Consider the following 57,671-nt stretch of genomic DNA (forward strand, 5'->3'; position numbering starts at 1 on the left):
CCTACGAGCCGTTCTTCATCGACCGCCCCTCAACGGCGGATGACCGTTACCTGGCGGCCATCAACAGGGCCCCGATAGGGGAGCGCGGCCTATGGGACGAACACACCGCAGACCAGTCCCAACCCAACGAACTCACCCACGACGAACCGGGTGGGAACGAACCTCAGAACGAAACCAGCACAGACACCAAGAGCACCCGCAGCACACGAGGAAAAGGAACCATCATGGCCGGGGAAACCACCATCACAGTGATCGGAAACCTGACATCGGATCCAGAGCTTCGCTTCACCCCTTCGGGATCAGCCGTCGCGAATTTCACCATCGCCTCAACGCCCCGGACCTTTGATCGTCAGTCCAACGAGTGGAAGGACGGGGAGACCCTGTTCCTCCGGGCCAGCGTGTGGAGGGAAGCCGCGGAGAACGTCGCAGAGTCGCTGACCAAAGGCACCCGTGTCATCGTTTCGGGCAGGTTGAAGTCGCGTTCGTACGAGACCAAGGAGGGCGAGAAGCGGACCGTGATCGAACTCGAGGTGGACGAGATTGGCCCGTCCCTTCGGTACGCGAACGCGAAGGTCAACCGCACCCAACGCACCAACCACGGTGGGGGAAACGGGGGCGGGTCCGGTAACCAGGGCAACGCCAGCCAGCCCGCCCAGCGGGATGATCCATGGGCGGCAGCGAACACCCAAGCCAACGCCGGCTCCTGGGGCAACGGACCAGACTCCGAACCCCCGTTCTAGAACCTATGGTGTCGGAGCCGGCCGTTAGGATGGCCCCGACGTCACGAAGCGACATAACCGCTGCTACTCGGCTGCCGGGAAACGGTAGGACGAACCCGATGATGAAGAACTGGACTGTGATGAACGAGCAAGAAGATGCGACCAGATGGTGGGTAGGGACCCTCGTAGGAATCACAGCGCTATTGTGTGTGCTGGGTTTGGCGCTGCCTTCCATCATGATGGTGATTGGGGGAATGGTTGTCTTTGCTGGAGGCCATCCTGTCCCGGGGCTCATTACGTCGGGGGTTGGAGCGTCAGTGTTCGCCGGTTTGGTTTGGGTCGGGGTGAAGATCACGAAGAGGTTGGCCCAGCGCTGGAATGGCTTCCGGAGAGATGCACGTTAAGGGTGGGCTGAGCCATGAAGTCAGGTGAGAAGAAGGGTCCCTACTTCACTGAAGAGGACCTGAAGCAGATCAGGGCAGCGGTCCAAGCTGTCGGTCCGTTGGAAGGGTACGTGTCCATTTCGGATTTCGTTGAAGCAGCTGCCCGTCGTGAGCTGCGGAGGCTGCAACGCAAGTACAACGAGGGCCGGAAGTGGCCGGGAGTGGAAGCGGGTGAACTCCGCCCTGGGCGGCGGACCCGCGCCGAAACGGCCGCGCGGGAGGACCGGTAAATGATCCGGCCCGAGCCCGACCCTGCCGTGCCTGAGCCGGTGGAACGGGTCCTTATTCAGGACGTCGTGCCGTACGAGATCCCTGATAGTTTCAGTGATCTTCGGGGGCCGGCGGATGGGCTGCTGACTTTGCCGCTTCACGTGTACTGGGGACCAGTGGCGGTGTGTGATCTGAGTCAGCCAGAGGATGTCATCAAGGCGTACCAGGCGGTGCTGCGCGTGGGAACCCGGAAAGACCAGGTGAAACTTCTCAACGGCGGACTTCTCTGCAGAATCTGGCCCCAGCTGATGCTCCCGGTAAGGTGCCGGAAACTCTGGGAGGGTAGGTTTCCCCACCTCATCGAGGACCCTGGGAAGCAACACTAAGAATAGATGAACACGCAGTCAGGGCCCGTACCAAAAGGTACGGGCCCTGACTGTCTTCCAGCTGTAGTCGCGGGTGTGAGAGGGCGGTGGATCCTGGAAGAATCTTCCAACACCCTGGTGCGGAACCCCTTGCCGCTTGAGATGCCTCCGGGAGTTTCAGGTTCCTGTTCCCGCGGGCCCGGACCGAACGCAATCCGCCGATGTCGTCAAGGCTGAAAGGAACCCAGCCCCGCTCCCACGGTGCGACGGCAACGCTGCGTCTTGGACCATGGGAAACGTCGCCGCTACTGGCCCACCTGGGAAGGAGGCTGTGCACGGCCACCGCTCGCCCTGGTGCGGCATGTCCCGATGGTGACATGGTGGTTGTGTGCAGGCGGTCAGGTGGGTCCTGTCGTCCACATGGGTGCGGGAAAAGCCCGAAGGTTGTAGCTTTTGCCGTGCCCATGTGGACGAGGGGCTACTCGTCCGAAGATGCGTGGGCTGTGGCGTTCTCGCGCGCGGGACGTTTACCGCGAGGACGTCCGCCGGCCTTGCGGCCGGGTGTGTCCAGACCGAAGCCGCGAAGGTCGGATTCGGTCCAGTCAGCACGCAGCGCGGCTTGGTAGTCCTTGGCGTACTTTTGCTCGGCTGCAGCTACCAGCTGCTGAGCTTCTTGGAGTTCGACGCTGCTGGCCGCCGCGTTCTTCACGGCGTTGACCTTAGCGTCCCTGGCAGCGTCAATTTTCGCGGCCGCTTTAGCGGCAATGTCGTTGATGTCCATGCGGCCAGTCTAGCCCGCGGCGCCGACACGCGGACGGACGTTTTGCGAAAGAGACACGGAAGGCGGTCAAAAACCTAGAAACCGCGCCCTGCGGAGCAAGCTATACATTTACACGGGTGTAAATGGCTTGTCGTCCTCGACACTTGCGGTCGAGTACGGCACACTGGTCAGTGTGGTCCCCGGTTCGGGGTCGCTGCGCTGGGCCTTTGAGGGAGGGGATTGGGATGTCGGATGAGGAGAGCACTCACCGTCCCAATCTGTCGCGCCGTCGTCGTGCGAACACTCCGGCAGGGACGAAGAAGCGGCGTGACGTATGGGTCACCGTTGAAGAAGAAGCCGCGCTCGTTGCGAGGGCCGAACGGGAGAAGGTGACCGTCCCGAACCTGTTGGTTTCGGCGGCGTTGGCCGAACGAACTGATTCACCGACGGAGCGGCGCGCTATTGGCGCTGAACTCATGCAGCTGCACAATCTGTTGGCCCGTTCTTCGAACAACATCAATCAGCTCGCACGTCAAGCCAATGCCACGAGCGAGTTCCCCATCGAAGCCCTGGAAGCGTTGAAGCATCTTCGGTCCGTGGCCATGCGTATTGACCGCGCTATTGAAGGGTTGATGTAGGAATGATTCCGAACATCACCCGCGGTTCGCGCATGGGCGGGCTCATGGTCTATTTGGCTTCGACCGACGCCGATAAGACCAAGAATGCACACACGGATCCGCACTTAGTGGCTGGTGATGCGGCGCTCATGGCCTGGTACGACGACGGTGTTCTCGACCGGGCTGATGCCTTGGCAATTGCCAAGCACCTTGACCAGCCACGCAAGCTATTCGGTGTCTCCGTTCAGATCAAGGACTTTGCTTGGGACGCAGCGAAGAAGGAGCGTGTCCACGTTGGCTACAAGGACGCCAGCGTGTGGCATTGCTCGCTGAGTTTGCACGCCGAAGAAGGCGCGTTGACGGACCAGCAATGGGGAGACATCGCCAACGACTTCGTAGAGGCGATGGGCTTCACTGAGGCCAGTGGGAAAGCCCGATGCCGTTGGGCAGCTGTCAACCATGGCACGTCCGAGAACGGTAACCACCACATCCACATCGCCGTTTCTCTGGTGAGGGAGGATGGCACCAAGGCATCCACCCACGGTGACTACAAGAAGTCACAGCAGACCTGCCGCGAACTGGAAGTTAAGTACGGCCTGGAACAACTCTCCAGCGTGTACGCGACCCGTGGTTACGGCCAGGCAGAAAAGGCCACCGCGGTTCGGGATGAACGGGAAATGCACCGCTCATCGTTGGCCCGAAAAGTACGTGCCAGTGCAAGCGCTTCAGCAACCGAAGGCGAGTTTGTTCGCCGCGCCCGTGACACCGGAATGTTGCTGCGGCCGCGCTACGCGAAGAACACCACCGACGTCATTGCCGGCTACTCCGTAGCTGAGCGGCCCAAGGCCGGGGAGCGGCCCATCTGGTTTGGTGGCGGCACACTCGCCTCCGACTTGAAGCTGGGTGCGCTGCGCGAAGAGTGGATGGACTCGCCCCACCTTGCCACCCAGGCTGCAGCTGAATGGAATGCCGCTGCGCGTAACAAGCGAATCGTCTCCAGGACCGGTCCTGAGAGGGCCACCCCATTGCCTCAGGTGTGGGTGGAGTACACCCGGAACGCCACCGCCCTGGCGGAGCAGCTGCGGTCCATCCCCCGTGACGATCACGCCACCTGGGCGAAGGCCGCACGCGAAGTTTCCGGCGCCTTTGCAGCATGGTCACACCGTCTCGAACCCACACCTGGCCCGCTGGCCGCAATGGCGGCTGAACTGTCCCGCTCAGCTCAACTCCGGGCGCCCAAGGCACACAGCAAACCCATTGCCCTTCCCTCGATTGCGGGGACCGCGATGCTGTTCATGGCGGCATCGTCCAAGAACAAAACAGCCGCGCAGACAGCACTCATGGTGCAACTGATCAACACCGCGTTCGCCGTGTACGAGATGCATCAGCAGTCCGGCCGGACTCGGGAAGCCCAGCGCATCCGCTCCGTCGTGGAGAACCAGCTCGCGCCGTTCACCGGAACCATGCCCAAAGTCGGTGCATCGGAAGCGGGACAGCAGCAAATGACAGAGGTAGCGGGGCCGCCACGCGCAATTGATATCGCACGCCGAGGCATGATTCCCATCCGGCCTGGATCCGCAGTGCCCACCACACCGACCGCCACTCCGGCAAAGACGTATCAACCCAGCCGCAGCGACACCGGCCCGGGACTCGACCGATAAGAATCACACCACTAGTGCAAGGGGAACACAATGAGTGAATCAGACGGAATGGACGACTTGCTGGACGGCGGACTGCGTCAGTCCCTGATGATCGCCTCCCGTATCGCCGAGACCCTCGCCCGTCGACGGCAGGAAGACCAGCGGCAACAGGAACACCGTGACGCGCAGGCAGCGCACGAAGCCGCCGCACGGTTTGCAGCCGAACGCAGCACCGCCCACGTGGTCCTGTCACAAGTGGACAAGGACCAGTGGTGGGACAACGCCCAACCCTCCGACATCGCCACGGCACATGCCGTCGCTGAGGGATGGAAAGACTACGATCCCACCGCGCTGTCCGCTTCGGAAAAGATCCGGCAAGAAGTCCTCAACCGTTACGGCATCGACACCTGTGACGTGGTCGGTGCAGAGCTCGAAGCCGGCATCAAGACGGCGGCGTCCGAGTCGGCCAAGGTCGAGCAGGAGCGCGGACAGGAGGCAGGGCGCAAAGCCGATGCTGAGCACGAGAAGGCGACGCAACTCATCGCGGCCGCGCGTGCAGAGGAACTTCGTGCCCAAGCGGCGAAGCTCGCCCCAGAGATGGAGCGCCACCAGGTGCCGGTGGAGTACCTGGCCAACCCCGCACTGACCAAAGCACTCCAGCTTGCCCACAACGCGAAAACACCCAAGGCACGAGTGGTAGCCGACTCCGAAATCAAGGAGCGGATGTTCCTCATCGGCAAGGACGGTGTCAACGGACCCGACATCGATCAGCTCCGTCAGGAAACCACCGCCAACGTCAACGGTGCATGCGATGAACACTTCAAAGACCCCGCCTTCGTGGACGCAGCCAAAAACCTCCACGAAGCCAAACTGCTGGCAGAAGGCGGCTTCAAAGGATCCAAATGGACCACCCAGGAACAGCGATACGAGAGAGCCGAAAAGGAGCTCTTCGCCCGCATGGAAGATGTCGGCCGCGAGATCGAGAACCGCGTCACCGGCAACGACAGCAGCCGTCTAAAAGACCAAGGACTGAAAACCGAAACCGCTGCACAGACCGGCTACGGTTCCGCCGAGCACCACCAGAAATTCGCGGAATCACTCGCTGGCACCGGCGCCAACGAAACGCAGATCCGTGGCCGCCTCGCTGCCGCCCGCAGCGAGGGCACACACCCCAGCGCAGCCGTAACAGCAAGAAAGGCCACAAAGGCCCGCAAGTCCCGCCCGGGCGCCGCTGCGGGCGTGCAGCGCGAGAACCCGGGCATCGGACGTTAGAGATTAGTCCAAAGCCCACGCTCCGGATATTCTCTGGGGTGTGAACTTCAACCAATTGGCAGCACCCGTTGCTGCGCTGAACAAGGCTGGGACAGACTGGGTGACGGGCAGCGGCTTCCTCATAAAATCTGCTGATCAAGTTTATTTGATCACGGCTGCCCACATCGCTAACTTTCAACCTGCTCAGATGGATGACTGGTCTTTATGGTCCGAAAGGCTCTCAATTTACGCCGAGGACGGCAGCGTCTTGGCTAACGCTTCACTTTTCGATGAAGGCGCAAGCGAAAGAACGCCACTGTTCAAGTTCCTACGTACGTCGGACCAGGTTCATCGGATTTATGACTTGATCGTGTTGCCGGTGTCATTAGGAGAACACATGGCCAACATGTCGAAAATCTTCGTATTGCCCGACGATGGAGCAAAGCGGGCAAAGGATGACAAGGTCCTTACTTTCGGGCGGCGGGATCCTTGGCCACAGCTCAATGTAACGACGCACAAGATAACCGTTGCTGACAATCCCCTCGTCTTTCATGTGGAGCCCGAGGCGCAGCCGGGAGACTCCGGTGGCCCTGTGCTGACGCCGGCCGGGTCGCTAGTTGGTATGAACTTCGGGGCGGGGAACCCAACAAATTCCGGGGGCATGGTCATTTCTGTCCAGGCAATTGAACTTGCTCTGACGGCAACGGATGGTTTCCTTGCGGGCATCTCCTACGCGCAATCACCAGGGGACCTGTAGTGCTGGGTTGGGACTGGATCTCCCGACCGCCACAGAAGTAGCCGCGGGCGGTATGGACCGGCAGGCCAACGTCCAAGAACCAGCAGCCATCATGCCCGAACAGACCGAGAAGACACGACTCCGCATCCGATTGGAGAAGATTACGGCCGAGCGGAACGCTGCACGGCTCGTGGCGCAGCAACAAGCACAGCCGCAGAGCGAGCAAGCCCCCGCACAGAAAGAAACCGCCCAACAGCAAGCCGAGCGTGCCGCAGCGCATGCACGCCAAAACCAGCACGATCAAGGATACGGACTCTAGCCTCACGCATCACTTGCTAGCTCAGCTGGAGGTATCCAGGGTGGTCGGCGTCGAATCCCCTAAATTGTTAGGCTTCGTGAACATCGTCGATGTAGTGCCCGTATGCATCCAGGTCGAGTGCAAGTACCGTACCAAGTCTGGAGAGCCTCTTGTAAAGGCGCATTGCGAACCAGATGAGTTGCTGGTCTGATGGCGCGTAGATCAGTTCGTCGTCTACTCTTTCCACCGCGCCGTCTCTGACGGCTATGGCGAAGTCCAGACGGTCGGTACAGCCGCCGCTGAGAAGGGCCCTTCCGTGCGGCTTTTCCTTGAATGTCCTCCCATGTCGTGTCGGTGGCGAGGATCCCTCCGAGTATGGGCTTACTGTCTGGCTCTTGGGGTGGGTACGTTCCTCCTGCATGACGGACACCTACTGACGTTCGGTGCAGTTTGCGGACACTGGCAATCTTGTCCCGTGCATATTCAACGTAGCCCTTGCTCAGTTCCGGTTTGGCCTCGAATATCGCATAGATGCTTTCAACAGGTACGAAGGTAAGGTCGCCTTGAGTGAAGAAGAGGGGCGAGTACTGTCGGTCGTAGATGGCTACATCTATTTGCTGGCTTTGTTTACCGAATGAATCGATCGCGAAAACGCTGCCCACCCCGTACCGCTTGGGGAGGAAGTCGCTGAGCATGTGTATCCAGCGTTCTTCGGTGGCGTTGCCTTTTGCCGTTGGATGGTTGGTGAACGTGGGCATGAGACCGAGGCCCGACAGCATGTGTTTTTGCTTCGCTGCAAAGGCCGCGCTCAAATTAAAGGTGGTGCCCGGGCTAGCCACACTTGCGGGGTTCTCAGAAATTTCTTGGTTCATGGTGCGCTTTTCTGGCCCGGTCGAGCGTGGCCAGGTCCTAGTCCTTTTCTGAATAGTCATCGTTTTGCAGTACTTCGGCTATTGGGCCGCCAGCTCTGCCGGGTTCAAGGATGAGGGTCGGATGGTACGTGGGTCCTTCTTCGGCGTGGTCTTCCCATTCGTAGACCACTGTTCGGAGGGTGTTTAGAAGCCGTCCAATCAACAAGGCCATGGGGTAGGGGCCATGGAATGCTAGGTGGACCTCGGCGCGCCCGTCGGATGCGGAGAGTTCTTTGATCTGCTGGGCGATGGATGCGCTGAGTCGCCCGGCCTCACGAGCATCAATCCGGGTCGTGGTTGAGGTGACTATTGCTGCTTTTGAGAACGCTTGTTCGGATGAGTTGAGCAGCCGGTCGAAGGCTGTACGGTCCGCTGCCGGGGTGAGTGTCACAAAGACTGCGACCTTCTCGCGCGTATCCTCGGTTTGTCGCGGTGAGAGATTGATGTCTTCCACGCTGATGACGTTTTCAACTGGGTCATCTGGACACGATTTCGATACCCAGGCGACGTTGGCCGTGTCCATGGCTTCGACCATTCCGAATTTGGTTTTTGGGAGTGCTGCTCCAAGCGCGAGTGCAATGGAGAGGTGGGCGCCGCCAAGGATCCGCACATGAGATGCCCGAGCTGCGTACACGGCGTCACTGATGAGGGGGAGCGTCGTTTGAAGGAGTCGCAGTCCTTCGTGTGACGGAAGGCGGCCCTGGTCGCCCGCGCTGAGCCGGATGTGTAGGTCCTCGTCGTCCGCATCGACGGCGAACGAGGTTGGCCGGCTTTGTATCCTGATGGTGAACGCTCGGTTGGTTGACCGGAGCGTAGGCTTCCGTTGCTCGACCCGGTGCATGAGCAAGTCCCGGGCGATTTCGAGTTCACCGCTTCCGTCAAGCATGTTGCTTTGCTTCTTGTCGGCGAGGGTTCTTGCAGGCGAAAGGCGAAGGAGCCGATCGGGGGCGGCGTAGTCACAGGCGGTGGGCTTTCCGCGCCGGGGCACCGCATTCGCGATGCTAAGGCTGAAGTCAGGGTTGTCATCGAGTTGGAGAAGCCGTGGGAGTTCACGCTCCCTGACGATCTCGCTATGGACGATGTCGGGGGTTACGACGAGCACTGCCGCTGAAAGACCCTGGGTAAGAGCTTGCTCGAGCCGGTCTGTGGTTGTGCCGGCTCGCAAATCACGATAGTCGCGCCACACCACGAGGCCGGTTGCTCGAAGTAGGTGTTCCAATCGTGCGGCCTGATCCGTGCCGTCCGATTGTCGGTACGAGATGAAGACCGGCCCGTCGCCACGAACGGAAGTTTCACGAAGGGGACCAAATGGCTGGAACCTGGGCTCAGGGGATGCGACTTGGACCTGGCCGCTGCCAATGCGGCCAAATCGTTGACGCCGCGCAATGACACCATGAAACGGGGCCGTGTGAGATGTGGAGCAGACGATCATGGCGACCGGACCTTGGCTGGTCTTAGCGATCGCGCGAAGCGCATTGATATCAGTAGGGCTCGGCCCGACGGCGGCCGGGTGGCTGTGCCACTCGCCGACGTATCCTACGGGGTCGTCCTCCGCACGATCCTGGAGGAATTCCTTAAGGATTGCATTGGCTTGGACGTCATCGCGCACATAGCGGCTTGTTGTCGCGAGGGCGCTGCCTACTGTCAATGCATGAGTGACCACGATGGTAGCTGATTCGTGGTAGCCAAGAAGGATGCCGCCCGTCTCAGTCGGCAGGCTTTTCGCTGATTCTGCGGCGATCACTTCATGCGCCTCAGGGCGTAGTTTGATGAGGCCCGGGTCCCGGGTCAATTGTTTGTCCTCTCCGGGACACGGATGAGGTCTCGTGCTTCTCCAGCTGGGTGCAGGACATGCTCCGTGAGTAGTCCGATGCTGTGTCGTACCGCTGCGGCCGCGGCCTCTATCACGGAGTGGGGTGGGGTCGGGGAGATCGGGCTTCCGCATCCAGCCTCAAACAGCATTGGTGTTTTGATGCTTTCATTGGATGCCTTTTTAAGTTGGGGGACGGAAGAAGCCCCACCGATCGGCGGCAGAATGTCGACTCGATAGGCTGTGCCGTCATCGTGGAGTGAAGTCGAGAGGATGTGTGTATCCAGGGACTCGGCAACGGTGTGCAGCAGAGCTGTCGTTGAGAAGTCGGCTGTGGCGTTCACAACCAGGTTGTGGCTGCTGATGAGATGTGCCGCTTGTGCAGGGGTGGTGAGGTCGGTGTCGTCAACGTCGATGTCTTCATGGGTGAGTTCGTTCCGCATGACAAGGTAACGTTTCACGGCCTCACCCTTCGTGAGGCCGACGCTATCCGGTCCCACGAGATGACGAACGATATTTCCCGGAAGGACCATGTCTCCGTCCACGAGCGTTAGCCGGCCAATTCCCGCGCGTGCCAACATGTCTGCAACGAATGAGCCCAGCGCGCCCAACCCGATGATGGCTACGCTTTTGTTGTTGAGGTCATTTCGGTGGACACCTGCGCGGGCGGTTCGGGCCGCAGAAGTGTCTGCGGCAGATTTCAGCCGCCGTGCCGCGATGTCACCGATAACCGTGGGCCAAACTTCCAGCAAAATGGCGCCATCTTGCTCGCCGCGTCGGTACCTTAGCAACACCACGCAGACCTCATGGCGCCGGATCCTTGCATCGAGCTTGATTTCAGGCGCGACCAGTGCGCTGATGTCCGCCCAGGTCCGCGGCGGTACGACGACTTCACCGACGTCCGCTACGTATGCCGCACGGTCGTTGCCGACTTTAGCGCGCTTTTTCGGGATGGAGCCCCTGCTTGCCCGCATCGTGTTGTTCTTGGCCGGGCGGAATCGAATAGGGCCCTCATCCAACAACGAGGGCTCTTCATAGAGGTAGGTTCTGGTGTCCTTTTCTGACAGGCGAAAGTACCGGTCCAGATCCAGGTCAGGGCGGTCATCCGGCCACCCTGCTGATGCTTGCGAAAGCCAGTCCGCAATATGTTCAAGGAACACGGGTGCTTCAGTCCACCAGAGCCAATCGTGATCATCCTCGGCGATCAGACAAAGGGCTCCATCCAGTTCGCGGTGCCAGGACCAAGGCGCGGCATCGGGTGAGACGGGGGCCACCCTGGGCGGCTTAAAGGGGAAACGCTGGGGAAAGGAAATCAGGACTTCAGTCGGGTTTGCGAGGTCTCCGGCCGGCCCCATCCACCCCTGCTCCGTCTCCTTGAAGCCGGCCCTGATGAGGCCCTCCTCAAACTCCTGGCGAACGTGCGCTACGGCATCGGTGTAGGAGTCCAGATTCACCCAAAGGTCCTCCGTCCGGCTGGGACCGTTGGTGCTCCTGCCGAAATCGCGGTTGCGCGTTTGCTGCCGTCTTCATTGAACCCTGGAGGCATTTTGAAGACAGTCTCATCGTTGCCGTTCTTGCCGAACAGCTTTTGGAATGTCAAGGCAGACTTGCCCATGTCCTCTTCCTTGAGCGCGGCGCGGGCTGAAATAGCCGCGTCGGCGAACCGCAGGTTCGCCGTCTCAAGTTCGTCCTCGGTGGCACGAATCCTGATGGTTTTTCCTGGAAGCGTTGGGTCGGTAACGCCGATCCCATAGACAACAAAGTTGTTGATGATCTTGGCGACCTCTTCCAAGGCGGAGACGTAGTATTCCGCGTGATCAGTCCCCGACACCAGACCGGACTTGAAGGCCTGATAGGTCGCCACCTCAATGAAGAAGCCTCCAGGCTTTGCACCACGGCGAAGCAGTGCTCGGCGGGTTTGGCGCAGCAGCTTGATTGTTGGGACGTAGTAGCCATTGTGGGCAGCGTTCATTTCACTGGACAGACTAGTCAAACCCTCAGGGTTAGTTTGAACCCACTTGTTTTCCTCGCCTTTCTGTGGAATTTCCCACGTCGTGCCGTCCCAGTGCGGTCGTGCCGGCACAGCGTCCACGTCAAGGTCGAACTCCGGAAATGCGATCTTCAGGCTCCGGTCTTGACGGACTGTGCGACGTCGGCCTTGGGCATCCACGCCAAATTCAGCGTGAAGCACCTTGAAGAAGTGATCGAGGATGTCTTTAGATGTCACATCGCCCGGCACGCTTTGCATACGTACAAACACGTCGACATCCTTGACGCGCTTGATGGACACGCTTCGTTTGTATGAACCAATGAGTACGGGGTCGACGCCGTACTCGGCCAGCTTGGCATCAGCACTTAGGACTCGGCGTACGAGTTGATGAGCTTCTGGCGCATTTTCCTTGTCTTCACCCGGCTCGATTGAACTCAATGCGTCTTTGAACTGCTGAATAAGGTGAGCCAAACGTTAGCCATCCGATCGCTAGTGGAAGTTAAAAGTCAAACGAGTGTAGCTACTACATGTAGCACAAAAGCTTACAACAAACCACAACATGTTGTGTTACATGCTTGTAGTTTCCTCGATACTCGCAACCCTTTCTCAAGAGACATCAACATTTAGCTCAAGATTTGCTCAAGAAATGCGACCGCGCAGGAAAAGGGAGAGCTGGAAACATCGATATCCGCGCAGGTCCACGGCGAAGGAGTGCCCGTCACCGAGCTTCGGCTTAGCGAGTGTGCGGCAGCGCTTTGCTGCCCCTGGGTGGCGCGATGTTCGGCGTGGCACTGTCTTCGCTGGCCGAGTGGGAGTCCCAGCGTTTCCGGGCGCCTTGGCGGGTGATGCCGAAGGCTCTGCCGATCTTGTCCCAGGAGAGGCCGTCGGCGCGGGCTGCAGCCACGGCAGCGTCTAACTGGGTCTCGATCGTCTTGAGTTGATCGCCCAAGGTGCTGATGGTGTGAAAGTGCAGGTCAGGGGCGATGTGCTGGTGCCATTGTTCAATGAACAGAGGCTCCACATCCTCGCGGTCGCTGACGTAGCTGGCATCGTCGCTGGAAGGGTCTCCGGCGTAGATGCGATTGAGGGCGAGGTTCTCGTCGGCTGGATCCCAGACCCGGGTCCATAGCTGGTCCATGATGACGTGCTTCTTGAAGGGTTCGCAGCTGCAGGCGACTTTCCAGCCGACCACCTGGGCTGGTGGCCGCCACGCAGCGCTGTCCTGGTCGTTGTCGTTTTCCCAGATGCTTTTGCCTTCGGGTGTTATTAGGTGGATCTGCCCGTGCTTCCCGCCGGTCCCGTACATGCCGTCGGCGAACACGCAGACAACGTAGCCTTCATGGTCGCTGCCCTCGGTGAACCAGCCCATTGCGCTTCCCTTCATCAGCCACCAGTTGGTACTCTGACAAGTATGCCCGAGCGCAACTACGGTTCACAAGAAGGGGTACTTAGGCAACCTTAGTTTACATAATCTCCGTTATCGTGGTTAGAGTAGGACCACTAGAAGTGGATGTGACAGCAGGTCCAGCCCCTTGCGGTTTTCCTACGGCATGGCAGGTCAACCCTAACGGTGGGGTGGCGGGGGTCTGCAAAGACGTCGTCTGGCCTTACAGCCAACCTCAAGCTTGGGGTGTGCATAATGCGACCGAAGCTTCGGTCAACCGCTATTTGACCGGGGCTTCGCCAATTAGGTCGTGATACCTCGTGGCTCTAGCGGTGAGGTCGCGCGGTGTGCCGGCGCCAATTCGAAGCAAATTAAGGACCACTAATTGCCGTGCGTTTTGCGTAGGTACTCGCGCAGCCCTGGAATGGCAAAGTCCACCTTGCCGTACGCTGGTGCTTCGATGAGTCCGGCCGCGATGAGCCGGGCCCGGTAATTGGCCACGACGTTGCTCTTGGCGTTGAGCCGTCCCCTGTAGGGTTCAGGGACACTGCGCCGGTACCGTGCGCATGAAACCTAACGCCTAGCTTTAGCTTTCTAGGCGACATCGCTACCGCACAATCGAAGTAGCCTGTTACCCGACGTTTCCATACTGTACGCTTTGTCCACTGGAAGCTGTGGCCATGGTTCCTGCTCGCATGCCGAAACTACGGCGGTGAACGGCCTCAGGGTGGGCTCCCAAATGAGCAACAAGGAGGGCGGCAAGTCGTGGCACCGATCGACGGTCATCCAGGCGCTGGGGGAAACCTCAGTGGCTATGAGCTGCACGTAGCGGGCGAGACGATTCTCTTGGGTGACCTCATGGCTGAAGGCGAAGGAAATTTCAGCACATACCGCGATGCCAGTCAAAAGGTCATCATTCATGTTTTTTTTGGGAAAGAACATCCATTTCATGTAAACCGCCTGAGAGACGTCACATCAGCCAGCGGATTAACGCATTACACCTCGGTTGGCCGCGCTTCCATTAACAAGCCGGGCGAACGTCATGGGCGCCAGCTTCTCCGATATTCTGGGCATGTCCGGAATAAGGTCTGGGCTGCTGTAAGGGCTTTTGAACCGAAAACTCTTAAAGACTTTCTTGCTACAGGAGCAATGCCCGGCTACTCACCGCCGACTCGCGATTGGGCGCTGGATTTAGCTAAGGGACTTCAAGCTCTCCATTCTGCCGGCGTTGCCCACGGCGATGTCCGCCCGAGTAATGTACTGATACCAGCAAGCGGAAGCGCGCATCTAGCGGACTTTGGCCTGAAATCTGACTTTCGTCAACCTTTGAGCTTTATTGGACATCGGTCAGCTGCTCGAGATGAGATGACCATGTTTAGCGCGCCGGACACCTTGCGTAGCGGGAAGAGAAATTCTGTTGCTGCGGATATTTATTCGTATGGGAAGATCCTTAAGGTTCTGCAAACGAAGCTGCGACCGATCGCTGAATTTGAGCGAGACGTAATAAGCAAAATAACCGATGAGTGTCTGGCCCTCGATCCTGTTGACAGACCCTCAATTGATGAGATCCTTAATCTCTTGCAAAAAATACAAGTACCGCACAGCTCTTGGCCTCCCAAGGAGGCTTTGCATGCTGCAGTGTTGGCCGATATGGATGCCAGGCTGATGCGTGGTATCAGCGGGTCTGAACTAGATTATGCATCGACCGTCGTTACTCAAGCTCTTGATGTATTAGATGACATGGGCAAATCAGCGTCCCCACGAATCGTCAACATAGAAGAGCACCAACTAGTACATTTTCTGGCCTCGGCTGCGTTTGAGAGGAATAGATCGGGACTGTTCCTCCAAGATGTTTCACCAAGATTCAGTATCTTGAACCGTCTAAGCTCAGTAAATTCTGAGCCCACGAGTAACCTGGCGGAAGCTAGCGCACTAGATCGAGAATGGCGCTCCGAGATCGAGCGGTCGGTCACTGATGATGTGCAGCCTCTCGACCTACCCGCCACTGAAGTGCAACGCCGTATTGAGCGCCAGTCGAGTTGGGCTTGGGAAATGACCCAAGATATTTTGGAAGCAGACCTGTTTGTTAGAAGTGATGACGTTGTCGCGATCATGTCTAATCGTTGTCCGGGTATCACTACCGATGAAGTACGAATACTCCGCGACCTTGGGTACTTATTGTCCGTTCCCGTCGATAACGTACAAATTTATCCACTTTTTCAATTTGACCCTAAGTCCGGCCTCCCACTTGAATGCATGAAGAACGTATCCGACCGGATCAGGGGCACCGGATCCTCGTGGAGTTATGCTGTCTGGTGGTTCCTGAGGGCAGACGGGCTTGGCGGGATGTCTCCGGTGGAGTGGCTGCGTGAAGGGAAAGAACAAAGGGTGTTGACCGAGGTGATGGGATACAATTTGGCTGCCGCTTGAGCTTAAGCTGCAACTCTTTCCGACATCCCGAAAGGAGCTAATGTGGCAGGCTTTCCTGTGGCGTTACCTGACGGCTTAGCCATAGAAGGGCTTGCGACGCTTAAAGATCTGGAGCCAGACGTATTGCTCTCAAGAGTTTTTAATCATGAAGACGCAGCACGAAATGGCTATAGCGCGCTTTCTTGGAATACTAGGAAAGTACCCTTGGGCGCCCCGGTAGCGGGACGATTTGATCTGCTGCCAACTGCACCTGGTGGATTCCTATACGGATCTGAATCGGACGCGCTAGTTAGCGCAGGTGCAGGTTGTGAGCGCGTTGCCATACTGGAAACCTTTAGGTCTGCGATGATGACCTCCCGGGATCCGAGTAGGAACAACCGCAGAGTCATGCCTCGAAGCTTCCGTAATGCGAGGTCTGTGCAAAGGTTCCAGGTAACGTCACCTTTGTCGCTTGTGTGCATTAGGACTCAACGTGGCCGTGAGCCGTTCAGAATGGAGGAAGAGGTTCTTTACACTTCTGATCGTGATGCGACTAGAGCATGGGGTGACTATGTCCGTTCGCAAGTTCCGGACGCCAGCGGTATCGCCTACAACTCGACGAGAGAAACTTCTGGTGGGGGGCTCTGTTCGTTCGTTTTGTGGGAAGACAGAATGCCCGCCAGCGCCTTCGCCCCAATAGATACTATTCCTCTCGGAACTCCAAAAGGCCGAGTAATAGTCGAGGAAGCGCTGCGCGACTATAGCGTGATCTGGAATTAGCTTCGGGGACGGGAGCGATTGGTGCAGTAGGGTGTCAGTGCGGCGGCCCCCGCTATCTTTCCCCATCCCGACAGCTTGACATAACGTCCGTTATGCGGCGGTCGAGGGGGAGGGAGGCCAAAGGTCTTTGGGGGACTGCTCGAGGGAGTGTCCGTCTGATTGCCTAGCCACTTCACGCGGACCTTCCACGGTCATTGCGAAAGATGATTCCTTGAATTGAACGCTCGGTGGCGTCTGCGCCGTCCTGAAGGGCTTGTGGCATGAGGTGCCCGTATACCTGTTCGGTTGTTCGCACGGAGGCGTGGCCGAGCCGGCGCGAGATTGAGAACAGGGGCATTGCTCCGTCTTGGATGAGCCAGGAGGCGTGGGTGTGTCGCAAGTCGTGGATTCGTGGTGACTTCGTTAATCCGTTGCTCTGGGCGGTATGGACGGCTGGGACCCAGTGATGTTGCCAGAACGGTTTGTGGGCGATGCGTGTGCCTTGTGTGGCGGTGAAAAGTAGATCGCTGCCAGCCCTGCCGTGCATCAGGGGGTGAAGTAGGTTTGCGAGGGTCTTGATACCTATTGTGCGTTTGCCTGCCCCGGTCTTGGTAGGGCCTATGTAATAGCTTGACTGGGCATCGCGTTTCCACGCCTTGTTGATTCTCGCTGTCTGCACATGGGAGGCCAGATCGACATCGGCGACTTGGATGGCGGTTGCTTCGCCAAATCTGGTTCCTGTCATGACGAGGAACTGCACGAAAGTTTTGTAGCGCTCGTCCATGCCGTCGACGAGCAATCGGAATTCTGCTGGGGTGAGGAAATTTGCCTCGTCTTCTGCGCGCTCAAGGGTGGGCAGCTGTATGCCGCGGCATGGGTTGCGGGGTATGTACTGGAGCAGCTCGGCGGTTTTCATGGCCGCTGATAACAGCCCGTGTATGTTGTGGATACTCTTTGGGGCAACGCCCTCCGCGGCGAGGCTCTTGATCCACTGCATAATGTCGCGGTAGCCAAAATCATCGACTGCTATGGGGCCTATGGCGTTTCGGATATGCAGATCGAATATCCGCTGGTAGGTGGCAACGGTCCCGGGGGAAGGCCGTACGAGGAAATCGATGTGTTCCTGGACAACCTCTGCAACAGTAGGAGTCCCGGGCCGGGCCTTAGGTGACTCTGGGGCCGGAGGCCGGCCGTACTTTTGGAGATGCTCAGTCAGACGGTTGGCCTCAATCTCACTCCGCACGGTCAGGCGGCGTTGGCGCCGCGTTCCAAGTTCACGCCAACGCACCGAGTATGCAGTAGACCCATCCCAGCGGATACGTGTGCTGATGCTGACCACGAGGACAGGCTACGCCCGGTTCTCCATGCTTCCAATGCTTCCGCAACCGAAGGAACGTCCTCACACCACCTGCTGTGGCGCTGGCCGCTCCCTCCTGGCTCATCGAGGCAAGATTAGCGTGGCACCAGATGCCGGGAAATCTGCGCGGCAGAATCCCGCAGTTCGATGGTGCCTGCGGCGACACCAACGACAAGCTCGAAGCCCTCGTCTGTAGTGAAGTCGTGCCTGTAGCCGTTGACCCAAAGCAGCAGCACCATGAGCGTCCATGCGGTCCGTTTGTTTCCGTCGATAAGTGGATGGAACCGGGCGACGGATTCAAGCAGCGCGGCTGCCTTCAACGCAAGATCTGGATAAGCTTCTGCGCCCATGACGGTTGTGGCCGGCCTGGCCAGCGCCGAGGCCAACAGGCCAACGTCGCGGATGTGGAAGCCGTACCGGTCAATGACTTGAAGGCCGTCTTCAATGTCCAGGTATGCGGTCACGCATCCTCAAGCCGGGTCAGCAGTTCAGCGTCGTGACTCATGACAAAATCAAGGCCTTCGCTGATTTCACGTCGGCGGGCATGGCGCTGCAGGACCAGCTCTGCGCCCTGGAGCAGGAGTGCGGATTTGGATGTGTGTTCCTCGGCGGCCAACTTCTCCAGCTTCCGATCAAGGTCTTCAGGGACGCGCAGATTCATAGCCATGCCCCAATGGTACCAAAGCGGTACCTTCTGAGAATGTCGTTGGGATTATCGCGTCAAGCGACAGGCGGCGAAAATCCGGTGCCACGCTACCCAGGACCGGCCACCACTGTGCTTCAAGAGGAGGGATGCGGAGGGGCTAGGTGGAGGAGGTGTGCTCGTGCATCAGGTGCAATAATCGCTGCTTTACTTTACATAAGATCTGTTATCGGCGTTTCAATATAGCCGGGGGAGTGCCTGAAAGAGGGCACGGTTTGACTCGTTCGGTGGGCGGCTTCTCGCGTTGCGCGTGACTCCCAAACCGGACGGAATCAGACGGGGCAGGAGGCGTCGGTCGTCAGGTCGAAGGTTCCGTCCGGGAAGACCGTGAGCCTGAAGAAGGCGCGGCTGCCGGGCGCTGGGCCTTTGCTGATCAGACGCACCAGGACGTGGGCCGTCGCGCCTCCGTCGGCATTGTAAACGGTCTGCCGTTCTCCTTGTAGATATACCGGGCGCCTTGCGATCCGATCCCGGTTCCCTTGATGGTGTTCTTACCGATCATTGACCCATCAGGCCTGAACTGGATGACTTCCTGGAAGGTGCCCTCCACGAGCACGACCTCGCCGTTGCAGTCATTGACGGGCTCGTTCACATACCCGCTCTTCCGCACTTCGGCGGGCGCGGCAGCCGCGCCGCCTGCCAAGACTAGCGCCATCGTGGCGGCGACGGGAATCGCGAGTATCCTTTTGCAATGTGCATGTCCATTCCAATCATTCTGGGGCCGGCCGGCCGTCTTGGCACGGGCTGGTCATCGCATCGTATTCGCGGGAACCGGCCCGGCATACGGGGACATCTCCCCTTGTTGGTCCCCTCCCTTGGCTAACGCGTCCTAAGGGGGCTATGCCAGGTCAGTGATGTGGAAGGTGCCGGGCGGCCCGGTTTGGCCTGTCGATGATGGTCTCGGCGGTCGGTGGCGGGAGGGCCGCGAGCGTCCCTCCCCGCTAACAAAGGGTGGTCTCATGAGACTCGTCGGGATACCGGATGTGTTCTCTTGGCCGGCCTGTCATATTCCCTTGGTAAGGTCCGGGCATGGATGAACTCATGACCGAGCACGTGGCGTCCGCTGCAGCCCCGAATCTGGCAGACCGGGCCGGCTACGATACCGGCTTCCTGGGGCCTGCTATCCCGACCCCGGCCCTGCCGGGGGTGGAGACGGTCCTGCTGCCTTTACGCACTTTTCTGTGATGATGCGTCCTGACAAGCGTCTGGCCGCGGTCACTGCGCTGAACATGGACGGCAGCAGAATGATGGACGTGCACCGGGCAGGGATCCGGTGGCGGCTCGACCCGCGCATCCCCGGCGATCAGCAGACCAGGGAACGCGTCTACGCCCGCAACGACATCGACAGGGGCCACCTCGTCCGGCGGGCCTCGGCCGTGTGGGGCGACACCCGGCAGGAAGCCGCCGAGGCGAACGAGGACACCTTCCACTACACGAACGCGGCCCCGCAGGCGGCGAAATTCAACCAGGGCCTCGAGCTGTGGCTCGGGCTGGAAACGTATCTTCAGTACAACGCCGCGGACAACAGTCGCCGCCTCGTGGTGTTCACCGGCCCCGTCTTCGGCAGCACCGACCCGGTCTACCGTGGCGTGGAGACCCCACTCAAGTACTTCAAAATTGCCGCGTTCCTCCATCACGGCGACCTGGCGGCAACGGGCTACGTCGTCGACCAAACGCCCCAACTCGCCGACCTGCCCGACGTCCCCCGGCCCAGGGCGACCGAGGAGGCTCCCCCATTGGGCCCGTTCCGAACCTTCCAGACACCCATCCGGGACATAGCCGCCCTCACCGGCCTGGACCTGGACCAACTCATCACCGTGGACCGGATGCCCATCGCAGCGGCCCTCCCCACCGCCCGGATCGCCACAACCTGGCGGGAACTGCACTCCCCCGTCGACCTGGACCTCGACTTCGACCTCACCAATTAGCTGTGCAGTCAATCCGCCGACCGGCCACCAGCATGCCTATGACGACGTGCTCGCGGCCTGGATTGGTCACGTGAAGGCCTAATACCCTGGTGGCCACGGCGTCTACGAGAACTTCGCTGTCCGTGGTGCCCTGCGGAACTTCGTTGTGAAGACGGCAGCGCCAAAGCACTCGCTCGGCATGCCTAAGCACGCTGTCGGCAAATCATCGAACACCAGTGACAGTCCTGCACTCAGCAACGGCGGCGCAGTAAACGCAATCAGCGAAATGATCAAAAGGACCCTAAGCCGCTTTTGCGACGGGGCTACCAGTGATAGTCGTTGTGCTCAGTCGCGCCCATGCGCTACAACGAGTGGCGTCGTCCGGGGCCCCCGCTCCCCCTTTCTTTCTGTCACAGGGTGGGGGCGAGCAGCCTCCTCCTAGTGACGTCCTTAGTAGGCGAAACTGCGGTCGACTCCATCGAGGATGCGGTCCAGGCCGGGAAGCCAGTCTTCCTCAAGGCGGCTGGGGGGATAAGGGGTGTCGTATCCGGTGATGCGGATGACTGGCGCCAACAGCGAGTGGAAGACCGTTTCCTGGATTCGGGAGGCAATTTCGGCTCCGAGTCCTGCGGTCCGCGATGCCTCATGGGCAACGAGGAGCCGTCCGGTACGTTCTACTGACCGGATTATGGTGGCGTCATCGATCGGAGACAGGGACCGGAGGTCGATAACCTCGATGCTTCGGCCCTCTTCGTAGCATATTTCTGCGACCTTGAGGGCGACAGGCACGAGCGCTCCGTAAGTAACGATAGTTAGGTCGTTCCCCGCGCGGACAATTTCAGCTTTCTCAAGTGCCTGAGGCGTCCTGTTCGGATCCACGTCGCCTTTGAGCCAGTAGTGGCGTTTCGGTTCAAGGAAAATGACAGGATCTTGGCTGCGGACAGCGAGGCCGATCATATCGTAGGCCTGTTGCGGCGAGGACGGGCAAACCACCTTGAGCCCGGCTGTATGAGCAAAGTACGCCTCGGGCGATTCCGAATGATGTTCTATGGCGCCGATGCCCCCGCCAACCGGGATCCTTATCACCACGGGGACAGTGATTGTCCCCTCAGATCGGTGTCGGTATTTTGCCAGCTGGGTAATGATCTGGTTCATGGCGGGAAAAACGAACCCGTCGAACTGGATCTCGCAAACCGGCCGGTATCCTGCCATTGCGAGTCCGATGGCGCCGCCAACAATGCCCGCTTCCCCCAGCGGTGAATCGACCACGCGCTGCGGTCCAAAGGTTTTCTGGAGGCCGTCGGTCACCCTGAAGACTCCACCAAGTTGCCCTATGTCCTCACCGAGGAGCATCACTTTGTCGTCGGATTCCATTGCATGGCGCAAACCGAGGTTAAGTGCGTGCGCGATTGGCATCTTGCTTATCGTCTGGTTCATTCTCCTGCCTCCACGAATTCAATGTGTTCTGCCATCTGCTGTCCGAGTTCGACGGGCAGATCAACGTAGGTATTTCGGAAGGGCGACTCAGGACCTGGGCTGGGCAGGCTACGGCAACCGGTCCGCAGCCGCTCTGCCAGACGACTTTCCTCTTCGGCAATCTGGTTTAGAAGGGCATCGTCGATCTGTCCAGTGGAGTCGAGATAGCGGCGGAACCGGTCAATCGGATCCAGGGCGGCCCACTCATCGTTCTCGGCTCCGGAGCGGTATCGACCGTCATCGTCCGACGTGGTGTGCGGGTTGCGGCGGTAGGTGAGGGCCTCGATCAGTGTGGGTCCATTTCCGCTGCGGGCGTTGTCGAGAGCTTGTCTGGCTGCAGCCAGACAAGCAAAGACGTCGTTACCGTCCACGCGGACACCCCGAAAACCGAAACCTTCTGCACGCTGCGCGACGGAAACCCTGCTTTGGACCGAGTACGGGGCCGAAATTGCCCACTGGTTGTTTTGGCAGAAGAATACAACCGGCAAGTTCTGCGCGGCCGCCCAGACAAAAGCTTCGTTCGTCTCGCCCTCGCTTAGCGCGCCGTCACCGAGGAACACCATCACCGCCCGGTCCCGGTCCGGATCTCCGGTGCCAACGTCGCCGTCCCGGACAATACCCATGGCATAACCAACCGCATGCAGCGTCTGTGCACCGATGACCAGTGTGTAGAGATTGAAGTTATTGGCTGTGGGGTCCCATCCCCCCAAGGTCGTGCCACGGAAGAGTCCCAAGAGATTGACGGGATCCACCCCCCGGCACCAAGCCACGGCATGCTCGCGGTAAGTAGGGAAAACAACGTCACGCGGCTGTAGGGCACGGGCAGCCCCAACCTGCGCTGCCTCCTGACCCAACATGGACGGCCAAAGACCAAGCTCCCCCTGCCGCTGCAGAGCAATCGCTTCGGTATCCACCCTCCGCGCCAGCACCATGTCCCGATACAGGCCAGGACCATCCACCGTCTCGAAATCGAGCTTCAACACCTCATCGGTTTGGATAGATCCGTCCTGGCTTACCAGAAAGATCGGCTCTTCCGTCATGAACTGGTTCCCTTTCCTTTGGGATGGGCTGCCCGGACCATTTGGGCTGGTGCAGCACAACCCACAGAGGCAGAAGGCCGTGCGACTGGCCGAAGCCGTACCGTTGCCGCTGCGCAGCCAGGCGCAATCCGGGCAGCGGTCAGATCTACGACGCCGCCCTGTTCTGTGCTGGGGCCGGTAGTCGAAGCCACAAGCATGGCGCCCTCCTAGAAGTGTTTTTCCGACAGATCGTCGTTGAATGAATCGCTGACCTAACTCTGAAGAGGTGGCCCGTTGTGGTCAACTTGTTCCCTTGCAACTGAGCGATCTGTTCATTAGGAACACAAAGTCGCAGGCGGAGCTGGACTAAACGATTAGCACCGACGCCCTCCACTACGAGCTGCTGAAACGGCGCATCGCCCAAGCCCGCAGAGGGTGCCGCCGAACATGCATCAGAATTTGGTAACTGACGCAGGCCTGTACTGGCGAGACTGTAGAACCTGGAAAAGACAGTTGGGCCTCTTTCAGGGGAAGGCTGCAGCTGTGGTCTCGGCCGCACCCAGTGGATAGAACTTCCGGGCACCTTGCGGAGTGCGCGAGTGGGCGCGCGGAGCTTCGACTACCCGATGGTCCGCTTTTGAACGGACCCGACGAGCAGTGGGCCGTAGCTGTCCGCGCGCTCATGACCCACACGTCCTGGATCTCCACCGGCTCGGTGAACGTCCGACTGATCGCACGGGTTCTGCCACGTGGGTGGCTGGAAAGTGCCTATGTCCAGCGGCTCACCGTCTATGTCTGTGCTGGCATAAATTTCTAGGAGTGGAAGCGTGCGACCTTGGTCATCGCGGTCACGGTTCTTTCCTGGAAACTGGCAGATGCTTCTAGTCGCGGTCCATGAGGAAGCCGAGGCATTCCTGCGGCAAGCCACTCTATAGCCCGTCAGCACCACCCCCGCGCCAATGTTGGAGCACCAACGGCCTCCCCTACGAGCTCTGCGACCATGCGCCATCGATGGGAATGTCCGGCACCCTGCATCACTGCACAAGCTCGGGGGTTCGCTGCACAGTTCGGGAAATTTGGGTCGAACCAGCCGCGGCCAGGGTGAAGAGCTCTTCCGACAAGCCACAGGTAAGGCCAGTGAAATAACCGGCGCAGCCGACCAGTTTCTAGCCCTCGCTACAATAATGGCCAAATTACGCGTAGATCCGGCGGTCTCCTTGACAGCTTGTGTCTTCTAAGTCACAGTTTATCCATGCTAGCGGACTCTCTGGATCCAGAGGACGGATATCGATAGGCGAAGTCCTAATGCAGTTCGCCTATCGAGGCTTGACGACCCGGAAAGGTTTTCTCGTCCAAGGCCCACAGGACACGATGACAAACCGTGCCTGGTCTTCAAAGCAGTCAGTTTTAGTTACCACGAGGGTCGATTTGGAACCGACAAACTCGCCAGAGGCCTGCATTTACGAGATGGAACGGATCTGCAAGCTGCCGCCGACATCACCGCAGGTTTTAGTCGCGCAACCAACCCCAATTAGGAGCTTTTTGAATGAGTGGTCCACTTAGCGGTATGCGTGTCCTCGACATCGCCACCGTATTCGCCGGCCCTTTCGCAGCCGCATTGCTCGGAGACATGGGCGCAACTGTGCTGAAGGTGGAGATGCCTGGGGTAGGCGATCCGTTGCGCGCCCTCGGTCCGTTTCACGGCGACACGTCGCTTACTTGGGCCGCAGCGGCTCGAAACAAGCAAAGCATGACTCTCGATCTGAAATCGTCGGAGGGCCAGGAAATTCTCATTCGCCTTCTCGCGGAGCAGGACATTCTCATCGAGAACTTCCGGCCCGGCACCTTGGACAAGTGGGGCCTCACCATTGATCGGCTGCGGGCGGCGAATCCCAACCTGATCGTTGTCCGAATTTCGGGCTACGGCCAGACTGGTCCCTACGGGAGTAAGGCAGGCTTCGGGACCCCTGCGACGGCATTTAGTGGTTACGCCCACATCAACGGATACCCCGACCGTCCTCCGGTATTGCCGTCAGTGTCTCTGGTGGACTATCTAACCGGCCTGTTCGGCGCGTTAGGTGCCCTGGCGGCCGTTTATCAGCTGAAGGTGTCAGGTGGGCCGGCCGAGGAAGTCGACGCCGCTCTATACGAATCAATCTTCCGGATGCTCGAGGTGGTCGTCGCCGAGTACGACGCGCTCGGCACAGTCCGAGAACGCACCGGCAACGAGCTAGCAGCCTCTTGCCCTGCAGGAATCTATCAGGCAATGGACGGGCACTGGGTCGTCATCACCACCAGTACGGAGCGCACCTTCGCCCGGCTCGCCGAAGCGATGGACCGGCCTGACATGCTCACCGACCCACGCTACTCGACCAACCGGGAACGACTAGCCCGGAGGACCGAGTTGAACGAGCTGGTTACCGCCTGGACCGGCACATACACCCGCGAAGAACTGCAAAAGCGGCTGGACGACTTCTCGGTCCCGCACTCCCTTGTTTACGACGTCGCCGACATCTTCAAGGATGAGCACTATGCAGCCCGCGACATGCTAGTAGAGGTCAGTCATCCCACACTCGGCTCAGTCACATTGCCTGGAGTAGTGCCCAAGTTCAGCGAGAACCCCGGCTCTATTCGGAACGCCGGCCCTCTCATGGGTGAACACACCACATCGGTTCTCACTGGCCTGGGCTACACCGCCGAGCAGATCGCCGACCTCGAACTCAGGGGAGTCGTCTGATGTCAACTGAAGCGACAACCCCACTCGTCTCGAGAAGGGAGCATGACGTGCCGGACGGCCCGATGATTAGGGCGCAGGCAAACGGCCGAATTCTAGAGGTAGTTTTGGATCGGGTCGAACGCGGGAACGCTCTGTCTGCTTCAATGTATCGTGAGCTGACCAAAGTATTAAAAAGTGCGGAGAACGACACCTCCATCGGCGCACTCCTCATTCGCAGTAGTCGCGAAACTTTTTGCATGGGCGGCGACATAGCGGATGATCGCGGTCAGCGTGACCCCGATTACAGCGCTGCGATTCACGACTTTACCGAGCAGTGGCTATCACGGAGCATTCCGACAGTGGCCCTGGTCGACGGCCCGGCTCAAGCGTTCGGGTGTGCCCTCGCTCTTAGTTCAGATCTTGTGTTTTCAACCGAACGGGCCTGGTTCTCACTGCCTGAACTGTCACACGGACTTGTACCCGTCTACGCAGTCGCGGTCTTAAACGCGTCGGGGCATGCCGCGACCGGAGCTCGAATGATGTGGCAGGGCAAACGTTTCTCTGGCAGAGACATTAGTGGCTTCGCCAATAATGTCGTCCTATGCGCCTCGATCCAGGAAGCGGAAGAAGGCATTGCAAATGCTTTCCCCGGATGGCTGGAAGGAAATGTGGAATCCCTAAGGCGAGCAAAGCGATTCGCTAACAATGCGTTTGATGCAAACAGGCACAAGATCTTGTCCGGCGCCCAAGAAGCGCTTCAACAGGCCCTAGCGAACGCTGTCGAAGATCCAGAAAAAGCGCAGTCTTACCTGAAGGCGAACAGCTCGTCTAAATAGCCTCGAGAATTTCAACCAGGAAGCTGTTAGGGCTAATGCACGGAGGCGCTGCGCGCCAACCCCTAAATCCACCACTATGCCCTAACTGTCGCCGGCGGCCCAAGGTGCCGTCACTCCGCAAATGTTTGGAGTGCATCCCTAATGTATGGGCCCTTGAGTGTTGTAATCTAACCATTTCCAAGAAAGATGCATTTGGCACTACTGATAATGACTGTCGCTGGGCGAGGCAAAGCATATTCCTATTGAACAAGCAGTCGCGACAGTGCGACCGGCGCGGGAGCCCTGAGACTTCAGAACAAATTCAAATTTTTAGCCGCCTTGCTCAAGTTGGCCTGGCGCACATGGAAAGGCAGCTTGTAATGAAGCAAACTGTACTCGACAGAGCTCACAAGAAGGCATTTCGCCGGTTGATGCCATTCGCGGCACTGCTCCTTGTTGTAAACCAACTCGACCGCATTAATCTGGCCGTAGCCGGACCCAATGGAATGAATGCCGCGCTTGGGTTGACGGCGGCACAATTCGGCCTTGCATCCGGAATCTTTTTTATCGGATACATGACGCTTGAAGTTCCCAGCAATCTCGCCCTACACCGGTTTGGGGCGCGGCGATGGCTTGCGCGTATCGTCGTAACATGGGGAATTGTGGCGTCGTCCCTGACATTTGTTCCAGATGCAGGTTGGTTGTACGGTCTTCGCGTACTGCTAGGAATAGCCGAGGCTGGATTTGCGCCCGGAATCTTGGTCTACCTAACATACTGGTTTACGCGCGAGATGCGCTCACGCGCTACCGCCATTTTCCTGCTGGGTATTCCTGTCGCGGCCGCCTTCGGCGTTCCATTTATGACCCTGATTGGGGTGCATATGGATGGGTTCTTTGGACTTGACGGTTGGCGTGTGATTCTTCTGATAACAGGTCTGATGGCCGTGGTACTCGGGGTCGTGTGCTGGTTTTACCTGACAGATCGGCCTGCGGATGCCCGGTGGTTGTCAGCCGAGGAACGTCAGGTGCTGACCGAGGCATTGGCCAATGAGACACCGGAAAAAGCGGGTCATCACAGCATTCGCAGCGCCCTACTTAATGGGCAAGTTTGGTTGATCGCAGTTGCGCCATTTCTGGTTCTCTACTCTATGTTCGTCGTGTCGTTCTTTCTGCCGACCCTGCTCAAAGACATCAATGCCCGTGAGTCTCTGGGTCTTAGCAGCGTGGAGTTGGGTCTCCTCTCTGCAATTCCGTGGGCCATTGGCGGGGCGGGCATGCTTATTTTTGCCTTCAGGTCCGACAAGAAGAAGGAAGTAACTAAATACTTTGTTCTAGCGGCCACTATCGGCTCAATAGGGTTCTTTTTCCTGGCCATGTTTGGTTTGGATAACCCATATATTGCTCTTGCCGCGCTAACGGTGGCCATGGTCGGGGTTCTTGGATCCCTTACTACGTTCTGGGTTCTTCCGTCGCGACTCTATACAGGCGCCGCCGCGGCCGGAGTAATAGGCTTGATCAATACCATTGCCAATTTTGGCAGCTTTCTTGGCCCATACTCATTTGGTTTGCTCAGTGACGCCACGGGCGGATACAGGGGCGGTCTAATTGTCATCGCCGTGGCCATGCTGCTTGCGGGACTTCTCATTGCGGTGCGATTCCGCGACCTTGGGAGAGCCCCGAATGCCGAACGCGTCGGCAGCGTCTACAGGCTAACCGACGATGTTCCGGAACTCGTGGCCAATCAAGCAACATACCCGATAACGGCGAAGGCGGCGCCTCGACAGTTTCCGCAAGAGGATGACTAATGACACTGCCTAAGTTTGTCGTGGTGCGTGAAGTAGGCGCGCGGGAAGGTATGCAGATCGAGAAGGGTCCCATCCCGACTGCGGAGAAGATACGTCTGGTGAACCTTCTGTCCGAGTGCAACTTCCCGGAGATCGAAGTTACCTCGTTCGTCTCGCCGAAGTGGGTGCCGCAAATGGCGGACGCCGAGCAGGTCGCAACAGGGTTCACCCGGAAGCCGGGGACTGATTACACCTGTGTTTACCTGAACAAGCGGGGCCTGGAACGCGCACTCGCCGTTGGCACCCTGGACGTCAGGGCCGCGGTGATTGTCTCGGCCAGCGAGGAGTTTTCCCACAAGAACATGGGACGGTCCACCGAGCAGGTGCTTGCCGGCATCCCGGAGTCTCTCGCTGTTGCCCGGGAGGCGAACGTCCCTGTGGCCTACCTGTCGGTCGCGGCGGCCTTCGGCTGTAACTATGCAGGAGACATCGAACTGGATGCTGTAATCGATCGCTTTGCGCGTGCGCTTGCAGTAGCAGCGGATGCAGGTGTCCATATCCCCACTTTGCTTTTGGCGGACACCATGGGCTGGGCCAACCCCGAACAGATTCGCCGCACCGTCGGTGAAGTCCGGGAGCGGTGGCCGGAACACAACATCCGGATGCACCTGCACGATACCCGTGGTATGGGTATCGCCAACGCCTACGCGGCGATGCAGCTGGGAGCACGTGAGTTCGATGCTTCGGTCGCAGGGTTGGGCGGATGCCCATTCGGTGGGGACCACGGCGCCGCCGGGAACATCGCCACCGAAGAGTTCGTGCACATGTGCCACGAAATGGGAATCAACACCGGGGTCGACCTTGACCGCCTTATCGACGTCGCTCTCCAAACCGAGAACATTGTTGGACATTCCCTTCCCGGAAAAATAATGCGCGGACGCGCACTCCACACATATCGCGCTCCCTTCCGGAGTCCTCGAAATCCAGTGGCGCGGCGTTGACGGCCCTACGCTCCAGGTACTGCAGGGAGTATCGCAACGAAGGACCTAGTCCGCCTACTCGAGCTGCTGGGTATCGACACCGGCCTCGATCTTGAGTCTTTGAATATCACACGCGGTCCAATACGCAGTGCGGTAGGTCACCGGCTCGAGTCCTCGGTACAGCACGCTGAACCCGCGTGCCTCCTTTACCAGCCCCCGCCCCGCAGCTATTTGCTGACGAAAGAAAATGACGTCTCCCACGTCCAGACCTCTCAGCAAGAAGCCGATCTCTCGACCAACCAGCATGCCGTTAGCCCCGAAGCAGGGTGCTCGGCCCGGTCTTTCCGAGGAAGGACCACAATCATAGAAAGAATCTCAATGAAGAAGATTTCGTTTGCAGCACTATGCCTGTTCGTCGGTCTCGCAGCTACAGGCTGCGGCGGCGGCAACGCCCCGACTGCGAGCAGTGAAGAAAAATATCCCGACGGTCCCGTCAACATGACGGTGGGCGGGGCACCTGGCAGCGGCTTCGATCTAACGCTGCGAACGCTTTCAGAGGCCCTTGGGAAAAATGGGATTGTAGATGTCCCCACCCCTATCGATAACCGGCCTGGGGCTGACGGCGGACTCTGGCTCTCCCAAATGATCGATAAGTACTCTGGCACTGACGACCACCTTTCCGTCACATCGCTGGTAATGATGACGAATCATGCTCATGGCCTGTCGAAAAACAACTACGACGATGTCACCATGATCGCGCAGCTGATGACCGAAAAGTATGCCGTTGTCGCAAACACGGACTCGGTCTACAGTGATCTTCCGTCGGTCCTCAAGGCCGTCGTTTCCAACCCGGGGTCGGTACCCGTTGGCGCTGCATCCGATGATCAGATGCCCTTCGCGTTGCTGGTTGAAGCTGCGGGCGGTGACGCCTCCAAAATCAACTTTGTGGCCTACGAGGGTGGCGGGGAGCAATCTACCGCTCTGCTTTCCGGAGACATAGACGTCGCTATCGCTGGCAGCAGCGAGTTGCTTCCCCTCATCACATCTGGGGATCTCAAAGCTCTGGCTGTAGTGGGCAAGGAGCGTTACGAAAAGTTGAGCGATGTTCCGACTACAACTGAGCTGGGCTATGACGTCACGATCGCCAACTGGCGCGGGATTTACGGCCCCCCCAACATGCCTGATTACGCCGTCAAGTACTGGCAGAACGCGATTAAGGAAGCGCTCGAGACCAAGGAATGGCGTGATGCCGCTGAGAAGAACCAGTGGGTAACGAGCTACCGGACCGGTGAGGATCTCGATACGTTTCTGAAGGAAACGAACCAGCAGGTGATCGATGCATTCACGAAGATTAAGAAGGGGTGACCACACCAATGTCGGCTGAAAAGACCACCATTTCATCCCGCGGGCGCTCCGACTTGCTGTGTGGACTCGGCGTGATTGTTGCGGGCTCGCTTCTACTTGTCAGCGCGCTCGGCATAGACACTACTGTTGGGACAAAAGCGGGAATTGGTCCTGGGACGGTGCCTGTTGCCCTAGCGACCTTGCTTGTGGCCGGCGGTGCCGCGCTTCTCTTCACTGGTTTTCGGACGGGGCGGGCATCTCACACCAGGACGCAGACATCTTCGCAAGCGGAAAGCGACGTAGAAGCGCTTTTGAAGGAGTCCGAACCACCCGTCCCGCTCAAGAAACTCCTTGTCATGGTCCTCCTCTTTGTCGGCTATGCTGTCGCCTTTATCCCTCTCGGCTACGTGCTGTCGACGGCAGTTTTTCTCGGGATCGTGGTTACCGTCATCGACCCGGCTAAATGGAAGCGGAACGTGCTGTTCGCAATAGGCTTCTCAGCCATTGTTTATCTGGGCTTCACCCAACTCCTCCGCGTACCGCTTCCTGTGGGCGTGCTCGGGCTACCGGTAGGAGGCTGAGTGGACGCGTTCGGTTCTCTCCTAGCTGGCCTCGGGTCTGCAGTAACCCCGACCAATCTAATGTTCGTTTTCCTGGGCGTTCTAATCGGTACAATCGTAGGAGTGCTCCCTGGACTCGGCCCAATCACGGCCATTGCACTTTTGATTCCGCTTACCTTCGGTCTCGAACCCACTAGCGGCCTGATTCTGCTGTCAGGTGTTTACTACGGCGCGATGTACGGCGGATCAATTACCTCCATACTCATACGAACACCTGGCGAGGTGGCATCAGCTGTCACAGCGCTCGACGGCCATCAGATGGCCAAGAAGGGACACGCTGGGCCCGCCCTGGCCACCGCCGCCGTCGGTTCGTTCATTGGGGGCACATTAGCCGTCATCGGTCTAGTTTTTCTGTCTCCGGCTCTGGTCACCTTAGCCACAACCTTCGGAGCCGCTGAATACACCGTTTTGCTCGTCGGAGCGCTTGCGCTCACGGCATCTTTGATGAGTGGCTCGAAGCTGAAGGCCGGCATCTCCGTGCTCATCGGAATGTCATTCGGCGTGGTCGGACTCGATCCGCAAAACGCAGTGGAACGTTGGACCGGAGGGGCGATCGAGCTTTCCGACGGCATCGATATCGCTCTAGTCGCCATGGCCCTTTTCGCCGTGCCAGAGGCGCTTCGTCACCTCGCAGTCGGTGACCGGAAGCCCTCGTCTACGACGCATGTCAAACGGGCTTGGATGAATAAGGAAGACCTTCGCCTATCAGTAGGACCATATGCGCGAGGATCCGTAGTTGGGTTCTTGGCCGGAGTGATACCTGGCCTCGGACCGACACTTGGTTCGTTTGCCTCCTACTCACTGGAAAAAAGTGTTGCCCGCGGCGAGCGGAAGAAACTTTTTGGCAAGGGAGCAATTGAAGGTGTCGCCGGACCTGAGACCGCAAATAACGCTGCAGTCGGCGGTGCCATGGTTCCCATGCTGGCTCTAGCGATACCAGGGTCGGCGACAACGGCGCTTCTTCTATTCGTTTATCAGATGTATGGGTTGCAGCCGGGACCTCAACTTTTCGTGAACGATGGTCCACTCGTTTGGACGATCGTCGCGTCGATGCTGATAGGTAACGCCATGCTGCTGGCGTTGAATATGCCGATGGTTCGCGTTTTTGTGCCAATGCTAAAAGCACCACCGCCGCTGCTCTACGGCGGAGTGCTGGCATTTGTGATGTTAGGGGCGTATGCCCTGACATTCAGCTTCTATTCACTGTTGCTGCTTATCGCCATAGGTTTGCTCGGCTACGTAATGCAGGAGAACGATTTCCCGCTTACGCCGGCAATCCTGGCTGCCGTGTTACTCCCCATGCTTGAGTTGAATCTCCGTAGATCCCTACTCGTATCAGACGGCGACTGGACAACGTTCATTAGTCGGCCATTGTCGCTCATCTTGATCATCGTCATCGCGCTCGGCACGATTGTACCGGTCATCCTCAAGAAAATACGCTCGAAATATCAAACCGCTGCAGCGGAACCGCCCAAAATAAACGCGTTGGGTTAAGGGGCGTCGACTTCGCTTCTAGTTGGACTCAGCCAGTAGTGCGGGCAGGATGCGAGTCGAAAAGCTCCGATCGGCAGGATCACTTGAGCCGTAGGCGCGGCAGTGGTTCAGCCAGCGGTTGGCATAGGTCCGGGAGATCTCCATTTCCTTGGCCACGTGCGCCACGGACCGGCCGGACAGGTCACCCTCGATAAGTGATCCGCCTAGCAGCTTCGGTCAGGCGGCCCACGGAGGGACCCAGGAAGACCTCTTAGATTCAGTTGGCAGGTAGCCACCATCCTAAGAGGTCTTCCCCTATTGGCGATGTTACCCACGTCTTGGCGCAAAAGATCCGATACATAAGTGCTCCACGTTAAGCGGGCAAGGATGATCCGACCAAGGCGGGGTTGTCTTGCAGGGCACTTTCGTGTTGGTTCGGGGCTTCGTCCGGTCTGGCGCGCGTCGTAATCGACTGGGCTGTCAGACTCTCACGAAAATAGGCCAGCCACGGGCGATGAACACTCACTTTAGTGCGGTGCTTCATCCGGCGCAGCTGGCGGTCTGGTCACCCCGGTTGTTGGGTGCTGTTCGAGGACGACGGTGTAGCCCAATGCTTGTATCTGATTGATGGCGCATGCCCGTGCTTCGGCCGGCTGGATGATCGGGTCGAGGTCCCTGTAGAGCTCGCCGGTGGTGAGCATGTTTCAGATAACGATGAGGATCGAGTGTTCAACGGCGACGGGGGCCGTCGTGGTCCGCCACGTGCGGCAAGTCTTCGGTGCTTGACCGAAATACGTTTTGTTCGATCTGCACCTGGCCAGTACGACTATGCCGAGGCTCCTTTGAGCTATTTACTGGCTAGCAGCGATCGCCTCCCCTACGAGTAGCTGAAACGGTCCACGCCAAGCCCGAGCTTGCACCATGGGTTGATCGCACATTTCCCTGGTCAGCTCGAGAAGCGGAGTCGGGCCCAGCGTCGACCGGGCCTGTCCAAGCTAAACACCTGGCGGCTATGCAGCATCGGTCGAAAGATCCGGCACCGTCATACATCCTTTGCACAGCTCGGGGGCTCGCTTCCCAGGTCGCGAAATTCGGGGACATGCCACTTGTCCAGGTAAGTAACAGCTTAAATACACAGTTCTGCCACCGGTCAGGCCGGTAAACTGCGACTGCAGCCGAGGAGCCCTACATTTGTTGTAGTTTCACGAACCGTGAAGCCCCACTTTGCGGGGTTCTTGACAGCCACTGTCTTCTGAGTCACAGTTTATTTATGCTGTCCGGTGTTCTGGATCCAGAGAGCGAAATCTATGTAAGTGAGGTCCTAATGCAGTTCGCCCTTCGAGACTTGACGATCGGAGAGGTTCTCTCGACCCAAGCCACTCGACACCGTGACAAACCGTGCCTGGTCTTCGAAACAGTCAGTTTCAGTTATCAGGAGTTAGAGCTGGAAACCAACAGATTCGCTAATGGTCTGGGTTCAGCTGGAGTTGATTTCGGCGATCACGTAGCGGTTATGTTGGGTAACGGTCCAGAGATTTTGCTCTCAATTTTTGCTTTAGGAAAACTAGGCGCCGTAGCTGTCCCGCTGAACACATCGGCGAGAGGCAAGGGACTGGCCTACAATCTTGATCACGCTGATGCCACCACGCTGATCGCTGACGCACAGTTCCTTCCGCATATCGGGGCGATCATCCATTCAACCTCCTCTTTGAAGCGCTTGATCATCGTCGGCGAACCGCCCTCTGACACCGATCTGCCGGCTGGTCTTATCGTCGTGAAGTTCAACGATCTGAGGTCGAGCAATACACTTGCGCCCAAAACTGAAGTGAAATACAACGATCAAGCCTTCCTTATGTACACCTCGGGGACGACCGGTCCGTCGAAGGCCGTCATGTACACACACGCGTACGCCCTTACTTGGGCGGGGGGGTTTGCCGATGCACAGGGCTACCGCAGCGACGACATCATGTACGTCTCGATGCCTCTATTTCACGGAAACGGTTTGCATGCGGCCACGTATGCGTGCCTACTGGTCGGAGCAACAGTAGTCATAAAGCCACGGTTTTCTGCGTCCAAATTCTGGCGGGACATCTACTACCACGGCGCTACTCTAACTAACCTCTTAGGTTCGATGGGTGACATTCTGTGGAATCTCGACGCGTCAGAATATGAGCGCAAGAATCCGCTTCGCCAAATCATGGCGGGCCCCATACCAGACCGTGGTCGACAAATGGAAGAACGCTGGAAGGTCCGGTTAGTCTCATCGTATGGACTGACTGATTTCGGCGTTTCCCATGTTTCGACCGTCAACGATCCCCCAAGCAAGTTTGGATCTTGCGGATTGGTATCCCCTCATTTCGAAGTACGGATCGTTGATGATAACGACTTCGAGGTACCTGACGGGCAGATCGGCGAGATCGTATTGCGTACAAAGACCCCCTGGCACAGTTCCTCCGGCTACTACAAAATGCCAGCCGAAACAGCTGCCAGTCTACGGAATCAATGGTTCCATACGGGGGATCTCGGAGTTCAAGATGCGGACGGATTCTTGTACTTTAAGGATCGAAAGAAAGATGCGATTCGCAGGCGGGGCGAGAACATATCAGCCTTCGAGGTCGAGCAGGTACTGATGGATTACGAAGGGATTGCAGAGGTCTGCGCCTATGCGGTAGCCATCGATGGAGACGAAGAAGTCGGAGTTTCAGTACTTATTACCCCAGGTCACAACTTTGTTCCGGCCGACTTAGTCAAGTGGTGTGAGGGGCGGATGTCGTACTTTATGGTGCCGCGCTTTATTGACATTTGCCAAAATTTTCCCAGAACTGAAAGCGGGAAGATTCAAAAGCATTCGCTTCGCAAGGATGCACAGGCGAACGTCAAGCAGTTGTGGGACCGGGTGTCGGAAGGCGTCGAGGTTAGTCGGTTATGATGCAGCTCGAAAAGATCGTGGGGGGATTTCACTTACTGGAAGGGCCGGTTTGGGATGCGAATTCCGGTTTGATCTTCGCCGACGCGGAGGGAGGCGGGGTGTTTTGTCTCAATGAGACCGAACCTGGCCCCATTACTATCGTGCAACACCGACGAGGCATTGGTGGGTTGGTGCGTCATCAGAAGGGCGGACTTATCGTATCCGGTCGTAATGTTGCCTACAAGGGGCGCGATATCTCGTCGACGGTGGTTTTGCTAGAAAACACCCCGGATATAAGTGGAATGGTCGGGTTCAGCGATATGTGTGCCGATGCATCCGGCCGCGTGTTGGCCGGCATGTTAGGGTCACGGCCGACACAGGAGAACCATCTCTCCGATCATGGCAGCCTCTGGCTCATCGACCTGGACGGATCCGCCCGATGCCTGATACCGTCCCCCAAGATTCGGCATACCAACGGTTTGGCGTTCTCACCAGACGACACCAGCCTTTACTATGCAGATTCTGGGCAGCGGGCTGTATTCGTATATGACTACGACGAAGATTGTGGCCGCGTCGGCGAACCACGTCTATTCGCGACCATGGACGCTGGCATCCCTGATGGCCTAGCGGTCGCGGCTGATGGAAGTGTCTGGATAGCAAACGCGTTCGCATCTCGTGTGCTTGTTTTCGGCCCTGACGGAAGTCTGCAGCGCACCATCAACGTGCCTCAGGAAATTGTCACCAACGTTTGTTTCGGGGGTACTGCAATGGACGAGGTATTCATCACCACGGGGTCTTTAGACCCGACTGAGCGTGTCGGTGCTGTGTATCACCTGACTAACGACGTCCCTGGACTCCAAACCCACCAAGCAAAGTGCCCGGTGCTGATAGGAGCGACGCCCCCAGCGGTGTCCGCGAAGGAGGCTACTAATGGCACTGCCTAAGTTTGTCGTGGTGCGTGAAGTAGGCGCGCGGGAAGGTATGCAGATCGAGAAGGGTCCCATCCCGACTGCGGAGAAGATACGTCTGGTGAACCTTCTGTCCGAGTGCAACTTCCCGGAGATCGAAGTTACCTCGTTCGTCTCGCCGAAGTGGGTGCCGCAAATGGCGGACGCCGAGCAGGTCGCAACAGGGTTCACCCGGAAGCCGGGGACTGATTACACCTGTGTTTACCTGAACAAGCGGGGCCTGGAACGCGCACTCGCCGTTGGCACCCTGGACGTCAGGGCCGCGGTGATTGTCTCGGCCAGCGAGGAGTTTTCCCACAAGAACATGGGACGGTCCACCGAGCAGGTGCTTGCCGGCATCCCGGAGTCTCTCGCTGTTGCCCGGGAGGCGAACGTCCCTGTGGCCTACCTGTCGGTCGCGGCGGCCTTCGGCTGTAACTATGCAGGAGACATCGAACTGGATGCTGTAATCGATCGCTTTGCGCGTGCGCTTGCAGTAGCAGCGGATGCAGGTGTCCATATCCCCACTTTGCTTTTGGCGGACACCATGGGCTGGGCCAACCCCGAACAGATTCGCCGCACCGTCGGTGAAGTCCGGGAGCGGTGGCCGGAACACAACATCCGGATGCACCTGCACGATACCCGTGGTATGGGTATCGCCAACGCCTACGCGGCGATGCAGCTGGGAGCACGTGAGTTCGATGCTTCGGTCGCAGGGTTGGGCGGATGCCCATTCGGTGGGGACCACGGCGCCGCCGGGAACATCGCCACCGAAGAGTTCGTGCACATGTGCCACGAAATGGGAATCAACACCGGGGTCGACCTTGACCGCCTTATCGACGTCGCTCTCCAAACCGAGAACATTGTTGGACATTCCCTTCCCGGAAAAATAATGCGCGGACGCGCACTCCACACCTACCGCTGATCTTGTCAACAATTCAAACTTCCAGTAAACGACTTTCCAATAATGTAAAACGTTTATTAATACGGTCAGGAACAGACATGACGCAATACAATCTACCTATTTCAGACGCAAAGTCGAATTCGGGACCGGACGCGCCAGTGCGCGGCCAGGTCAACCGCCGAAGAACAGTGGTGTCAAGTGCGCTGGGCACTACAATAGAATGGTACGACTTCCTCCTGTATGGCTTCTTGGCGCCCGTCGTGTTCAATCAACTCTTCTTCCCGACGTTTGACCCAATAGTCGGTACAATTATCGTATTCTCAACGTTGGCTGTGGGGTATGGTGCACGACCCATTGGGGGTATCGTATTCGGCCACTTTGGCGACAAAATTGGTCGGAAGAAGATATTCATGGTGACTCTTCTGTTGATGGGCGCTTCTACAGTGGGAATTGGCTTGTTGCCTACGTATGAAACAATAGGCATATGGGCGCCCATACTCCTGGTCGCGCTTCGTTTTTGTCAGGGAATTGGCGTAGGCGGTGAAACGGGAGCCGGTACACTTTTAACCCTCGAAACCGCCCCGGATAATCGGCGTGGCCTGTATGGGTCAATCGTGATGGCAACCGCTAGCGTTGGCGTGATACTTTCTGTTGGTTCCGTCGCATTGCTGAGTTTGATGCCGCGGGAAGACCTACTTTCCTGGGGATGGCGTATCCCGTTTCTGGGCAGCATTATCCTGGTTGTAATAGGGGCTTACATCCGGCGCCGAATCACTGAATCACCGGCCTTCGAGAAGAAGCAAAAGATTGTAAAAGTTCCTGCCCTTGAGGTCTTTCGTACTGCATGGAGACCTACTCTTGCCGGCATCGCCTTGGCAATGGTTGCTTCCACTCTCTACCACCTCGTTGCGACTTTTGCGCTGTCGATTGGGCCTCGGAACTACGGTCTGTCCGTGACCGGACTTACCGTCGCCACCATGATTGCTGGGGTTGTTTCGCTGATCACTATTCCCCTCAGTGGTCGCCTGTCCGACTCGCACGGACGGAAACGCAACTACTACATCGGTATTCCGCTCGCAATGGTAACGGTCACGGTCTACTTCCTGTACTTACTGCCGTCGCAGAATGTTGTGCTTGTCGCATGCGGAATGGTTGTAGCTATAGGTGTTGCGCAAGCCCTGATGTATGGTGTCGAAGGCGCACTCATCTCCGAGAACTATCCGACGGCAGTTCGGTTTTCCGGGTTTTCAATCGCAAAACAAATTGGAACATTGTTGGGCGCAGGATTCTCGCCTCTGATTGCATCGAGTTTGGCCGCGGCGTTTGCTAACAATCCCTGGGCATACATCATCTTTTTTGGAGTAGAGGCTGTAATCGCCCTAGTCGCACTTACCCTTATGAAAGAAACCTACCGCGCTCCCCTGCAGCCGGCAATTCCTCGGTAAGCGGGCCCAGGTGCAGCTCAAATTTCTTGTCCCATCGAATGACAGCTTGGGCATCCTCACCGGCGGCGGCAGGCATAGTTAGGGCTGCCAAGTCCAAGGCCTGCTGAACATGCCTCCACGAGGCAGGAATCGAGGCCGCAGCCGCTCTCTGCGCGCCCGGTCAGATCACGGCCGCAACGTAGCGTCACAGATCCGACGGGTGGACTAGGCCGTGCTCAGGACCTAGGCTGTATCGGCTCCTCATAATTCGTGGGGAATTGAGTTCGTCGCATTGAGTACGGCTCTCTACTATTGAGTCGTGGACCGGTTGGTCTGGCTTCTTGATGGGCGTGGCGGTCTCGGCTTGCTAGACGCAGGATGGTCTGGTGAGGCGGGTCTGACTCTCGGCTCTTCCGACATCACCCCCCCGTGGTGATTGTCCTGACCACGACGTCTCGGCCGACCTGGCTCGCTTTCGAAGTGCAGCCCGGCAGGCTAGCGGTCGGGCAGCGGCGGACCCACGTGGTGGCCACCGCCGAGGCCGGCTGTCCGTCCTGCGGCGTGATCAACGGTCGTGTTCATTCCCGCCGACTCCAACGCCTGCGTGACATCCCTGTTGCGGGGCCGTTCGAAGCGCAGTGGTCCAAGCGTGGATTCTTCTGCGTTGAGTACTTGTGCCCGCGCCGGGCACGGTCCACCCGCCGGCTCCGCGATGCCCTCGTGACCGCTGTGATCAGGTCCGGCAGGGCCGCCGCGGAGGCTGCCTCCTCGTTCGGTGTCTCCTGGTGGCTCGTGCAGCGGGCACTGGACTTCGCGGTGCTGACGCTGCCCGATGTCGATGCCCTGGCACCGGGGATGCTCGGCCTTGATGAACACCGCTACCGGTCCGTGCGGTTCTTCCGCGACCCGGCCACCAGGGCGTGGAAACGGTACGAACCATGAATGACAAACCATTATGAATCTGGACACCGGCCAGGTTCTCGGGATTGTGGACGGCCGCGACAGCGAAGGCATCGGGAACTGGCTCTTCGCCCGCTCACTGGAAGATCCTTCGCGGCGTTCCGCAAGGCCCTGCGGATGTGGCTGCCGCGCGCCGCAGTCTCGGTCGACGTGTTCCACTGGGTCAAGCTCGGCAACGATATGCTCACCGAGGTCCGATGCGGCTCACCAGCCAGGTCCATGGCCGGCGGGGACGCTCTATAAACCCGGTCTGGGCAAATCGGCGATTGCTCCTCCGGGCCGGGGACTCGCTTTCGGTCCGGGCACGCGACAGACTGGCCGCGGTGTTCGCCAGTGAGGACGCCACGGGGAAGCTGCAGGCAGCCTGGCTGGTCAAGGAACAGCTTCGGACGCTGCTGGCCACGGGGTCTCTGGCCGACGCGGCCGCTGAAAAGGACCGCATGCACACCCTGGTTCAGCAGGTCGCGCAACCGGAGACGAACCGGCTATGGCGCACGGTCTGTCGGTGGCGGAAAGAGATCAAGCGGATGAAAGCGTCTACGAGTTGGGCAGGAAGCCTGCTCCTCGGCCGCGCACGGCGTGGAATCTGCGGCTTCGATTCAAGGAACGACAGCCGGTCACAAGCGGTCTCTTCGCAGTACCAGCGGTACCTCGACCACAGCAGGTCCACCGGCCCCGCCACAGGAACAAAGCGGAGTCGCTGAAGGCGGCGCTCTTTCCGGCGGGAATCGATGACCCCACAGCCTGGACAGCCTGGCGGCTGGTCGGCTTCAATGATGACCTGCCGGCGGCCGGCAGCGATGGTTACTCCGTCCAGAATAAGTATGTGCGCCGACCAGATTGCAATTCTTAGGGCCAGGAAATCGCGCCTGACTGGCGGCACCACGGATGCTGAGCACCGAACTCAGCCGCGCCGCGCCAAAACTGCGTAGATTTGCTGCCAGCTGGATTACAAGGCGGTGGGCCGCCAAGCCGGACAGCCTTGAGCAATCCACCTCCGTGACCGGGATCTGTCTACAAATCAATCACGTCCTTGAAACTCGGCAGCCAACTGTTCAAATCGCTGTCCTACGACAACTTGGTAATACCGCGTGCGCGATCCCATGTCCCCGGACGGCCTACTGAAGCTGATCATCGTCGGCATCCTCGTGGGCTTAGTGGCCTTGACGTCGGTTTTGGCATTGCCACCTTTCAAGCCAACGCCGGGTTCAAGACCCTTCGTCTACCGAGACGGCATAGTGATCGCATTTGCGAACAATAAAACCGATGTTGAAACCAACGATTCATGGTTCTTGATCAATGCAAATTCTCAGCCTCTGTGTTTCTGTGATATCGGGCTGGCATGTCTTGCTGCGGCAAGGTTCGGCATCCAGGGTTGCGGCTGGCGGACACGAAGCTTCCTTGTGCTGGTCCATTCTTCATTAGCGGTCCCGTGGCGTCTATCAAACGCCGGTAGCGACACCCAGTGATCCTTGGCGAGGGCGGCTACAGTCATGAGGACCGACTGGTCAGTCCCCGGTAAGGGAACTTGGAGGAAAGGCCTTAGTGGCCCTTCGTGAAGATTTCCATACCCGGGCCGGTGCCGGTGCCAGTGAAGAAGAAGAGTGCGAGGATCCCTGCCCACAGGACCCCGAACACGACTGAGAAGGGAATCATGCGGGCCAGGATCGAGCCAATCCCTGCTTTGGGTTCGTACACGCGCAGGAAGCCGAGTATGACCACCAGGAATGGGTTGAGCGGCGTCAGGACGACCACTGCAGAGTCGGCAAGGCGGTACGCGGCCTGGATGAAGCCCGGCTCGTAGCCGAGCAGCGCGAACATCGGTACGAACACCGAGGCGATGAGCGTCCACAGGGCTGAGCCCGAGACGATGAACATAATGAGGATCGAAGCGACGACGACGAACGCAAGGATCGCGGGGAAGCCTGTGAAGTGCGCTGCTTCGAGCGCCTCGGCGCCGTTCACGGCGAGCCAAGACGTGAGCCCGCTCCACGTGAACAGCGCGAGGAACTGGGCGAGCATGAAGGCGATTACGATGAACGGGGCGGTTTCCTTGACCGACTCGACCATGAGCGCCACTACTGAGGCTGCTCCCTTGATCATTTTGAGTCGGAAGCCGTAGACGATGCCGGGGAACAGCAGCACCGCGAAGACGATGACCATGACCGAACTCAGCAACGGTGACTTTGGCAGGAACTGGCCGTCTGCGTTGCGCAGCGGAGCGCCGGCCGGGAGGGCGAGTGCCAGTACACAGGCGACAACCACTAGGAGGGCCGCGCCGGCCCAGCGCAGGGCGCTCTTCTCTGCATCGGTCACCGATCCTGCGACGTCGTCTGCATCGTCCATGCCGGGTGAGCCTGGCACGCCCACGCCTGCGCGGTTGAGCTGCGGCTCGAGGATCCTATCCACGATCAGACCGCCCGCAACCGTGAGGACTACAGCCAGAACCCAGTTGACGTAAAGGTTCGAGACCACAGTAACGGGCAGAACGTGGGCTGCGACCGGTGCCGCGGCGGCGTTGGTGATCCCGGAGAGCAGTGCGTCCGTCGAAGTGACGAACGGGGTTGAGGCGAACGCCGCGACGCCGATCGCGTAGGAGCCGAGCAGGCCGGCCGCTGGGTTTCGACCTGCTGCCTTGAATACGAGAGCGCAGATTGGAGGAATCACGAGGAGCGAAGCATCAGACATGATGTGACCACTCAGCGCGACGAGCGCTATCGCGTACGGGAGGGACCATCGCGGGACGCGACTGAGGCTGATTTTGACGAGGGCCGTGAGCATGCCGGTGCGGTGGGCGACGCCAACGGCGAGCATGAGCACCACCACGACTCCGAGTGGCGGGAATCCGATGAAGTTTTTGACCGCCTCGGTCATGATCCAGCTGATGCCATCGCTGGTAAAGAGGCCCCTGACTGGTACCGGATCCTTCACCCCCGGCACCTGGGTCGAGATACTGAACCACGAGACGACTGTGGAGACCACGCCGAGGCCGAGGAACAGGTACAGGAAAAGCGCGAACGGATGGGGGAGTCGATTGCCTGCCCGCTCTACCCCGTCCAGGATCCGTTGGGTGAGTGTGATTCCCTTGCCCGGCTTGAGTTGCCGGGTCAGGTTTGGTGCGCTCATGAGAGGGCTCCCTTCAGGTTCAGTGTTGCGGCGTCGGTGCCTCGGTGGGGATCGAGGAGGTTCTTGGCGACACGGCCTTTGGCCACGACGAGCTTGATGTGAGTCGGGTCAGCGAGCCTATGGATCTCCGCGAGCGGGTCTACGTCAGTCAGCACGAGGTCGGCGTCCTTGCCCACCTCAATCGTTCCGGTGTGGCCGTCGATCTGGAGCAACTCGGCGGCGTTGCGCGTGCCGGCAAGGATCGCGTCCATGGGCTTCATTCCGAACTCAACGAGGAGGCCGAGCTCGCGCAGGTTATTGCCGTGGACGGACACGCCGGCGTCAGTGCCGAGCGCCACTCTGACGCCCGCCGCGATCGCGGCGGGCACTCGCTCGCGGACAGACTCCTGCAGGCGCAGCTTCTTGGCGACGGCGTACGGCGGCGCCTTCGCCGGGTCTGGAGGGGCCGTGGTGGTCGAGAGGGTTGGGACCATGAAAGCGCGCTGATCCAACATGAGTTGAATGGCCTCGTCGTCGATTTCGTAGGCATGCTCGATGCTGCGCACACCAGCCCTGAGCGCATTCGTGATGCTGCGCGCGCTCTGAGCATGGGCAGCGACAGGTATGTTGTGGGCCGCAGCCTCGTCCACGACAGCGCGCATCTCCGAGACGTTGAGACCGTCATGCCACGGTGTGGCGCGCGGGGACCATACGCCGCCGCTCGCCATGACTTTGATGACCTTTGCCCCAAAGCGCATGACCTCGCGAGTCTTGGCAAGGGCGGCGTCTACACCGTCGCACAGGAATCCGATGTCGCCGTTCGGGGACACCGCCCGACCGACGTTGAAGCCGCAGCATGTGCGAAAGTCGCCGTGGCCGCCCGTAGGGCTCAGGGCGCGGTAGGCAAAGACGACTTCGGGGCCCTCAATGAGGCCCTCGTTGATCGCCATCTCCGTGGCCATGTCGAGCCCACCCAGATCACGGGCCGACGTGACGCCAGCATCGAGCGTGGCTTTGAGGAGCGGGATGGCCTGGTAGTAGCCGTAGCGCTCGGGCAGGTCCATCAGTTGGGCGCTTCCGAGGAGGCCGGGCTTCAATGTCAGGTGCACGTGGGAATCGATGAAACCGGGCAGAAGATGCCTGCCTGCCGCGTCGACGACGACGTCGTCGGGCCCTACCTCTGGGGCTTGGGCATCAGGGCCGAGCCAGCTGATTGTGCGGCCGTCGACAACGAGGGTGTGGTGGGGCCGCGGTGCCCTGCCCGTCCCATCAATGACTGTGGCGTTGGTGATCACCATAGTGTGCATGGTTGTCAAAGAGTCCTCCATGTTGTTTGCTCCAGAGGTGCGCCAATATCGTGCGCGTAACGGCAATGCATCCGTTAGCAAGCAAGGAATATGCAGAAAACAAAGGCAACTTCCAAACGCGGCACGGTCCTGGCCATCCTAGCGACCACTGGTAAGGCCGGTGGCATTGAACAGCATGCGTCAGGGAGCATTCCCAGGTCAAGTGGAGCGTGCAAACTTCAATCAAACAAGCACTGAGAACATACCTTAGCCCTTGGATTACGGGGGGAGCGTGCGTGCGGTGACAAACTGTTAAGAGAGATCCACGACATCTCGAGAATACCGGATCTCTGGATCCAAGACGGCTTTTTGGTCTTGCATGACAAAGATCGCGCTCGTGCAAAGCGGTCCCCGTGGGCGGCGAAAGGCATCTCCGAAGGAAAAGGTCATACCCCCATGTCGATATCAGCGCACCAGCTGCGTCAGACAGGACCATTAGCCGCACTCCTCTGCCAGAACCAAAAGCAGACAGGCCCGCCCATACCCTGAGCTGGTCAGGAATCAGGTCGCTGGAACGATGACTATGGTCTGGCGGAGTCGTTCGAGCTGGCGACGAACCGCTGGGTTTGTGCATGCTCGTTCCGGGACTGGAACCACCCAACCCGGGGTCATGTCAGGCCTTTTTCTACGGCCCAACACGTAGTGGCCGCTGACGGGGATTGCGTGCGAACCGCCAACCTGGCATCGCTCCCCCGGATGTCCGCGGATTTGAAATGTTTGTCCTGCTATGAAGGCGGACGACAGTTGACCTGTTAGTCCGTGTAGCCGTGGAAGAAGCTGGGAGTCATTGGAAAATCGCGCATCGTTAGGGCCCTTATTTTGAGCCTTCGCTTCAGTGGGTGCATCCGAGGCGCGGAAGGTGTGCAGGTAGGGCAAAATCGCTCACCTCCAAGTGTTTGAGTGTCCGCTCAGGCGTACGACTTCAGGGATGGGACAGGTCCTGAACGAGGCGATTACCTCGGTCACTGGTTCACGTCTGCCGGCCGGAGGGGCGTGGTAGATGTTCCGGAGCTTTTGATAGCACTGCCAGGCCAGGGTGATTTCATGGTTGGGGTATCCTATGCCGAAGGGTGAGCTGGCCTCGAGTGTGCGGACTGTTCGTCGGTGAGCGATCCCGGCGCGGCACCCGGCCTTCGGGCGTGTGCGTTGCGCTTCCTCTTGCCGCGCCGGGAATTTTTGACACTTGGTCGTCGAGGGCTGCGGGGACAATGCCGTGTGGGCGTTGCCTCTTCAGCTGGCAGGGCGTTAGTCGTGGGTAAAGTTGGGCTGTCTCTTTTCGACGAAGGCGCGCATACCTTCTTTTTGATCCGAGCTGGCGAACACAGAGTGAAAAATCCTGCGTTCGAAAAGGACGCCGCTGTCCAGTGGCATTTCAAATGCAGCATTCACTGCCTCTTTTGCCAGCATCACGATTGGCGCGGACTTCTCGGAGATCGCCTTCGCAGTTTCCAAAGCATCTTCCAAGAGCCTGTCGTGCGGGACGACTCTTGCTACGAGACCGATGCGTTCGGCCTCGGCCGCGTCGATGGTGCGACCCGTGAGGATCATCTCCATAGCTTTTGCCTTGCCGACAGCGCGCGTCAGCCGCTGCGAACCGCCCATGCCAGGTATCACGCCCAGTTTGATCTCCGGCTGGCCAAATCGCGCTGAGTCAGCTGCGATGATGAAGTCGCACATCATTGCCAGTTCACAGCCTCCGCCCAGCGCGTGGCCAGCGACGGCAGCAATTACCGGGGTCCGCACGGCGGCCAGGCCGTCCCAGCCCTGCAGCCAATCGTCCAAGTACATATCCATGTAAGTCCGGGACGACATCTCCTTGATGTCGGCGCCTGCGGCGAAGGCGCGATCGGATCCGGTCAGAAGGATGGCACCTGTATCAGGGTCCCTATCCAAGCTTCTGGCAGCGGACACGACTTCTTCCATAAGTTGAAGGTTCAGTGCGTTTAGGGCCTCCGGGCGATTCAGTGTGATGACGCCTACGCGTCCACATCGCTTCATGGTGATGGTTCGAAAATTCATACTTTTCCTCGAAGGAGGCTGCGCTAGGCAACTAGGAGTGGGTGTGGATTGCAACCGGTACCGACCGCTCTTCGGGCCCGTTGTAGGCGCTTAGCGGGCGGATGAGGGCGTTGGAGGCGGCCTGCTCCATGATGTGGGCTGTCATGCCGGGGATGCGGCTGGCGACGAAGATTGGTGTGAACATTGGGGTGTCGAAGCCGATGAGGTGATAGGCCGGACCTGAAGGGTAGTCAAGGTTCGGTTTGATGGACTTGGCTTCGTCCATGGCCTGTTCGAGACCGTTGTATAGTCCCAGAATTTCCGGCCTGCCGTAGTGGTCGATCAGCTTGTCCAGGGCCGTCTTCATGGTCGGCACCCGGGAATCGCCGTTCTTATAGACCCGGTGTCCGAAGCCCATGATCTTTTTCTTCTGCGCCAGGGCTTGCTCCATCCAGGATTTGGCCCGGGCGGCGGCTTCGTCGAGGGATTCCTCCGGGCGTATGCCTATTTCATTGAAGGTGTGCATGACCGCTTCATTGGCGCCGCCGTGCAGGTGACCTTTGAGCGCCCCAATGCCGGCTGTAACGGCGGAATGCAGATCCGACAGTGTGGACGTGACTACACGCGCGGTGAATGTGGAGGCGTTGAAGGAGTGCTCCGCGTAGAGGATCATGGAGACATTGAAGGCCTCTACGACCTCGTCCGCGGGTTCTTCACCGAAGCTCATCCAGAGGAAGTTGGCCGAGTAGCCCAGATCGTCCCGGGGGTTCACAAGATACTGCCCACGGCGGCGACGCTGGTCGTAGGCGACCACGGCGGGCATGGCCGCGAACAGGTCAATGGCCTTTTTCATGTTCGCTTCGGGTGAGGAGTTCTCGGCCAGAGGGTGACGCGCACCGAGGACAGATGCTGCGGTGCGGCAGACGTCCATGGGATGAGCCGTCTTCGGCAGGGCATCAATGATCATTTTGAGAGCCGGATCGAGGCTCCTGCCTGCGCGCTCGTGAGCGGTGAACTCCGCCAGTTCGCTTTCTGAGGGGAGCTCACCGTTCCAGAGGAGGTAGGCGACCTCTTCGAAGCTGCACCGGGCGGCGAGTTCCTGAACAGGGTAGCCGCGGAAGAGCAGGGAGTTGGTATCCGGGTTGACCTTGGAAATGGCGGTGTAGTCCACCACGACTCCGGTGAGGCCTTTTCTAATGTCTGTGTCAGTCATGCTGAACTCCTTCGTTGCAGTACGTGAATTAGCGGATGTCAGGGAGTTGGAAGTTGAAGACTTCGGAATCGAATTTGTTGTAGGCCTCGTAGTCCAGGAGGTCATAGAGACGCGCCCGGGTGAGCATTTCGGGTACGCGGACCTGCTGTGTTCCGAGGCTCCTGAGGGTGTCAAGGACCCGCTCCGCGGCGCCCATGGCGCTGCGGAGCAGGGTCACCGGGTAGATCACCATGTTGACGCCCACGTTTTGCAGTTGGTCTTGGGTGAACAGGTCGCTTTTGCCGAACTCGGTCATGTTGGCGAGGATCGGCACATCCACGGCGTCCCGGATGGCACGGAACTCGTGCAGGTCACGCATGGCTTCGGGGAAGATGGCGTCAGCCCCGGCGTCGACCAGTGCCTTGGCCCGGTCTTTAGCGGCCTGGAGTCCGTCGGTGGCTCGGATGTCGGTGCGGGCCATGATGAGGAAGTTGGGGTCGCGGCGGGCGTCGGCTGCGGCGCGGATCCGTTTGGTGGCCGTGTCTAGATCCACCACGTTTTTGCCGTCCAGGTGGCCGCAGCGTTTGGGGTTGAACTGGTCCTCGATGTGCAACCCGGCGAGGCCGGCGTTTTCGAGTTCCTGGACGGTGCGGGCAACGTTCATGGGTTCGCCGAAGCCGGTGTCAGCATCCACGATGGCGGGCAGGTCGGTCATGCGGGCGATCTGCCCGGCGCGGGTGGCCACTTCGGTGAGCGTGGTCAGCCCGATGTCCGGCAGTCCAAGATCGTTGGCCAGGACGGCACCGGAGATGTAGACGCCGGCGAAGCCTTTTTCTTCGATCAGCCGGGCGGACAGTGGGTTAAACGCGCCTGGGAACTGCTGGATGTTCCGGGATGCCAGGAGTTCCCGGAGTTTAACGCGTTTCCACTCGGGCGTTGCTTGGGAATACAGCAATTAGAACAGCCCCTTGGGTGCGGCGTTCAGGTCGATGACGCCGGGGGCGGCGGTGATGTTCAGCTGGTCCAGCTCACCGGCTGCGAGTTTCGGGAGGCGTTCGACGGCGGCGAGGAACCGTTCGATTTCCGCTTCTTCGACGAGGCCGGCGGCGAGGGTGCGGAACTTGTTGATGTACTGTTCGCGGGCGAACGGGCGTGCGCCGAGCGGGTGGGCGTCGGCGACCGCGATTTGATCGGTGATGAGAGTGCCGTCGGTGAGAGTGATTTCCACCGATCCGCCGAAGGCCTTCTCGGAAATGTCGAGGGAGTGGTAGCGGCGGGTCCATTCCGGGTCCTCTTCGGTGCTGACTTTCTGCCAGAGTTCCACTGTGTCCGGGCGTGCGGCGCGTTCGGGGGCGTAGGAGTCAACGTGGTGCCAGGCGCCGTCCTGCAGCGCGACCGTGAAGATGTAAGGAATGGAGTGATCCAGGGTCTCCCTCGAAGCGGCAGGGCTGTACTTCTGCGGATCGTTGGCCCCGGACCCGATGACATAGTGAGTGTGGTGACTCGTCCTGATCAGTACCGACTTCACGTTCACCGGATCTTTGGCCTCGGGGTGCTCACGGTTGAGCTTCCGGGCAAGGTCGATCCACGCCTGTGCCTGGTACTCGGCGGAGTGTTCCTTGGTATAGGTATCCAGGATTGCGCGCTTGGCCTCGCCGGTCTCCGGCAACGGCACCTGGTAGGAGGCATCGAGGCCCTCCAGCAGCCACGCGATCACCCCGTCCTCGCCCTCGTAGATGGGAACGGGAGAGGTCTGGCCGCGCATAGCACGGTCTGCGGCCTCAACCGCCATCTTTCCGGCGAACGCTGGAGCATGGGCCTTCCAGGTGGAAATCTCGCCCTTCCTCGACTGCCGCGTGGCGGTGGTGGTATGCAGGGCCTGCCCCACGGACTGGAAGATTGTTTCGACGTCGAGGCCCAGCAGGGTGCCGATTCCTGCTGCGGCGGAGGGGCCGAGGTGGGCTACGTGGTCGATCTTGTGCTTGTGCAGGCAGATCGCCTTGACCAGGTTCACTTGGATCTCGTAGCCGGTGGTGATGCCGCGGAGCAGGTCGGCGCCGCTGGCTCCGGTGTGCTGGGCGACGGCCAGGATGGGCGGGATGTTGTCACCGGGGTGGGAGTAGTCCGCGGCCAGGAACGTGTCGTGGTAATCGAGTTCGCGGACGGCCACGCCGTTGGCCCACGCAGCCCACTCAGGGGAAACGCGTTCACCAATGCCGAAGACCTTCGCGCCCTTCCCACCCGTGCTGGGGGCGTGGGCCAGGGCCTGGGCACGGGCGGCGACGATCGGGGCACGGTTCAGCGAGGCGATGGCAACCGAGGCGTTGTCGATGATCCGGTTGATCACCATGTCAGTGACTTCGGCAGAAACCGGGACCGGATCCGTGGCCACCTTGGCGATCTTGTATGCGAGATGCTCCTCGCGGGCAAGGTTCTCTTCACTTTTGTATACGCGGACGGAATGTATATTTTTCACGTTGATTCTTTCAAAGGGTTGCGGTTGACGGGCTAATGGACCGCGGGCATGACAATTCGCGATGTGGTTGAGGGGGAGCTAGTTTCGGTAGAGCAGCAGCGCTTCGCCCTGTCCACCGCCTCCGCAGAGGGCGACCGCCGCCCGGCCCGCCCCCCTTCGGAACAGTTCGTTAGCGGCGTGAAGAGCAAGGCGCGCCCCGGAGGCTCCGATGGGATGGCCCAAAGCGATGGCGCCGCCGTGTATGTTGCAGCGCTCCAAGGGAATTCCCAACTCGTTCAACGACTGAACCGCGACGGCGCCGAAAGCCTCATTGATCTCGATGAAGTCAAGATCTTCTGCGGTCCACCCCGCCCGTGCCAGCGCGGCATGGATGGCGTTCGAGGGCTGCGAATGCAGTGAATTATCAGGACCAGCGACTTGGCCCGGCGCGCTAACAACGGCAAGGATCTCAAGTTGGAGTCGCTCAGCGTTAGCCCGGCTAGTAAGGACAAGGGCCGCAGCTCCATCGGAGAGGGGCGAGGCGTTTCCTGCAGTGATGCTGCCATCCGCAACAAATGCGGGACGTAGCTGAGAGAGAACCTCGACGTCCGTGCCAGGTCGTATTTGTTCGTCCCTGTCAAGCGTCAGGGGCTGTCCTTTCTTGCCGTGAACGGTGATGGGTACTATTTCGTCCTTAAACACTCCTTCGCCCGTTGCCTGAGCAGCTCGCCGATGTGACGCCGCAGCCACCTCGTCCTGTTCGCGTCTCCCTATGTTGTGAACCTGGTTGCCTCTTTCGGTCAGAAGGCCCATAGAGATACCTTCCTCCGCGTCGCTGAGTCCGTCGCGAACGAGTGAATCGACCACCGTGCTGCCGCCGTACAGCCATCCTTGACGCGAGCCAGGTAGAAGGTGCGGGCCCTGGCTCATGGATTCCTGACCGCCGGCAACAACTACTTCCGCGTCACCGGCGCGGATGAGACGGGCAGCATCTATGACGGCGGTAAGCCCGGACAGGCAGACTTTGTTTATTGTGGTCGCCGGTGCTGTCCCACTGATTCCGGCTTTTAGTGCGGTCTGGCGGGCCGGATTCTGTCCGGAGCCTGCCTGAACAACCTGACCGATCACCACGGCATCTACCAAGCCCGGATCGATGCCGGCCTTTTCAAGTGCTCCGCTTACTGCTGCTGCACCGAGTTCTACCGCGGTCAGTGCCGCCAACTGGCCGTTGAGCTTGCCCTGGGGGGTTCGGGCACCGCCGATAATCACTACATCTTCCGGACGGGAGGGGATTTCATGTGTTGGCTGGTTGTGCATGGTTCTTCCTTTGAAATCAGTGTTGACGTGCGGGCTACCGGGAGGCCATGCGCAGCGCGCCATCCATTCGGATGATTTCCCCGTTGAGATAGTCGTGGTCGATGATCGACAACGCCAGTTGAGCGAATTCCTCGGGGCGGGCCAGCCGTTTGGGGAAGGTGACACTGGCGGCAAGTCCTTGACGGACTTCATCGCTCACAGAGGCCATCATGGGGGTTTCCACGATGCCGGGCGCAATGGCATTCACCCGTATTCCATACTGGGCAAGGTCCCTGGCTGCAGGAAGGGTGAGACCTACAATGCCGGCTTTTGACGAGGCGTAGGCGGCTTGACCAATCTGGCCTTCGAAGGCGGCGATGGAGGCCGTGTTAATGATTACACCGCGTTGACCGTCTCCATCCGCTTCTGTGCGCGAGATGGCTTCAGCAGCGGAGGCGAGAACGTTAAAGGACCCGACGAGGTTGACTTCGATGACCTTTGCGAAGAGGGAGAGGTCATGCACGCCCCTTTTCCCGAGGATTCGCATTGTTGGGAGAATGCCTGCGCAATTGATTACTGTCCGCAGGGGCTTGTCAGCCGAGGCTTTCACAACGACGCCACGAATCTGACCAACGTCGGTCACGTCGGCCTCGACGTACTCCACGCCGTTCACCGGCTGGCTCTTTCCGATGGAGTCGCCGAGGTCGACGGCAAACACATTTGCGCCCCGTTCGGCGAGAACCCGGGCGGTGGCTGCGCCAAGACCTGACGCGCCGCCGGTAACGATTGCTGCAGTATTGCTGAGCTCCATTTTTAATTGCTCCTCTGTGGGGCGCTTGCTTCCGGGACTGTGCCGTGTGGTGATGCGGCTATTGGGGGAATGGCATGGGCTTTTGACTCAAGCGAACGCGGAGATACCTGTCAGTGCCCGCCCGACCAAGAGAGTGTTGATTTCGTAGCTGCCCTCATAGGAGTAGATGGCTTCCGCGTCGGCGAAGATTTTTGCCATCTCGAAGTCCGTGCTGATTCCATTGCCTCCGACGATTGACCTACCGAGAGCCACGGTCTTGCGCATCCGCTCTGTGCAGCTTGCTTTCGCCAGCGCGGCATGGTCCATCGTGAGAAGGCCCGACTCCGTTAGGCGTGCGAGTTGGATCATCAGGGAAAGGGACATGGTTGCATTTCCGATCATTCGGGCCAGTTGATCCTGAATGAGCTGGAAGGAAGCGATGGGTTTGCCGAATTGCTTGCGCTGGAGCGCATATGACCTCGCAACATCAAATGCTGCAAACTGCTGGCCGACGGCCTGCCAGCTGACCCACACCCTTGAGTGGAGAAGAAGGGAGTTGGCATCCCGGAACGTTCGTGTTCCTGGCAGCCAGTTAGTGAACGGGATTCTTACGTTATCCAGAGTGATGTTGGCATTCTGGATGATGCGGACAGCTGCCTTGTTGGGTATGGCTTCAGTGCGGAAACCCTCGGTGCCTTTCTCGACGATGAACCCCTTGATTTGGTCGTCGGCTGTATCGCGAGCCCAGACTAGGACGTAATCCGCGAAGGTACCGTTGCCGATCCATCGTTTGTGGCCATTCAGAATCCATTCATCTCCGCTTCGGGTTGCAGTGGTTTCCATCTGCCTGGAAATGTCGGACCCGTGCAGCGGCTCCGTAAGGGCGAAGGCTCCTACTTTCTTGAGCGACAGCAAGTCTGGAAGCATGGTCTGACGATGCTCATCGGAGCCCAATTCGCGGATCGCTGTGGTGAACAGTTCGTCATGGACACCAAAGAACGTGGACACAGAGGTATCCGCGCGTGCGAATTCCATCTGAATCAGTCCTGCCAATAGATGCCCACGACCATTCAGTCCGGTCAATTGCTGCTTGCCCAGTTTGGGCAGAAGCTCAAATGGGAATTCCGCTCGATTCCAAAAATCAACGGCGATGGGACGAACTTCTTGCTGAAAGAAGTTGCGGGCCTGGGCGAGCTGGGCCTGCTCGGCTGCGGTGAGGAGGCCCGAAAGGTAAAGAAGATCGGCCTCAGGGTATGGCGGCAAGTTGTCCTGAACTTCTGGCGCTGCGGATGCAGGCTGAGGCCCCTTCTGAAGCACCGGCATGGTTCCTCTTCTCTGGCGTTCGGTTTGTTGTTTGACGTTGTGGTTCGGCGTGGCCGCGGAGGATCGTGCTTATTGACTTGAAAGTTCGATGGGATGAAGCGCTTCTAGCCCGAAATCTTTGTCTGCGAGCTGGCGGCTGAGTCCTTTACCTTGGGAGAGCCAAGAATGCGGCCATCGGCAGCACGGGTGACCTGCTGTCACACCCGTTTGGAGAGATCGTCAATGTTGGCTGACTTCAACCGCCGATCCGATCGGGATCGTCAGTCATCTGCCACTGAGGAACGGCCGTATCATGGCGGCCGTACCCGGGATTTAGTTTGTTACCTGTGGGTGGTTAGAGCAGCGCCAGGCCGGGTTCCCTGAGGAGCGCGGCTGTGTCTGCCAAGAGTTGTGAGCCCTGCTGTCCATCCATGACCCTGTGGTCAAAGGACAATGCCAGCTGGAGAACCGACCGCGGCTCGATTCTTTCGCCGCGTTCGTCCTCTACAACCCAAGGGGTCCGACGAACTGTTCCTACTGCCAAGATCGCGGTCTCCCCTGGGTTGAGGATTGGTGTGCCAGTGTCAATTCCGAAAACGCCGATATTCGTGATCGTGACTGTGCCGTTGGTCATTGCCGCTTGTTCGGTCTTGCCCGACCGGGCTGTCGATGCCAGGTCGCCGATCGCTGTCGCCAGTTCAGCGAGACCCAAGCACTGGGCACCCTTGATGTTGGGCACGATCAGCCCTCTCGGGGTGGCCGCAGCGATGCCCAGGTTGACTTCGCGGTACTGGATGATTTCCTGGGTGGCTTCATCCCACTTCGAGTTCGCCTCGGGTGTCCGCTGAATGGCCCTCAGGAAGGCGCGTGCGACGAAGGCGAGCGGTGTGAGCTTGACGTCGACAAACTCCCTGCGGCGGCCTATTTCGGATCTCAATCCCAGCGTCCGTGAAATGTCGACTGTGACGAATTCCGTGACGTGCGGTGCTGTGAACGCAGACTGCACCATGGCAGCCGCAGTATGTTTTCGCACCCCCCTGATAGGAATACGGATGTCACCGTCAGCGACCGGGTTTGCTTCTGCCTGTAGGGTACCGATGGGGGCACCGCTGGCAGCTTTTTCGGTGGCGTGGGCGCGAAGCACGTCTTCGCGGGTGCGTATGCCCTCGGAGCCGGTGGGCTCGACGGCATGCAGATCTATGCCAAGGTCTTTTGCCAGTTTTCTGACCGGCGGGCTCGCCTTTGGGCGCCCAGTTTCGGCAGAGGGTTGAACGGCTGGACTTTCCTGAATGTTGCCAGGGGCCGTACGGGAGCGACGTCGTTTGCTTTGAATGTCACGTGCTCCATAGCCGACCAGGAGTTTGGGATCTTCCTCATCCGCGGCGGCTGTTGACTGTGGGGACTTTCCTGACGTGTCGGATCCGTCAGCAGGCTCAGGGGATGAAGTGGCAATGGTAATGATGGGTCGTCCTACATCAACCGTTTCACCTTGTTCGGCCAGCAATTCGCTTACTTCGCCTGCAAAAGGGCAAGGGAGTTCTACCAGCGATTTTGCTGTCTCGATTTCCACGATGGCTTGGTTAACCGTGACGTGGTCGCCTTGTTTGACAAGCCAGGTGACGATTTCTGCCTCGGTGAGGCCTTCACCCACGTCCGGCAGGGTGAATTGTTTTACGATCATGGTTCTTCTCGTCCGTTAGTAGTTGAAGCTGCGGTCAACCGCATCAAGGATTCTGTCCAGCCTTGGGCAGCCACTCTTTTTCAGCAAGCATGGAAACGGGGATACTTATGGTCTAGATGAAGGCCTACCCTGCGGTCACGTCCAGGCTGCTCATTGACTTGCGCATGGGTGCCTCCTTATCTATCGGTGGTGGTTGATCTGATACATAACCTTGAGATGTGCCTGTTGCTATGGTCAACTTATTAGCAGTTAACTAAGCACTGGATATAGATCAGGGGTAGCTTTGCGGGATTCAGCTGGACGAAATGATTAGTATCGATAGGCTCGACTCAGAGCTCCTGAAGAGGCTCGACAGCAACGCCCGTGCTGGCGTTGCTGACCTTGCCGCCCAGTTGGGCATTTCCCGTAATACGGTTCTGGCCCGCCTCCAACGTCTGGAAAAGCGGGGCGTGCTCCGGAGATTCAGACCGGTAGTGGACCTGGAAGCAGCCGGAATTCCGGTGCAGGCGTTCGTTGGTCTCGAACTTGATCAGCGGCAGCTGAGCAACGTCGTCATAGCCCTCAGTCAAATCCCGGAGGTCCTTGAGGTCACGACCCAGGCGGGCCGGGAGGACCTATTGGTAAGAGTGGCATCCGCAACGCTCCAGGAGCTTCAGGCTGCCGCAGCGAGGATGGTTGATATTCCCGGTGTCAGACACACAAATACAACTCTCACGGTTTCGACACCCCTCCCATACCGCGTGCAGCCGCTGCTGGACCATTTGACGAAAGATTTAGGCTGGGGACGTTCCACTCCACTCCCCGACTGACTCGGTCCTGCCAGGCGGGTCGACGGCTGGCCTGAACTCGTATAGCCGTCGCCTCACGGTTATACGCAAAGCTTTCTACTTGGCGCTTGAGGGGCTGGGCGCAGAACGCGCAGTGCAGCAAGGGATGGGCATTCCGGAGTCCGTCGACTTGAGCACGAAAGAGGTGCCATCACTGAGTCATCATTGGGTTGGCAACGCCGCGGCGAGCTGAACGGGGCTGCCAGGTGCTGACTCGGCCGTGAAGCCTCATTCCACGGGTTTCGAAATCGGACCCGGGGATCGCCGATGGGGTCAGAAGGTTCCTCGGTGCTCTAGAGGTCTGACAGCCGTTGGTGTGTATACAGTGCCCATTTGGAGCTATGTTCCGGCGGAAACCCCAGTTTTGGCTTACGGGTGTTAGCAGCCAATCAAAACTGCCCTCGGCGGCCACCTGAAGTTCATTCGGTCTGCTCTTTTGGCCGCCGCATGCACTGCTCGACAGCAGCGGGGTTGGCAATCGGTGCCTTACGACAGCAAGTGGTCCTTGCCAGGAAGGGCGCACCCAGAGGGCGGTCCGCCGCTCGCGATCTTAGGCGTCTTCGAGAGTCTAAATGGGCACATATCGTTGTGGTCCGGAACCAGACACGGTCGCCAAGTATGCATCTCCTGCGGCACAAAGAGGAGGGAAGCGTTATGAGGATCTCACCGGACGACTCGTCCTGAATTATGTGTGGGCCCATCGAAGCATCTCCGCAACCCTGAAAGGCCATCGCGGGGCGAGCGTGCACGGCACTTGTCTTTGTCCTGGCGGCGCCCACGGGCACTGCACGACGAAACCCAAGAGGACGAGCGGACGCGCAGGCCACCTAATGAGACCGGGGTGACACAGGGTCGATGAGATCGTCACGACCAAGCAAAAGTACAGCGCCTATGCGTATAGTTTTTCGGTGCTCGGGTGGCCGGCCGCCCGTGTGGCGGGGCGCCCGGCCGGCGTTGCTCCGGGATGCAGGGTGGGTGTCGCCTCCCTTTCGAGCGGTGAACTTAATATCTGTCCACAGGTCCATGAGGTATACCGGCGGACCTGAGCAATTGGGGCGAGTCCGTTGTAAACCTCGGCATGTGAGCTGAGGCATTTCTGCCTAGGACTACCCGTCTGGCGATCAATCCCAGTTCCTCTTGGTTTTGCCTAGAAGGTAACAGCAGTGCCTGCAGGCAGCGTTGAGCCCGCTGCGGTCGGATGATTCGCGGGCGGGAAATCGCCACTGATTTACGCCCGAACCTTCGCATGCTGCGGTTCGGCACCTATGGAGGGCACATCGACCACCTGCTTTATTCGCTGGTTTACGTCCTCGGAGATTCGTCCAGCGGTTAGGGCAATGTCCGCTGCGGCTTCTGACATAACCTGGTACACGGGGAGGGTTTCCGGCATTCGTTCCGAGAGCGCACGGATGTGCTCAGCTACCGTTCCGATGTCGCCGCGCACCACTGGCCCGGTGGCTCCGGCGGCGCCTCGCACGAGTGCGTTTTCCAAGGCTGCCGCAAGCGCCGGGCGAAGCACATCAGATGTGTCGTTGATCGAGATGCTGGCTAGCATGGCCGATGACTGAACGACCAAGGTCACCAAGTGATTGCTGGCGTGGGTCATAGCCGCGTGGTACAGGACGCGGTCTGATTCGTCGACCTTGAAGGGGATTCCGCCCATGTCCCGGACGAGGTTCTCTGCAGTTGTCGGGTCCCCGGCAGTCACGGCGAAACGGGCACCGGATATACGGCTCAGTTCGGTGTCCCGGTCTCCGCTGAAAGCCATTGCGGGGTGCAGTGCTATCGCTGCGGCTCCTTGCTCGCTCAGGGGGTTGAGCACAGCGGCCCCGTATCTTCCGCTGACGTGAACGACATTGACGCCGTGCCAGTCATTCCCCTCCGCGGCCAAGGTCTGGACGAGGCCGTGCAGTACGTCGTCGGGCACGGCGAGAAGTACCAAGTCGGCGCCGGCGGTCGCTTCAGCGACCGTTGACGCTGCCTGGAAGTCCCCCAGTGTTTCCCGCGCCCCGTCTGTGGCAGCTGGCGACGGGTCCCACA

At 59.1% G+C, this 57,671-nt stretch carries 52 protein-coding genes and 3 pseudogenes (1 of these 55 running past the window's edge); 29 read left to right on the forward strand and 26 right to left on the reverse strand.

Going from position 1 to position 57,671, the window contains the following annotated elements:
* From AC6JA3_RS21810 to AC6JA3_RS21820, 3 genes are all read left to right on the forward strand, one after another.
* On the forward strand, positions 1–740 hold a 740-nt coding region (locus tag AC6JA3_RS21810; RefSeq protein WP_497920660.1), incomplete at its 5' end, for a single-stranded DNA-binding protein.
* A gap of 397 nt (positions 741–1,137) precedes the next feature.
* Positions 1,138–1,392: a ParB family protein gene (locus tag AC6JA3_RS21815; RefSeq protein ID WP_284987865.1), complete on the forward strand. Its 255-nt coding sequence runs from the start codon at positions 1,138–1,140 to the stop codon at positions 1,390–1,392.
* Positions 1,393–1,758, forward strand: coding sequence for a transcriptional regulator (locus tag AC6JA3_RS21820; RefSeq protein ID WP_497920661.1), 366 nt, complete (start codon positions 1,393–1,395; stop codon positions 1,756–1,758). It abuts the gene before it with no gap.
* Between the two features lie 457 nt (positions 1,759–2,215).
* Here the strand turns inward: AC6JA3_RS21820 and AC6JA3_RS21825 are convergent, their stop codons facing one another.
* The gene (locus AC6JA3_RS21825; protein ID WP_497920662.1) at positions 2,216–2,518 is read right to left on the reverse strand and encodes a hypothetical protein; all 303 of its coding nucleotides are present in this window, start codon (positions 2,516–2,518) and stop codon (positions 2,216–2,218) included.
* A gap of 224 nt (positions 2,519–2,742) precedes the next feature.
* Between AC6JA3_RS21825 and mobC the strand changes: the two genes are divergently transcribed.
* Genes mobC through AC6JA3_RS21850 form a run of 5 tightly spaced genes read left to right on the forward strand, consistent with a single transcriptional unit; the run spans position 2,743 to position 7,060 of the window.
* The gene (gene mobC, locus AC6JA3_RS21830; protein ID WP_497920663.1) at positions 2,743–3,135 is read left to right on the forward strand and encodes a plasmid mobilization relaxosome protein MobC; all 393 of its coding nucleotides are present in this window, start codon (positions 2,743–2,745) and stop codon (positions 3,133–3,135) included.
* Positions 3,136–3,137: 2 nt separating this feature from the next.
* Entirely contained in the window at positions 3,138–4,775 is a 1,638-nt protein-coding gene (locus tag AC6JA3_RS21835; RefSeq protein WP_497920664.1) for a relaxase/mobilization nuclease domain-containing protein, read from the forward strand.
* Positions 4,776–4,805: 30 nt separating this feature from the next.
* Positions 4,806–6,026: a hypothetical protein gene (locus AC6JA3_RS21840; RefSeq protein WP_497920665.1), complete on the forward strand. Its 1,221-nt coding sequence runs from the start codon at positions 4,806–4,808 to the stop codon at positions 6,024–6,026.
* Between the two features lie 40 nt (positions 6,027–6,066).
* Positions 6,067–6,762 (forward strand): S1 family peptidase, encoded by a 696-nt coding sequence (locus tag AC6JA3_RS21845; protein WP_497920666.1) that lies wholly within the window; start codon positions 6,067–6,069, stop codon positions 6,760–6,762.
* A gap of 7 nt (positions 6,763–6,769) precedes the next feature.
* A complete protein-coding gene (locus AC6JA3_RS21850) occupies positions 6,770–7,060 on the forward strand; it encodes a hypothetical protein (RefSeq protein ID WP_497920667.1) in 291 nt (96 codons plus the stop codon).
* A gap of 67 nt (positions 7,061–7,127) precedes the next feature.
* On the opposite strand, the gene AC6JA3_RS21855 is transcribed toward AC6JA3_RS21850, so the two are convergent.
* From AC6JA3_RS21855 to AC6JA3_RS21885, 7 genes and pseudogenes are all read right to left on the reverse strand, one after another.
* Complete coding sequence (locus tag AC6JA3_RS21855; RefSeq protein WP_497920823.1) at positions 7,128–7,460, reverse strand: hypothetical protein; 333 nt, start codon at positions 7,458–7,460, stop codon at positions 7,128–7,130.
* Between the two features lie 37 nt (positions 7,461–7,497).
* Positions 7,498–7,971 (reverse strand): annotated as a pseudogene (locus AC6JA3_RS21860) (DUF6602 domain-containing protein); the annotation flags it as partial.
* The gene (locus AC6JA3_RS21865; RefSeq protein ID WP_497920668.1) at positions 7,949–9,742 is read right to left on the reverse strand and encodes an SAVED domain-containing protein; all 1,794 of its coding nucleotides are present in this window, start codon (positions 9,740–9,742) and stop codon (positions 7,949–7,951) included. The pseudogene AC6JA3_RS21860 and the gene AC6JA3_RS21865, both read right to left, overlap by 23 nt.
* Positions 9,739–11,214, reverse strand: coding sequence for a ThiF family adenylyltransferase (locus AC6JA3_RS21870; protein WP_497920669.1), 1,476 nt, complete (start codon positions 11,212–11,214; stop codon positions 9,739–9,741). The genes AC6JA3_RS21865 and AC6JA3_RS21870 overlap by 4 nt, the downstream gene beginning before the upstream one ends.
* Positions 11,211–12,221: an SMODS domain-containing nucleotidyltransferase gene (locus tag AC6JA3_RS21875; protein ID WP_497920670.1), complete on the reverse strand. Its 1,011-nt coding sequence runs from the start codon at positions 12,219–12,221 to the stop codon at positions 11,211–11,213. Before AC6JA3_RS21875 ends, AC6JA3_RS21870 begins: the two co-directional genes overlap by 4 nt.
* A 262-nt stretch (positions 12,222–12,483) precedes the next feature.
* Positions 12,484–13,134: a hypothetical protein gene (locus AC6JA3_RS21880; protein WP_497920671.1), complete on the reverse strand. Its 651-nt coding sequence runs from the start codon at positions 13,132–13,134 to the stop codon at positions 12,484–12,486.
* A 381-nt stretch (positions 13,135–13,515) separates the two neighbouring features.
* Positions 13,516–13,647, reverse strand: a pseudogene (locus AC6JA3_RS21885) (DUF8462 domain-containing protein); the annotation flags it as partial.
* Positions 13,648–13,899: 252 nt separating this feature from the next.
* On the opposite strand from AC6JA3_RS21885, the gene AC6JA3_RS21890 reads away from it, so the two are divergent.
* Together AC6JA3_RS21890 and AC6JA3_RS21895 are read left to right on the forward strand one after the other, a co-directional pair.
* On the forward strand, positions 13,900–15,564 hold the full coding sequence (locus AC6JA3_RS21890; protein WP_497920672.1) for a protein kinase domain-containing protein: 1,665 nt from the start codon (positions 13,900–13,902) through the stop codon (positions 15,562–15,564).
* A gap of 57 nt (positions 15,565–15,621) precedes the next feature.
* Positions 15,622–16,323 carry an RES family NAD+ phosphorylase gene (locus AC6JA3_RS21895; RefSeq protein ID WP_497920816.1) on the forward strand — a complete coding sequence of 234 codons (702 nt, stop codon included), beginning with the start codon at positions 15,622–15,624 and terminating at the stop codon, positions 16,321–16,323.
* Positions 16,324–16,495: 172 nt separating this feature from the next.
* Here AC6JA3_RS21895 and AC6JA3_RS21900 read toward each other — a convergent pair whose 3' ends face one another.
* From AC6JA3_RS21900 to AC6JA3_RS21915, 4 genes are all read right to left on the reverse strand, one after another.
* A complete protein-coding gene (locus tag AC6JA3_RS21900) occupies positions 16,496–17,299 on the reverse strand; it encodes a tyrosine-type recombinase/integrase (RefSeq protein ID WP_497920673.1) in 804 nt (267 codons plus the stop codon).
* Positions 17,300–17,754: 455 nt separating this feature from the next.
* On the reverse strand, positions 17,755–18,123 hold the full coding sequence (locus AC6JA3_RS21905) for a type II toxin-antitoxin system death-on-curing family toxin (RefSeq protein WP_497920674.1): 369 nt from the start codon (positions 18,121–18,123) through the stop codon (positions 17,755–17,757).
* On the reverse strand, positions 18,120–18,326 hold the full coding sequence (locus tag AC6JA3_RS21910; protein ID WP_497920675.1) for a ribbon-helix-helix protein, CopG family: 207 nt from the start codon (positions 18,324–18,326) through the stop codon (positions 18,120–18,122). The genes AC6JA3_RS21905 and AC6JA3_RS21910 overlap by 4 nt, the downstream gene beginning before the upstream one ends.
* A gap of 409 nt (positions 18,327–18,735) precedes the next feature.
* Positions 18,736–18,954, reverse strand: a complete 219-nt coding sequence (locus tag AC6JA3_RS21915) for a hypothetical protein (RefSeq protein WP_497920676.1) — start codon at positions 18,952–18,954, stop codon at positions 18,736–18,738.
* 437 nt (positions 18,955–19,391) lie between these two features.
* On the opposite strand from AC6JA3_RS21915, the gene AC6JA3_RS21920 reads away from it, so the two are divergent.
* On the forward strand, positions 19,392–19,547 hold the full coding sequence (locus tag AC6JA3_RS21920) for a hypothetical protein (RefSeq protein ID WP_497920677.1): 156 nt from the start codon (positions 19,392–19,394) through the stop codon (positions 19,545–19,547).
* A complete protein-coding gene (locus AC6JA3_RS21925; protein WP_497920678.1) occupies positions 19,547–20,290 on the forward strand; it encodes a DNA/RNA non-specific endonuclease in 744 nt (247 codons plus the stop codon). The genes AC6JA3_RS21920 and AC6JA3_RS21925 overlap by 1 nt, the downstream gene beginning before the upstream one ends.
* 429 nt (positions 20,291–20,719) lie before the next feature.
* Here AC6JA3_RS21925 and AC6JA3_RS21930 read toward each other — a convergent pair whose 3' ends face one another.
* A complete protein-coding gene (locus AC6JA3_RS21930; protein ID WP_497920679.1) occupies positions 20,720–21,706 on the reverse strand; it encodes an alpha-ketoacid dehydrogenase subunit beta in 987 nt (328 codons plus the stop codon).
* The gene (locus tag AC6JA3_RS21935; RefSeq protein ID WP_497920680.1) at positions 21,703–22,785 is read right to left on the reverse strand and encodes a thiamine pyrophosphate-dependent dehydrogenase E1 component subunit alpha; all 1,083 of its coding nucleotides are present in this window, start codon (positions 22,783–22,785) and stop codon (positions 21,703–21,705) included. Before AC6JA3_RS21935 ends, AC6JA3_RS21930 begins: the two co-directional genes overlap by 4 nt.
* A 616-nt stretch (positions 22,786–23,401) precedes the next feature.
* On the opposite strand from AC6JA3_RS21935, the gene AC6JA3_RS21940 reads away from it, so the two are divergent.
* The 15 genes from AC6JA3_RS21940 to AC6JA3_RS22010 all read left to right on the forward strand — a co-directional run bounded on the left by AC6JA3_RS21940 (position 23,402) and on the right by AC6JA3_RS22010 (position 40,343).
* On the forward strand, positions 23,402–23,581 hold the full coding sequence (locus AC6JA3_RS21940; RefSeq protein WP_497920681.1) for a hypothetical protein: 180 nt from the start codon (positions 23,402–23,404) through the stop codon (positions 23,579–23,581).
* Between the two features lie 729 nt (positions 23,582–24,310).
* Positions 24,311–25,501 (forward strand): CaiB/BaiF CoA transferase family protein, encoded by a 1,191-nt coding sequence (locus AC6JA3_RS21945; protein WP_497920682.1) that lies wholly within the window; start codon positions 24,311–24,313, stop codon positions 25,499–25,501.
* Entirely contained in the window at positions 25,501–26,316 is an 816-nt protein-coding gene (locus tag AC6JA3_RS21950; protein ID WP_497920683.1) for an enoyl-CoA hydratase/isomerase family protein, read from the forward strand. The genes AC6JA3_RS21945 and AC6JA3_RS21950 overlap by 1 nt, the downstream gene beginning before the upstream one ends.
* Before the next feature lie 359 nt (positions 26,317–26,675).
* On the forward strand, positions 26,676–28,100 hold the full coding sequence (locus AC6JA3_RS21955; RefSeq protein ID WP_497920684.1) for an MFS transporter: 1,425 nt from the start codon (positions 26,676–26,678) through the stop codon (positions 28,098–28,100).
* Positions 28,100–29,080 (forward strand): hydroxymethylglutaryl-CoA lyase, encoded by a 981-nt coding sequence (locus AC6JA3_RS21960; protein ID WP_497920685.1) that lies wholly within the window; start codon positions 28,100–28,102, stop codon positions 29,078–29,080. The genes AC6JA3_RS21955 and AC6JA3_RS21960 overlap by 1 nt, the downstream gene beginning before the upstream one ends.
* Positions 29,081–29,437: 357 nt before the next feature.
* Entirely contained in the window at positions 29,438–30,424 is a 987-nt protein-coding gene (locus tag AC6JA3_RS21965; protein ID WP_497920686.1) for a tripartite tricarboxylate transporter substrate binding protein, read from the forward strand.
* An 8-nt stretch (positions 30,425–30,432) separates the two neighbouring features.
* Complete coding sequence (locus tag AC6JA3_RS21970) at positions 30,433–30,984, forward strand: tripartite tricarboxylate transporter TctB family protein (RefSeq protein WP_497920687.1); 552 nt, start codon at positions 30,433–30,435, stop codon at positions 30,982–30,984.
* A gap of 60 nt (positions 30,985–31,044) precedes the next feature.
* Positions 31,045–32,517: a tripartite tricarboxylate transporter permease gene (locus AC6JA3_RS21975; RefSeq protein ID WP_497920817.1), complete on the forward strand. Its 1,473-nt coding sequence runs from the start codon at positions 31,045–31,047 to the stop codon at positions 32,515–32,517.
* A gap of 1,249 nt (positions 32,518–33,766) precedes the next feature.
* Positions 33,767–35,425, forward strand: a complete 1,659-nt coding sequence (locus tag AC6JA3_RS21980; protein ID WP_497920688.1) for an AMP-binding protein — start codon at positions 33,767–33,769, stop codon at positions 35,423–35,425.
* Complete coding sequence (locus AC6JA3_RS21985; protein ID WP_497920689.1) at positions 35,422–36,348, forward strand: SMP-30/gluconolactonase/LRE family protein; 927 nt, start codon at positions 35,422–35,424, stop codon at positions 36,346–36,348. Before AC6JA3_RS21980 ends, AC6JA3_RS21985 begins: the two co-directional genes overlap by 4 nt.
* Positions 36,335–37,276 carry a hydroxymethylglutaryl-CoA lyase gene (locus tag AC6JA3_RS21990; protein WP_497920690.1) on the forward strand — a complete coding sequence of 314 codons (942 nt, stop codon included), beginning with the start codon at positions 36,335–36,337 and terminating at the stop codon, positions 37,274–37,276. Before AC6JA3_RS21985 ends, AC6JA3_RS21990 begins: the two co-directional genes overlap by 14 nt.
* Positions 37,277–37,353: 77 nt before the next feature.
* On the forward strand, positions 37,354–38,700 hold the full coding sequence (locus tag AC6JA3_RS21995) for an MFS transporter (protein ID WP_497920691.1): 1,347 nt from the start codon (positions 37,354–37,356) through the stop codon (positions 38,698–38,700).
* A 408-nt stretch (positions 38,701–39,108) separates the two neighbouring features.
* Complete coding sequence (locus AC6JA3_RS22000; RefSeq protein ID WP_497920692.1) at positions 39,109–39,621, forward strand: helix-turn-helix domain-containing protein; 513 nt, start codon at positions 39,109–39,111, stop codon at positions 39,619–39,621.
* A 135-nt stretch (positions 39,622–39,756) separates the two neighbouring features.
* Positions 39,757–39,882 carry a hypothetical protein gene (locus AC6JA3_RS22005; RefSeq protein ID WP_497920818.1) on the forward strand — a complete coding sequence of 42 codons (126 nt, stop codon included), beginning with the start codon at positions 39,757–39,759 and terminating at the stop codon, positions 39,880–39,882.
* The gene (locus tag AC6JA3_RS22010) at positions 39,837–40,343 is read left to right on the forward strand and encodes a transposase (protein WP_497920693.1); all 507 of its coding nucleotides are present in this window, start codon (positions 39,837–39,839) and stop codon (positions 40,341–40,343) included. Before AC6JA3_RS22005 ends, AC6JA3_RS22010 begins: the two co-directional genes overlap by 46 nt.
* Here AC6JA3_RS22010 and AC6JA3_RS22015 read toward each other — a convergent pair.
* A pseudogene (locus tag AC6JA3_RS22015) lies at positions 40,319–40,525 on the reverse strand (hypothetical protein); the annotation flags it as partial. The gene AC6JA3_RS22010 and the pseudogene AC6JA3_RS22015 sit on opposite strands and share 25 nt — an antisense overlap.
* A gap of 205 nt (positions 40,526–40,730) precedes the next feature.
* Here AC6JA3_RS22015 and AC6JA3_RS22020 point away from each other — a divergent pair.
* Complete coding sequence (locus AC6JA3_RS22020) at positions 40,731–41,108, forward strand: hypothetical protein (RefSeq protein ID WP_497920694.1); 378 nt, start codon at positions 40,731–40,733, stop codon at positions 41,106–41,108.
* A gap of 73 nt (positions 41,109–41,181) precedes the next feature.
* On the opposite strand, the gene AC6JA3_RS22025 is transcribed toward AC6JA3_RS22020, so the two are convergent.
* The 10 genes from AC6JA3_RS22025 to AC6JA3_RS22070 form a co-directional block, all read right to left on the reverse strand.
* On the reverse strand, positions 41,182–42,765 hold the full coding sequence (locus tag AC6JA3_RS22025; protein WP_497920695.1) for an AbgT family transporter: 1,584 nt from the start codon (positions 42,763–42,765) through the stop codon (positions 41,182–41,184).
* Positions 42,762–44,072 carry a metal-dependent hydrolase family protein gene (locus AC6JA3_RS22030; protein WP_497920696.1) on the reverse strand — a complete coding sequence of 437 codons (1,311 nt, stop codon included), beginning with the start codon at positions 44,070–44,072 and terminating at the stop codon, positions 42,762–42,764. Before AC6JA3_RS22030 ends, AC6JA3_RS22025 begins: the two co-directional genes overlap by 4 nt.
* Positions 44,073–45,335: 1,263 nt before the next feature.
* Complete coding sequence (locus tag AC6JA3_RS22035; RefSeq protein ID WP_497920697.1) at positions 45,336–46,109, reverse strand: enoyl-CoA hydratase; 774 nt, start codon at positions 46,107–46,109, stop codon at positions 45,336–45,338.
* A 31-nt stretch (positions 46,110–46,140) separates the two neighbouring features.
* The gene (locus AC6JA3_RS22040) at positions 46,141–47,301 is read right to left on the reverse strand and encodes a bifunctional 2-methylcitrate synthase/citrate synthase (RefSeq protein WP_497920698.1); all 1,161 of its coding nucleotides are present in this window, start codon (positions 47,299–47,301) and stop codon (positions 46,141–46,143) included.
* A 28-nt stretch (positions 47,302–47,329) separates the two neighbouring features.
* A complete protein-coding gene (gene prpB, locus AC6JA3_RS22045) occupies positions 47,330–48,235 on the reverse strand; it encodes a methylisocitrate lyase (protein WP_497920699.1) in 906 nt (301 codons plus the stop codon).
* Positions 48,236–49,756, reverse strand: coding sequence for an MmgE/PrpD family protein (locus tag AC6JA3_RS22050; protein WP_497920700.1), 1,521 nt, complete (start codon positions 49,754–49,756; stop codon positions 48,236–48,238).
* Positions 49,757–49,834: 78 nt separating this feature from the next.
* Positions 49,835–51,052, reverse strand: coding sequence for an acetyl-CoA C-acetyltransferase (locus AC6JA3_RS22055; RefSeq protein WP_497920701.1), 1,218 nt, complete (start codon positions 51,050–51,052; stop codon positions 49,835–49,837).
* A gap of 34 nt (positions 51,053–51,086) precedes the next feature.
* Complete coding sequence (locus AC6JA3_RS22060; RefSeq protein WP_497920702.1) at positions 51,087–51,842, reverse strand: SDR family NAD(P)-dependent oxidoreductase; 756 nt, start codon at positions 51,840–51,842, stop codon at positions 51,087–51,089.
* An 87-nt stretch (positions 51,843–51,929) separates the two neighbouring features.
* A complete protein-coding gene (locus AC6JA3_RS22065; protein WP_497920703.1) occupies positions 51,930–53,144 on the reverse strand; it encodes an acyl-CoA dehydrogenase family protein in 1,215 nt (404 codons plus the stop codon).
* A gap of 334 nt (positions 53,145–53,478) precedes the next feature.
* Entirely contained in the window at positions 53,479–54,804 is a 1,326-nt protein-coding gene (locus AC6JA3_RS22070) for a dihydrolipoamide acetyltransferase family protein (RefSeq protein ID WP_497920704.1), read from the reverse strand.
* Between the two features lie 305 nt (positions 54,805–55,109).
* Here AC6JA3_RS22070 and AC6JA3_RS22075 point away from each other — a divergent pair, with 305 nt between their 5' ends.
* Positions 55,110–55,613: an Lrp/AsnC family transcriptional regulator gene (locus AC6JA3_RS22075; RefSeq protein WP_497920705.1), complete on the forward strand. Its 504-nt coding sequence runs from the start codon at positions 55,110–55,112 to the stop codon at positions 55,611–55,613.
* 1,246 nt (positions 55,614–56,859) lie between these two features.
* Here the strand turns inward: AC6JA3_RS22075 and AC6JA3_RS22080 are convergent.
* Positions 56,860–57,671, reverse strand: partial view of a Rossmann-like and DUF2520 domain-containing protein gene (locus AC6JA3_RS22080; protein ID WP_497920706.1) — the 3' portion only. The gene runs 103 nt beyond the window's last position; 812 of the gene's 915 nt are visible here — the last part of the coding sequence; its start codon lies off the right edge, out of view; its stop codon occupies positions 56,860–56,862.

This window comes from Arthrobacter sp. TmtSoilC79 (assembly GCF_059739405.1).

Coding starts and splice junctions, on each gene's coding strand:
- AC6JA3_RS21815 (WP_284987865.1), top strand. CDS start 1,138: ATGAAGTCAGGTGAGAAGAAGGGTCCCTACTTCACTGAAGAGGACCTG.
- AC6JA3_RS21820 (WP_497920661.1), top strand. CDS start 1,393: ATGATCCGGCCCGAGCCCGACCCTGCCGTGCCTGAGCCGGTGGAACGG.
- AC6JA3_RS21825 (WP_497920662.1), bottom strand. CDS start 2,518: ATGGACATCAACGACATTGCCGCTAAAGCGGCCGCGAAAATTGACGCT.
- mobC (WP_497920663.1), top strand. CDS start 2,743: ATGTCGGATGAGGAGAGCACTCACCGTCCCAATCTGTCGCGCCGTCGT.
- AC6JA3_RS21835 (WP_497920664.1), top strand. CDS start 3,138: ATGATTCCGAACATCACCCGCGGTTCGCGCATGGGCGGGCTCATGGTC.
- AC6JA3_RS21840 (WP_497920665.1), top strand. CDS start 4,806: ATGAGTGAATCAGACGGAATGGACGACTTGCTGGACGGCGGACTGCGT.
- AC6JA3_RS21855 (WP_497920823.1), bottom strand. CDS start 7,460: ATGCAGGAGGAACGTACCCACCCCAAGAGCCAGACAGTAAGCCCATAC.
- AC6JA3_RS21880 (WP_497920671.1), bottom strand. CDS start 13,134: ATGAAGGGAAGCGCAATGGGCTGGTTCACCGAGGGCAGCGACCATGAA.
- AC6JA3_RS21900 (WP_497920673.1), bottom strand. CDS start 17,299: ATGCAGTGGATCAAGAGCCTCGCCGCGGAGGGCGTTGCCCCAAAGAGT.
- AC6JA3_RS21910 (WP_497920675.1), bottom strand. CDS start 18,326: ATGGCTATGAATCTGCGCGTCCCTGAAGACCTTGATCGGAAGCTGGAG.
- AC6JA3_RS21920 (WP_497920677.1), top strand. CDS start 19,392: ATGGATGAACTCATGACCGAGCACGTGGCGTCCGCTGCAGCCCCGAAT.
- AC6JA3_RS21925 (WP_497920678.1), top strand. CDS start 19,547: ATGATGCGTCCTGACAAGCGTCTGGCCGCGGTCACTGCGCTGAACATG.
- AC6JA3_RS21930 (WP_497920679.1), bottom strand. CDS start 21,706: ATGAACCAGACGATAAGCAAGATGCCAATCGCGCACGCACTTAACCTC.
- AC6JA3_RS21935 (WP_497920680.1), bottom strand. CDS start 22,785: ATGACGGAAGAGCCGATCTTTCTGGTAAGCCAGGACGGATCTATCCAA.
- AC6JA3_RS21945 (WP_497920682.1), top strand. CDS start 24,311: ATGAGTGGTCCACTTAGCGGTATGCGTGTCCTCGACATCGCCACCGTA.
- AC6JA3_RS21950 (WP_497920683.1), top strand. CDS start 25,501: ATGTCAACTGAAGCGACAACCCCACTCGTCTCGAGAAGGGAGCATGAC.
- AC6JA3_RS21955 (WP_497920684.1), top strand. CDS start 26,676: ATGAAGCAAACTGTACTCGACAGAGCTCACAAGAAGGCATTTCGCCGG.
- AC6JA3_RS21960 (WP_497920685.1), top strand. CDS start 28,100: ATGACACTGCCTAAGTTTGTCGTGGTGCGTGAAGTAGGCGCGCGGGAA.
- AC6JA3_RS21965 (WP_497920686.1), top strand. CDS start 29,438: ATGAAGAAGATTTCGTTTGCAGCACTATGCCTGTTCGTCGGTCTCGCA.
- AC6JA3_RS21970 (WP_497920687.1), top strand. CDS start 30,433: ATGTCGGCTGAAAAGACCACCATTTCATCCCGCGGGCGCTCCGACTTG.
- AC6JA3_RS21975 (WP_497920817.1), top strand. CDS start 31,045: ATGTTCGTTTTCCTGGGCGTTCTAATCGGTACAATCGTAGGAGTGCTC.
- AC6JA3_RS21980 (WP_497920688.1), top strand. CDS start 33,767: ATGCTGTCCGGTGTTCTGGATCCAGAGAGCGAAATCTATGTAAGTGAG.
- AC6JA3_RS21985 (WP_497920689.1), top strand. CDS start 35,422: ATGATGCAGCTCGAAAAGATCGTGGGGGGATTTCACTTACTGGAAGGG.
- AC6JA3_RS21990 (WP_497920690.1), top strand. CDS start 36,335: ATGGCACTGCCTAAGTTTGTCGTGGTGCGTGAAGTAGGCGCGCGGGAA.
- AC6JA3_RS21995 (WP_497920691.1), top strand. CDS start 37,354: ATGACGCAATACAATCTACCTATTTCAGACGCAAAGTCGAATTCGGGA.
- AC6JA3_RS22005 (WP_497920818.1), top strand. CDS start 39,757: ATGTGGCTGCCGCGCGCCGCAGTCTCGGTCGACGTGTTCCACTGGGTC.
- AC6JA3_RS22010 (WP_497920693.1), top strand. CDS start 39,837: ATGCGGCTCACCAGCCAGGTCCATGGCCGGCGGGGACGCTCTATAAAC.
- AC6JA3_RS22025 (WP_497920695.1), bottom strand. CDS start 42,765: ATGAGCGCACCAAACCTGACCCGGCAACTCAAGCCGGGCAAGGGAATC.
- AC6JA3_RS22030 (WP_497920696.1), bottom strand. CDS start 44,072: ATGGAGGACTCTTTGACAACCATGCACACTATGGTGATCACCAACGCC.
- AC6JA3_RS22035 (WP_497920697.1), bottom strand. CDS start 46,109: ATGAATTTTCGAACCATCACCATGAAGCGATGTGGACGCGTAGGCGTC.
- AC6JA3_RS22040 (WP_497920698.1), bottom strand. CDS start 47,301: ATGACTGACACAGACATTAGAAAAGGCCTCACCGGAGTCGTGGTGGAC.
- AC6JA3_RS22055 (WP_497920701.1), bottom strand. CDS start 51,052: ATGCACAACCAGCCAACACATGAAATCCCCTCCCGTCCGGAAGATGTA.
- AC6JA3_RS22060 (WP_497920702.1), bottom strand. CDS start 51,842: ATGGAGCTCAGCAATACTGCAGCAATCGTTACCGGCGGCGCGTCAGGT.
- AC6JA3_RS22065 (WP_497920703.1), bottom strand. CDS start 53,144: ATGCCGGTGCTTCAGAAGGGGCCTCAGCCTGCATCCGCAGCGCCAGAA.
- AC6JA3_RS22070 (WP_497920704.1), bottom strand. CDS start 54,804: ATGATCGTAAAACAATTCACCCTGCCGGACGTGGGTGAAGGCCTCACC.
- AC6JA3_RS22075 (WP_497920705.1), top strand. CDS start 55,110: ATGATTAGTATCGATAGGCTCGACTCAGAGCTCCTGAAGAGGCTCGAC.